The sequence below is a fragment of the Anabaena sp. CCY 9910 genome (genome assembly GCF_963920875.1).
In the GTDB taxonomy this organism is placed as follows: Bacteria; Cyanobacteriota; Cyanobacteriia; order Cyanobacteriales; family Nostocaceae; genus Trichormus; species Trichormus variabilis.
Map to the genome: position 1 here is coordinate 1 of NZ_CAWUDJ010000036.1, position 57,671 is coordinate 57,671.

Consider the following 57,671-nt stretch of genomic DNA (forward strand, 5'->3'; position numbering starts at 1 on the left):
TAATTCTTGTTGTAGCGTCTAATTTTATTATCACTACATATTTACCACTACCAAATAAACAAATGATTAAAGTATATTTAATAAACACACTTTATTTTAAGAGTCCATCTTTATAGTTTGTAAGTAATTTTTGAATTGCTATTTCAGAGTTAAATCATAGGGTCTTCATATATTGATATTTATCAAATAGCTGTATTTTAAACACCTAAGATCAGGACAAATATAATCCTTGCTGATGAGTAACATAAGATTACTTAATGTTGTTTTTTCTTCCTTTCGCCTTAAACGCTCATATGACGAATCGCGCAACAAGAGAGTGAAAATTTCTTTTCTCTCTACCTAAATAATCTCTAATTCCTACGTTGAGGTCAGAGTCTGGTGATGATAATCAACCAAAGCTTTACTTAAGGCTCTTTGGTTAAATGTAATACTTTTTACTATGTGTTTTAGCTGTCGTTATAAGCTAATCTAGTTTTGTCAGTTTAAGAAAAGATAAACGATTGGTAAAATATCACCTTTAATAAAAAAAATCCCGCTCCTGGGAGGGATGGGATTCGCTAAAAAATACTCCAGCTACAATTAGGCACGTTGACCAGTCACGATATATGCCACTCGTTGACCGATGTTAGTTGCATGATCAGCCATACGTTCTAAACAACGAATTGCCAGTGCTAGCAGTATGATTGGCTCAACAACGCCTTGCACATCTCGTTGCTGGGATAGAGTTTGATAGAGGTGATCATAGGCATTATCTACAGCATCATCTAAGTGCTTGATACTACGTCCACCGGCTTCATCTAAATCTGCCAAAGCCACTAAGCTAGTAGCTAGCATAGCTTGGGCGTGATGGGCCATGACAGCAATTTCCGGTAGAGATGGGTGAGTCGGATAAGGAAAGATTTTGACTGCTATTTGAGCTAAATCTTTGGCATAATCACCAATACGCTCTAAATCTCTGACTAATTGCATAAAAGCACTCAAACAGCGCAAATCTTGGGCTGTAGGTGCTTGTAATGTCATTATGGATGTACAATCTGATTCTATTTGTCTATAAAAACGGTCTATTTTTTTATCTAATCGGGGAAGTTCCTCAGCCGCTTTTAAGTCGCGGGAGAATAAGGCTTGGTGGCTGAGGCGGAATGATTGTTCTACCAAAGCTCCCATGCGTAATACATCCCGTTCTAAACGCCTAATGGCTCGTGCTAACTGGGGATTTTCAGGGTTGGGACTATAAACGACAGCTTTCACACTTGTAGTCTCAAACGTGAAGATATCTTTAACTATAGTCTTGGCGTTGTCAGTTTGCCACTACTTCAGGTATGTGAAGTTGTATCCATGCGCCACCGATTTCTGAATGGTTCATGGCTTTGATAGAGCCACCGTGAGCTAAGATAATTTGTCTGACGATCGCTAAACCTAAGCCATTACCGACAATATTAGTATCCTGCAAAGCTGAGTGTGTCCGGGCTTTATCTCCCCGATAAAACCGCTCAAAAACATGGGGTAAATCTTCTTCTGCAAAACCTTTACCAGCATCAATTAAATTTATTTCGAGGATGGGAGGAGCAGAATTAGCTTCATGATTCTTCTTAAAGGATAAGATTTCGGCTTGAATTTGAATACTGGTATTGGGTGAACTGTACTTAATACTGTTATCTAGCAAGTTGAGAAATACTTGATAAATCCGGGCTGAGTCGGCTTTAATCAAGAGTTTTTCTGGGCCGGAGTAGGAGAGAGACAGATTTTGACGCTGTGCTAGAGGTTCTAGGGTTTCCCACACTGAAGTGATGAGCGATCGCAATTCTACCGTTTCCATCTGCAACTGCATGGTAGGATTTGCTTCCATTTGGGTCAGTTCTAGCCAGCTTTGGACTAAGTTAACCAGTCTGTCCACTTCCTGCATCAAACGGTCAACCCAACGATTTAAGGGCGGTTCCAGGCGATTTTGCAGGGTTTCTGCAACCAAGCGAATGGAGGTTAGGGGTGTGCGTAATTCATGGGCTAAATCAGAAAAAGACCTTTCCCTTACCTGATTCATGTCTAGGAGGGGCTGGCGATTTTCCAGAAAAACTCCCACTTGTTCATCGGGTAGTGGTAAGCTAAACGCCCTTAACATCATAGATTTGATGGTGGGCATTTCTGCGGCGTTATCACAAGAGGGATGAAATACCCACTCTTTAGTTTGAGGTTTTTGGCGATCGCGTGTTTGCTCGATTAACTGATCAAGTTCATAAGAACGCACCAATTCTAGCAACAAACGCACCTGTCCCGGTTGCCATCTTTGTAAGTATAAGATTTCTCTGGCTTGCTGATTACACCACAGCAATTGATTTTCTTCATCAACCTGCAAATAGCCCACTGGCGCAAATTCCAGTAGGTCTTGGTAAGTTTGCAGCGACTGTTGCAAATCTAGTCGATGCTGTTTGAGAGTAGCGATTTCTCGTTGCAGACGAGGAAGCAACGGCAACGCCACTTTCAGCTTAGAAGTATGGGAGTGCAGAGGTTGGGTAACTCGCGTCAGGTAGCGGTTTAGTTGAATTTGTTGCCAAATCCATAACCCAATACCCACCGCCAAACCCAGAAAAAATCCCAATAAGAGCATTTGAGTTTAAGTTGTTAGTTGCGGGTGATTAATAAAAACTAACAACTATCTCAATAGCTTATCCGAATCGATATCCAAATCCTCTTACAGTCACAATATATTCTGGGTGACTGGGGTCTTGTTCCAATTTTTCTCGCAACCAACGAATGTGGACATCTACAGTTTTGCTATCGCCGACAAAATCCGGCCCCCAAACCTGGTCTAGCAATTGTTCCCGTGACCATACTCGACGGGCATAACTCATAAACAGTTCCAACAAACGGAACTCTTTGGGTGAAAGATTTACTTCTTGTCCTCGTACCAATACGCGACACTCTTGAGGATTTAAAGTCACATCTTTAAATTTCAGTACAGGTAGTTGGGGTAAAGTGATGAGGCGCTGACGACGGAGTAAAGCGCGGCAACGTGCCACCAACTCCCGCATACTAAAGGGCTTAGTTAAATAGTCATCTGCCCCTACTTCTAAACCTAACACGCGATCGGTTTCACTGCCTTTGGCACTGAGCATCAAAATTGGTACTGGGTTGCCTTGATGACGCAACAAACGGCAGATATCTAAGCCATTTATTTGGGGTAACATCAAATCGAGAATCACCAAATCAAAGGGAAAATCACCTCCGTTTGGTTCAAAACTTTTGAGATACTCCACAGCTGACCTACCATCAGCAGCAGTTACTACCCCATAACCTTCCTCTTCCAGTGCTACTGCTAGCATTTCTTGGATGAGTTCTTCGTCTTCCACTACCAGAATCCGACTGGTTTGTCCAATCTCTGTTCTAGCCGAATACTTAATCGATTCACTGGTGTACATTGATATCACAAAAGTTCAGGCCCTGTGGTTGTATCAATATGGTGGTTAGAGTTGATTATCTATTTTTCACTACATTCACACTTTGGCGATCGTGAATGATTCTGCAAGTAATATATGTAACACTGCCAAATATACCATAAATCGCTCTAGCTACACGCTTAGAGCAATTTCTGGAGTGCAATAGCTCTATACAAAATTTAAAATACACCACAGATAGCCCCAAGAGATCCAAAATTCCAAAATTCTACAGGATTTTAGATTGAGCCTGAATATAGATATTGATTGTCAACTAAAACCACAAACTGCTTGACAGGGGTCTATTGATTTAAGTATATTCTTTTTAGTACTTTTGTACTAAAAGCGTACCAAACAACAATAAAACTCACGGCATAAAATCAAATTTATGCCAAGTAATATTTATTGCTTTATTACAGTATTTGCACTGCACCTTAAATGTATATTTAGGGGCTACCATCATGTGTGCATGGAGTAGTTACTGGTATTGCTGACTACTCAATTAATCATCATCTAATCAAGGGAGTTGAAATATGACGACAGTTGCCCTCAAAGATAGTAAGCAGCAACTAATGCAAGCATTTCAACAAATTTTAGCAGAACAGAAAAAACTAGAATCCAAAATAGCCACTAAACAAGAAGAAGCAGACAAGGCAAAAAATCAAGAAATTTTGGCAATTGCTTCTCAATATACAGTTGATAGTATTGTCAAATCTTTAGCAGATTTACAATTAGAATTTGGTAGCACTGTTAATGCACTCTCTACAAAATTGGCTAAAGAAAACTCTAAATTAGATGAGTTGAACCAATCTATAGAAATTGAAACAAAGCATTTACAAGAGTTACAGAAAATTAGAGTTGTTGCAGATGCTTTAGATATCTTGACTCAAGAACACCAGGAAAAATTAAAGACTCTAGAGCAAGATACAGCTAGTAAAAGAGAAGCTTTAGAAAAAGAAATATCAACTAGACGTAAAGAATGGCAAAAAGAGCAAGCAGAATATGTAGAATCTCTACAAAGTTACAATGATATTTTAGCCAAAGAACGCCAGCGAGAAGCAGAAGAATATCAATATAAATTAGAAACAAATCGTAAACTCAACACAGATGTATACGAGTCTAAAAAACGGAATCTAGAAAGAGATATTCAAGAAAGAACTCAACAGAAAGAAAAAGATTGGTCAGAAAGAGAAAAAATTAACACCGAACGTCAAACCATCTTTGCAGAATATCAACAAAAAGTAGCTGCATTCCCAGCAGAATTAGAAGAAGCAGTGAAAAAAGCTAGAGAAGAAGCAATTAAAGATACAAGTCAAAAAGCTAAAATTGAAGCAGATTTATTTGAAAAAGAGTGGGAAGCCAGTAAGCAGAGTTACGAATTAAAAATTAAATCACTGGAAGAAACTATTCAAAAACAAACAGAACAAATAGAAAGTATTTCGGCTCAATTGCAAACAACACTAAAACAATCACAAGATTTAGCAATGAGAGCTTTTGATAGTTCCACAACTAAATAAATTTGGAAATTTACAATAAATAGTGGCAGTAAATAGAGGTTTTTATGGCAGTCAAAAAGTTAACTGATAAGAACACAAAAGCAGAAATTTTACAAGCTTATGAGGATTTAACTAAAGAAATCGCATCTCTTAAGTCTCAACTTAGCCAAGCACCTAAAGAAACACCAACTATCAAGAAAGAACAACCAAAATCAGAACAAACTCAGATAATGAATCAGCCTTATACCATCCAACAAAAAATGAATTATACAATTGAGAGTCTAGCAAAAATTCAGTTGGGATTTGGTAGTGCAGTAAATGAATTATCGGAAAAGCTGACTACACAAGCTTCAAGACTATCTGGAATTAGCGAAGCGGTGGCCACAGAAGTTGAGCAATTAAAAACCCTACATAGCTTAGAAGTTTCTGAAAATACATTAGATACACTTATTACTACTTATGAAGAAAATGCAAAAGCCTATCAAGATGAGTTTAATCAGCGCTATGACGTACTTTCACAAGAAATTCTTGAACAAAGAATAAATTGGCAAAAAGAACAAGAAGAATACCAAAGAAATATCAAAGAACGAAATGAAAATCAAAATAAAACTCGACAACGAGATAATGCAGAGTACAAATATGATTTAGAACTTGCTCGTCAATTGGCAACGGATGACTACGAACAACAGCAGAAAGCTTTGTATAACCAATTAGAAGCATTACAACAAGATGCAGAAAAACAGTGGAATGATCGGGAAAAAGTAATTGCCGAAAGAGAAAAGCAATTTGAAGATTTTAAAACGAAGGTAGAAGTATTTCCTAAAGAGAAAGAAGCTGCTATTAAGAAAGCTACAGAAGAAGGTAAAGGAATTGCTTACTACCAAGCTAAGGTTAAAGCTGATTTATATGCTAAAGAAGTAGAAGGACAGAAACGCTTCTATGAACAGAGACTTCAGTCTTTGGAACAGACAATTAACAATCAAGAGACACGACTGCAAAACTTATCTAAACAGCTTGATTCCGCACTCAAGCAAGTTCAAGATTTAGCAGTAAAAGCTATTGAAGGTACGGCTAATGTCAATTCTTATCAAGCGATCAAGGAAATAGCTTTAGAACAAGCAAAAAGCCAAGTGAAAAATAAATAAACTACAAATAATAAAAATAAATAAAAAGACGTAATAAAAATTACGTCTTTTTAAGATATAAACACATTTAATTAAAAATATTATTGGTCTGTTTTATCTGGTTTTCCATTATTTAGTGGTTTTTTTCTATTCTTGTTGATTGCCTTTAAATTTTTATTGGATGGTTGATTGGGATTAGGTTGTTGGCTAGCCATAGAACGCAATTTGGTAATGAGTAATAATTGTATCTTCATTTAGCATATTACTATTTCCAGAAATCAGTCAATAAATTTACATAGCAAAATAAAATAGAGACGTTATAATATTTACGTCTCTATGTCCAAGGAAACCCATTATTTGTAGTTGTTTTAAGAACTGAAAGATTTATCAGAATAAATTATTCAGTATTTTAAGCTACTTTCTATAGATAGTTGTTCGGCAGGTTAATTTGATTACAACCAAATGTTTTAAACGAGTCAAAGGGAAACGCTAACTGTCGATGAACTTATATACCTAACTACAATCTGGTATTGAGGATTCCGGAAATTAAAAACACTATGGCAATTTACAGACGATACTTGTGTTCACGTAGTATCTTGTGAAGATCCTACGCAAACACCATCAGCCTCAAGTTGAATTATCTTAAGCAAAGGAAGAGAAGTCTAGATTAGGCGGTATGTCTTGAATACGTCCTGGGCCGATCGCCTGCAATGCCTCTTTTAAGCTAATATCACCCGTATACAATGCACGTCCCACAATCACACCAGTCACGCCTTGGGGTTCCAACGCCAACAAACTCAACAAATCGGTGACAGAACTTACCCCACCAGATGCAATCACAGGGATGGAAATAGCGGCGGCTAGTTCTCGCAATGCGTCTAAATTCGGGCCTGCGAGAGTCCCGTCACGGTGGATATCTGTGTAAATAATGGCGGCTGCACCCATTTCCTGCATCTGTACAGCCAATTGAGTTGCTAAAACTTCAGATGTCTCTAACCAACCACGAGTAGCTACTAGTCCGTTACGGGCATCAATACCGATAATAATTTGTCCGGGGTATTGTTGACAGAGTTCTTGCACAAGCTGGGGTTGTTCTACGGCGACAGTACCGAGAATTGCCCACTGTACACCTAAATTAAATACTTGTTCCACACTAGAACGATCGCGCAATCCGCCACCAATTTCAATAGGTATAGAAATAGCTTGAGCGATCGCTTCAATTGCTCCTAGATTTACTACTTTACCTGCTTTTGCACCATCTAAATCTACTATGTGCAAACGTGTCGCACCCTCATCTACCCACTGTTTAGCAACATCAACAGGATTTTCGCTAAACACTTGTGAGCGATCGTAGTCTCCCTGATAGAGTCGCACACAACGACCTTCTAGTAAATCAATTGCTGGAATAACATCCATCTCCATCCCCCTGTATTTAATGCCATGAAGAATACTAATTTTGTGCAAATCCCGATTTAGTTTTTCGCTTTTACTTGTCTGATAGCTTGTGCGAAACCCACTACAATCAAGATGTTAGAAAGAGTCAAAAATACTTCCGCACCACCGTGTAACCAGTCTACGTTTGCTAAGGCTTCACCATAATGAACTTTGGCATAAATGCCGGCGGGAATAGTCACACCTACAAAAACAAGAGTACCGTAAAATCCATATAGGGCTAAACGAGGCATCAGCTGACTGCGATGGATAAACCACAAGAAACCCAAATAGGGAAATAGGGATAGGGCAAATAGGGTTTCTTTAGACATAATCACTGTTAATTTGGTAACTGGTAATTGGTAATTGGGGGGAGAGATTTGCACTCGTTTACCTTCTCTCCCTCATTCTCTAATCCCTAACCTCTATTTTCGCAGAACGCCAAATCAACCATGCTGCTGCCAACAGGGTAAAATTCCCTACTAAAGTCATGGTTGCTTGCAGTGTCACTATCCATTCTAGAGATTCGGAGTTATCGAAATAATGCCATGTACAAGCACACATAGCACTAATCAAGGCAGGTAACATTGCTAGGGACAATCCCCACCAACTGCGGTTAGCAGTGAGTTCGCCATAAGTCCAGATTAACCAAATAGCGGCAATCCACTCGATAACGCTAGAAACATGAATAATCCAGGTGGGAATTGAGAGAACGTTCATAAGATGGTCAATAGTCAGTAGTCAATTGTCAATAGTCAGTAGTCATTAGGCTTTGACTCAGCACTCGGCACTATGTTCATCTTCCCATAGGTAAATTCATATTTTTGGCGATATGACTGACATCTCGTCAACAATGAAGAAAATATTGATAATCTAAAATCCAACATCCACAATTTTAAATGGAATGCGGGCATTATTATCTGGGTATTACGGTAAGGGAAATGGTGGTGACGAAGCTTTATTGGCAACGCTGCTGCAAATGTTACCATCTCATGTTACGCCTGTGGTGCTGTCTGGAAATCCAGAAGAAACTAGCGATCGCTATGGTGTAGAATCTCACAATCGGATGTCTCTTACATCTGTGTTGCCAGCTTTACGTTCTTGTGATGCTTTGATTTGGGGTGGCGGGAGTCTCATTCAGGATGTCACCAGCAGTATCAGTCCTTTTTACTATGGGGGACTGATGGCGTTAGCGCAGAAAATGGGTTTAAAGACTGTAGCTTGGGCGCAAGGGATTGGCCCCTTGGCGCGTCCCCAGACTCGCTGGTTAGCACAACAGAATTTTTCTGGTTGCACTACAGTTAGTGTACGCGATCGCGTCAGTGCTGCATTATTAGCTGATTGGCAGATTCCTTATATACTTGCACCAGACCCAGTTTGGGCGTTACAGGCCAAACCATTCCCAGAACTTGCCAATTTACCTACCCCTAGAATTGCTGTCACCTTAAGAAACCATCCCCAGTTAACAACCCCACGGTTAGCTAACTTAACTCAAGCTCTAGTAGACTTACAAAAATCTACCCAAGCTTTTATTTTATTACTGCCATTTCAAAAAAGCGAAGATTTAGCGATCGCTCAAGCAATACAACCACAATTAAAAGATGTTAGCGAAATTGTGTGTATAGAAGACCCACAGATTTTAAAAGGTGTATTTCGTGGTGTTGAAATGGCGATCGGTATGAGGCTGCACAGTTTAATTATGGCAGCAAGCGAAGGTTGTCGCTGTTTTGCCTTGAGTTATGACCCCAAAATCAATCGTTTAATGGAAGATTTGGCAATACCCGGATGGGATTTAGCCAATCTACCAGATAACGCCAATGTCATTAGTAAAACATGGATAGATTTCTACACTAACGTTCAACCTTTAGCATCTGAGAAAATCACAACCCTAGTAGAAGGTGCTTTTATGCACAGAGAATTATTGAGGAAAGCACTAGGGCGCATCAATTAGGTAAGCTGAGATTAAAACTGCGAGATCTAAGATAAACAACAGGAAAAAGATGATGGGTAGATACGCACTAAGAGATAAGCAGTGGGCGAGAGGGGTATGTGCAGGAGATTCGGTGTATCTAAATATTTGATATCAGATTCTCTTGCCAGCAACGTACACCAAAGGAACGACGGATATCACGCCAAATCTGTGTAGCAGCTAAAGCACCATCGCCAGCAGCAATCACGACTTGATTTAAACCAACTTTCAGATCGCCAATGGCAAAAATACGTGGGTGGGAGGTGCGACACATCTTATCTGTGACGAGATTACCCCCTTTTAACTCTAGGTCGATTCTTTGCAAATAGGTATTGTGATAGCGAGAACCCATTGAGATTAAACCAGTTTCTAACTCAACTACCGTACCATCTACCAATTCCACACCTGACATATGATGATTCTGACCTAAAAACTGCTTAATTGGTGTTTCCACTAAGCGATAACCATACTGCTGTAATTTAGAACGCAATTCTGTACTTACAGTAAACAATCCATGAGTAAAGATAGTAATGTAAGGTGTAAACCAACTCAGATTAAACACCATTTCCTCAATACTGGCTTCACTACCTGCAAAAAAGCCGCACTGTTTATCTATCATTTCATAACCATCACAAACCATACAAACGTGCAAATTATAGCCAGCGTATTCAAAAACATTCTGCATATTTTCTAAAGATGGTAGATGGTCAATAATGCCACTAGCCGCAATCAAATACTTAGAATGCAACACAAAGTAAGTACTATTTTGACGACCAACTTTCACTCGCACAGCAAAAGTATCGCCTTCGTCCACAACCTCTTCAACGTAAGCAGTTAAAAAATCTCCAGCCAATGATTCATAATGTTTTTTCCCTTGTTGTAACAACACGCGACCGGGAGTGTCTGGAGACAATCCTAGATAGTTATGTAATTCCTGCATCCAGAAAGAACGAGCCTTACCTTTATCAATAATTAGGCTAGAAAGACGGTATCTTTGTAAGTAAATTCCAGCAGATAAACCACCTGCGCCACCACCAACAATAATTGCATCATAAACATGGTCAAGACGTTCCGAAATATTAGTCTTTGATATTTGCATATTCTGGCTTTTTTCTATTTTTGTGGGGAATTAACGCAGTAAGCCATGTTTTCAAAAATTATCTTCTAGCAGCTTGCTTTTAAAAATTAAACCCACCAAGGTTTCTCACCAGTACGGGGATCTGTTTCTTGCCAAGATGAAATCCAAATGTAATCATCTTTAACCTGGACGTGAACCAACTTCAGAGGACGGTTAGCAGGTCCACGTTCTACGGAACCTTGGGCATCATAGCGTGAACCGTGACAAGGACATTGAAACTGTTGATCAACAGGATTCCAAGGGAAGGTACAACCCAAATGAGTACAGTTATTAACAATACCCATCGGATCAAGAGTGCCATCTTCCCTAACAGTTAAATAGGTAGGCTCACCAGCTAGTCCAGCAATTAAAGCCCGTGTTCCTGATGCTTGGACTAAAATTTGGCTGGCTGGGATGGGATGACCGATTTTGTCTTTAGCGAGAATACCACCTTCTGCGTCCGTACTTTCGGCTGGAGGCATAAAAAACTTAGTCGCTGGATATATGGCCGCACTAGCCGTAGCTGCCACAATAGCCCCAGTGAAGAAATTCAGGAGTTGCCGCCTGGACATGGAAGGATTGGGCTGATTTAAGGTATCGTCCATAAACTTTCTCACCTTTTCATTAAATTATACTCATACTATACTACTATATAGTTATATGGTGAGAAACTCCAAAAGGATCTTATTTTCCTTACTTCGTGTTTTACAGTCTGTAGCTTCATTAAAAGTCATACAAGAGTTCTGATAGCTGACAAATAATAATTATCAGAATCAATCTATGCTATTGAATTTGAAAATTGAGTATAAAAAACACACACAACATCACAAACCCCAGTCTCTAAACCTTCATTTTTGCTAATCAACAATCAAATATTCGGAGATTTCCGGCAATGGCTCACATTGTTATCGTCGGTGCAGGGTTGGGTGGTTTACCCACCGCTTATGAATTACGGCATATCCTCCCCAAACAGCATCAAGTTACCGTCATTTCAGAAACCCCTGACTTTACATTTATTCCTTCATTGCCTTGGGTAGCAATGGGTTTAACTTCCCTAGAGTCCATTCAGGTGAGTCTGCAACCACGGCTAAAGCAAAAGGGTATTAATTGGATACTAGGGCGAGTAGATTACTTGAATCCTCAAGACCAAAAAATATCGTTTGGAGAGCAAAGTATTACTTATGATTACTTAATTATCGCCACAGGTGCGGAACTGGCATTAGATGCAGTAGGTGGTTTAGGCCCCGATGGATATACTCAATCAGTATGCAATCCGCATCATGCAGTCAAGGCGTTTCAGGCTTGGCAAAACTTTCTCTTAGCACCAGGGCCATTAGTAGTAGGGGCATTACCAAAAACGAGTTGTTTAGGCCCTGCCTACGAGTTTACGCTATTAGCCGACTACGTACTGAGGAAAAAGGGATTAAGAGAGCAAGTATCGATTACTTTTGTAACTCCAGAACCTTATGCGGGACATTTGGGTATCGGTGGGATGGCTAATTCTGCCGAGTTAGTGACAAAATTCATGGCAGAACGAGGGGTAGAAGTTATTGAAAACGCAGCAGTTACAGCAATTGAGCCACATCAGATTCATCTGGGGAATGGCAGAGTATTGCCATTTGCTTACTCAATGTTACTACCACCCTTCCGAGGGCCCCGCTTTGTCCGGCAAGTACCGGGATTAAGTAATCAGGATGGTTTTATTCCAGTATTGCCTACATACAGACATCCTGAATATGCCTCAATTTATGCGGTGGGAGTTGTAGTAGAAATTAAACCACCAGAGGTAACACCTATCCCCTTGGGAGTACCCAAAACTGGACAAATGACAGAAGCAATGGGCATGGCAGTAGCCCATAATATCGCCATTGAATTGGGAGTATTTTCTGCCCCGCCTGTGACTCCAACACTTGATGCGATTTGCTTTGCTGATTTTGGTAATTCGGGAATTTTATTTCTCGCTAACCCTGTATTACCTGATGTAGCCACAGGAAAACGTCGGCGGGCTGTAGCATTGAGCGGTATTTGGGTAACTTGGGCTAAAGCCTTATTTGAAAGGTATTTTCTAGCTAAAATCCGCTTTGGGACTGCTGTACCTTGGTTTGAAAAACTGGCGTTGAAATTATTGGGACTGTCTTTAGTTGCGCCTCTGGCAGTAAAGAGTAGTAGAAATATCAGCCAAGAGAATTGTTGAAGAAGATAGAGATTAAGAATGAGGAATCAATTATGAATTGTCAAGGAAACCGCCGCCGACATCATCAAATATCTAGGTTAAATCATAGGGGTAAAAGTGGTATGTGTGGTGTAGCGATCGCCAATACTACCACTAGCCCAACTTCTGCTTCTAATCTTCATCTTCCTGCTTTCCAACGTTGCGTAGGTCGTTATTAGAGAGGCGATCGCCTACAATAAGCTACGCGATTCTCTTATTAGGTGAGCCAGAAAAAAAAGAGCAGCATCTATTTTCTCAGCAGTAAAAATTTTAGATTTTCTTAATATCTAATCTAGTATTCATCATTAGCTGATTACATATCTATATAGTTACAATTGCTAGATAGCAAAACGGCAAACTAAATAAACCTAACAGCACACTGTCAGAAGGAAGCCGCAAAGCATACGGGCAAGTTATAATTCTCTTGCGGATGAGCGTAACAAAAATTTATGAGTAACCCCCTTGTACAGGCCTTTTTTGTCGGTAGAGCTGTAGCCGAAGTCATTAATGAACGTCTAGAAGTCGCTTTTACTGATGCTTTGAGTGAAATCGGTAAATTTGATGCGGAAGCTAGAGAACAGCTACGCCAATTCACTGACGAAGTGATAGAACGAGCAAACCGAGCCTCGGCGGCGGCTGATGCAGGTCAAACAACTACAGGTAGTGGACGACAAACTGGGGCTGCTGACTCAGTTGACTTACAAGCCACCATTGATGAGTTGCGAGCAGAAATTGCCCTGTTGCGTAACGAATTACAACGTTATCGCAGTAGTTCTGTATAGATTTAGTTAGTGGTCAGTTGTCAGTTGTGAAGCAGTGCGTTGGGGAGACAGCGCTGTGGGCGGCTTTGCCGACTTGAAGCGACTGTCGTCGAGTTCCCCGACTTGTAGCAACTGCTGTTAGCGTAGCGGTAGCGACGTTAGAATCGTCACCCCTAAGGGTCAGTCGTTCATTAGCAAATGGCAATTTAGGAAAACAATTTAGGGATCAGAGTGTCTTTTCTTCCAGGTGATTCAGTAATAACCCAACGGTACGCGCAAGATATGGAAACCAATTATTCAGATAAGGCTTACCGTTGGAATCGGGAAAACTACTCTAGCAAGCGGCGCTTTGTGGACATTTGGTCTTTTGTCTTGACCTTAATGTTCAAGCTTTGGCGCTACAACAAATCTTGGAGTTATCCTGGCGGTGTCACGGAAGCAAAACAGGCTGCAAGACGTAAAGCTCAAGCAGTCTGGATTCGTAATACTCTGCTGGATTTGGGGCCAACCTTCATTAAAGTCGGGCAGCTATTTTCTACCCGTGCAGATATATTCCCTGGCGAATATGTAGAAGAGTTGGCAAAGCTACAAGACAAAGTGCCAGCATTTGGCTATGAGCAAGTTGAAAAAATAGTTGAGCAAGAATTAGGTAAAAAAATTCCCGAACTCTTTCACAGTTTCGAGCCAATCCCTCTAGCCGCAGCTAGTTTGGGACAAGTACACAAGGCTGTATTGCATAGTGGGGAATCTGTCGTTGTTAAAGTACAGCGACCAGGATTAAAAAAGTTATTTGAGATAGATTTACGAATTCTTAAAGGCATTGCCCGTTACTTTCAAAGCCATCCCAAATGGGGACGAGGACGGGATTGGATGGGGATTTACGAAGAATGTTGCCGCATTCTTTGGGAAGAGATTGACTATCTCAACGAAGGTCGCAACGCCGACACTTTTCGGCGGAACTTTCGCGGCTATGAATGGGTAAAAGTCCCCAAAGTTTATTGGCGTTATGCTTCGCCACGAGTATTAACTTTGGAGTACCTACCAGGGATCAAAATCAGCCAATACGAAGCCATAGAAGCCGCAGGATTAGACCGCAAGGTCTTGGCTCGTCAAGGCGCTCAAGCCTACTTATTGCAACTGCTCAATAACGGATTTTTCCACGCAGATCCCCATCCAGGTAATATTGCGGTTAGTGCCGATGGAGCCTTAATTTTCTACGACTTCGGTATGATGGGGCAGATTAAATCAAATATCCGCGAAGGGCTAATGCAAACGTTGTTTGGTATCGCTCAAAAAGATGGCGATCGCGTAGTCCAGTCTCTCATAGATTTGGGAGCGATCGCACCCGTAGATGATATGGGGCCAGTGCGGCGTTCGGTGCAGTATATGCTCGACAATTTCATGGATAAACCCTTTGAAAATCAATCTGTAGCCGCAATTAGTGATGATTTATACGAAATAGCTTATAATCAACCATTTAGATTTCCTGCAACTTTCACTTTTGTGATGCGTGCTTTTTCCACCCTTGAAGGGGTAGGCAAAGGGTTAGATCCAGAGTTTAACTTTATGGAAGTTGCCCAACCATACGCAATGCAGCTTATGACCGATATGAATGGTTCAGATAGCAACAGCTTCCTCAACGAATTGAGCCGACAAGCAGTCCAAGTCAGTACCACGGCTTTTGGATTACCACGGAGATTGGAAGATACACTAGAAAAATTAGAGCGGGGAGATATGCGCTTGCGGGTACGTTCTATAGAATCAGAACGACTCCTCCGGCGACAAGGCAATATTCAGATAGGCATAGGTTATGCACTGATAATCAGTGGATTTACCCTTTCAGCAACTATTTTGTTAGTTAATCATTATGTATGGTTAGCACTGCTGGCTGGTTTAATTGCCGCAGCAGTGTCAGTAATGCTGATTCGACTGCTTCTCCGCCTAGATCGTTATGACCGTATGTATTAATTGTTGTGATAAAAAGTTATGAAACTCAACTTCACGGGTCACACTGATCCGGGGCTTATTCGTTCTAATAATCAGGATGATTACTATATCGACCCTGAGGGGCGGTTTTTCATCGTCGCTGATGGTATGGGTGGTCATGCAGGAGGTGAAGAAGCAAGTCGCATCGCCACAAGGGAAATCAAGGCGTATTTGACCTCTAATTGGGATGTTTCTAAACCCTCGCCCGAATTACTAGAACAAGCTTTATGGCAGGCAAACGAAGCCATTCTACAGGATCAGCAGAATCATCCTGAACGCGCTGATATGGGTACAACAGCCGTAGTCGTGATTTTCCGTAATCAAGAGCAGTGGTGCGCTCATGTTGGTGACTCTCGTCTGTATCGTTTGCGAGAAACACAACTAGAACAGGTTACGGAAGATCATACCTGGGTAGCCAGAGCAATTAAAATTGGCGACATTACCGCCGAAGAAGCACGAGTTCATCCATTTCGCCACGTTTTATCCAGGTGTTTAGGTAGAGAAGACCTACACCAAGTAGATGTGCAACCACTGGATACGAAGATAGGCGATCGCCTATTGTTATGTAGTGATGGTCTAACAGAAGAACTTCCCGATCAGAAAATCGCTCATAACTTACAAATTAACTCTTTGTTGGATCAATCTGCTCTTTCCTTAGTGGAAGACGCAAAAGACCAAGGCGGACATGATAACATCACCGTCGTTATCATCGCTCTAGAATAATGTCCCCAAGATAGCTAATTTCCAACTAGCAACTCACAACCAAAAACCGCATTTTTAGTAAATATACTCAGCAATTTGTTCAACCTGAGCATTTTTCCTATTTGCAACTTGATACAAATATTTTTAGCAGCAAATTTCCCCACTGCCAGCTTAGTTTACATAAATTTTGTCTGTTGACATCTTGCACATAATAAGGTATGACGCATATAATGCGATATTACTACCATTAATTTACTACCCAGTCATGAACATCTCCCGCCAGAGAAAAGTTTCGACTAGGTAGTCAATTTTAGGTATTGAACCTGCTGTAAATTTATTAAACCGATAAATTTGCCCGAAATCTGCTCTAGCAGACTTGGGTTATATACCAGTAGGCTCAGGTGCAAAACAACAAAGCACAAATTTTACCCATTAAGGATATGGGCAACCTGTCCAATAGTTGTTATCTTTCTTAATACAGAGGAATAATCAACAATATGGGGCAGGTACTAACTAAAGTCCTATGCCTGTGGGGCTTCTGTAACCGACATAACCTTTACGCATTGTCCTTTAGGAGTCTGTTATGAACCAACCAATCGAATTGTCATTGGAACAACAATTCAGCATTCGTTCATTTGCCACCCAAGTACAGAACATGAGTCATGATCAAGCCAAAGATTTTTTAGTCAAACTTTACGAGCAAATGGTTGTTCGTGAAGCCACATATCAAGAGCTACTCAAGCATCAGTGGGGCTTAGATTCTGGTTCCACTCCGGCATAGAGTCGCTATGTGTCGCAGTGGGCGACCTCCTTCTCTTGCTCAGTTCCAGGGAGGAAAAGAGCTGGGGATGCTGGGGCGTCAACTTTCGACCAGAACAAGTTTACATTGACTAAAAGTAAATAACTCAAAACTAAACATGGCATCTACTTCTGCTGTTAAGTACTGTCTTCCTTTAACTTGTTTAGCTTCTTGTTTACCAAGCTGATAGTATTAGTAAACTTTAACCTTCAAATGACTACTGGTTACATTACTATGTACCTTTGGCCTTTAAATCCCGTAAGTACTCTTAGACACCCTATTTTTGTAATTAACCAGGAGCGTATTTTTCACTAACACTGATGATCATTATATTTATTGCCAATAATAGTTACAACTACGTTATATATTTTATTTATAAAAATTTACATATTTAGACAAGGTGTTTCACTAATACAGATGTTACAGATAATCCAAACAGTCCTAACCAGATAGATCAATGGGAGAATCCGTATCAATAGCTGCCAATTTAGCGAGAATTTGGGGCTTAAGTTTTTCATATTCTCCTTTGAGGAGGTTTTTACTCATTTGGGGATCAACACAAGAGACAAAGGTTTTCGCGGTCATAATCCACTGTTGTAGGCGTTGACGTTGAGCTGAGGCAACACTAGCACTTAAGACATGAGAACAGCGATTTGGTGATTCGCGTGCGAAGAATAGTAAACGATAGCCACCTGTTTTTACTAACAAGCTGGCTATCTCTTGACCGATACCAGTTTTGAGATCGAGATAGTAAGGTAACCATTTAGCTCCATACTTACGGTTATGGATAACCGTGATCCATAGCAGCATGGGATGAGGCGCTGCGATGAACAGAAATTGATTGTAGCGACTGCAAATGATACGTTTGAAAATTTCTTTTTCCGGTAGCATTACCCATAGTGCGGGTAAGACTTCTCCACTGACATTGATAGGCTGAGGAAAAACAATATCAGCAATAGGTTTATTTTGTGGCCAGGCAGTATTGTAAATAGTGTTATCCTGAGGTGCTGATAACAGCACATCGGATTTTATCTTTTGTTCGGAGACAACATTAATTGTTAAGGTAGCGGTAGATTGACGGCTGTCATAATTTTCCTGCTTCAATAAACGTTTAGTACGTTGTTGTTCGACAGACTCTAAAACTTGCAGTATTGCACTGATGCTGGATGGACGATCTTTTGCTGCCTTAGCTAAACAGTTCATTACTAAACTTTCTATCTCCTTAGGAATCGCTAAATCAGGCGCAACCTCAGAAAAAGTTCTTGGCGGTTGGTGGTGATGAGTTTTGTACCATGAGCCAAAAGAATGGGTAGGTGCAACTAATGGCATCTTACCGGTGAGCATTTCAAACATCATCACACCCAAACTATAAATATCGGAGCGATTATTTAATTCTTTACCCTCCATTTGTTCAGGAGATGAATAAGCCAGTGTCCCCAAATAAAATTTCGTCTGGTCACTATTTGACTGTAGTAATTTAGCAATACCAAAATCTAAGACCTTAACTAATTCTCCAAAACTGGGATCTTGAATCACTAGGATATTGCTAGGTTTAATGTCACGGTGAATAATGGGGTAGACTGTCCCATCAACTGGAATACCGTTGTGAGCGCACTGTAAACCCAAGCAAATTTGACGTGCCATACTCACAAAGCGAGGCAAAGATATATTTTGCTGGCGAATTATTTGGTTGAGGCTGTGTCCTTGCAGATATTCCATGACATAGAAGGGGATTTTATTTTCATCTACGCCGTAATCCATCACGCGCACAATATGAATACTTTTTTGCCCCAATAAAGCACAGGTTTTTGCTTCTCGCTCAAAGCGTTCTTGCAAACGCATCTTTTCATTTTGCATTGATAAAGCCAGAAACTTTACCGCAACAGGTACACCTCCCAACAAAACATCCTTGGCACGGTAAACTCTACCCATTGCCCCAGTGCCAATTAATTCCTGAAGCTGGTAGCGTTTGCCAAGTAAACGACCTATGTTGGGGTCTGACATAGAAAATTGGACTCCAATATTCAACAATGGTGAAGGACACCTGTACTGAAAAAGTGCAGAGTAGTATTAGCAGAACGATAAGCTGCTTGCTATTAGCGGGGTGTTTCGCCCGTAAAATTCGCCAGCCTCTCACCTTTAAACCTCTAGTCCCCTTTTCATTGATCGTGATGTACACAGTTCATTATGGATACTCAGGATATGAGTACTAAGTCTGTGGTTGAGGAGCGCAAACAAAAAACAATAGGTAGATATATCCTAATGTTCTGCACTGGGATTTTGATGTATTTTTAGTTTGCCCAATTTTTCTGTAGTAGATAACTTAGGGGATATCAAAAATTATCGGGATTGGGGATTTGGAAGAAGTAGGAAATAGGGAGTAGGGGAAAAGATCACTACTGACCACTGATAGCTAACACCTGACTATTGACTAATTACTTGATCAAGACTGACGCTCTAAGCTTGCTTCCATTGTGCTTGTTAAAAAATGACCTGACATAACACCGCTACTTAAATAATAGGCATCGTCAGAAATGCGGTGCATGGTTTCAAATCCACTACGACGTTGCCGATCGCTCATTGCCCAGTAACGTTGCACAATTGTATCTAGACCAATCCAACCCTCGCCTTCAACCTGTCCTAAAAGACTATGTTGGAGTAAAAAAGTATATTGGCGTTCTTCTTGATGTAAGCGCCCCTTATACTGTAGTGAAATTTCTGGGCGATCGCTACCTGGAAATATCAGCTTTGCTGCCATAGTAAACCAGTTATCTCGATTCCAAGCTACCAAGGTCATACCCTTGACGCTGATTGGCATACCATTGCGTTCTAGCCAACTGCCTTGTATTTTCCAGCGTCCTGGTTCCAACAAAAAAGTGTGAGCCACTTTGTATCTTCCTTGCCTTGATCGAGTAGTCCTCAGACTATAAACATATATTCTGCAAAGTCAAAATGTCATTAGTCGGTGGTCAGTGGTCAATAGAGACAATACGGACGTTGCAGTGCAACGTCTGTATATCGTCCCCAAATCCCAATTTCTATCTTCACCCTTGATGAATTTCTCCCAACAAAACTTCTTGTGGTGCGCCTGTGGCTGTTGGTAAGTTGCCTGGGATGCCTAATTGTCGCCAGTGAGCTAAAACAGCAAAAGCGATCGCCTCTTTAAAGTCGGCACTCACACCTGCTTCATCAGTGGTCAAGACGGGGATTGTTTCTAACGCTAACTGTAATCTTTGTTTTAAATACAAATTACGGCTACCACCGCCACATAAAAATACACGTTGTGGCATTTGTGGTAAAAAAGTACGGTAACTGTGAACAATGGAAGCTACAGTTAGTTCTGTGAGTGTTGCTAGCATATCAGCTGGACTAAGTTGGTATGGTTCCGCATCTTGGAAACATTGATTTAAGTAAGCTACGCCAAACAATTCTCGACCAGTCGATTTAGGGGGTGAGAGATGGAAATATTCATGGGTGAGCCATTTTTCTACTAAAGAATAGCAAGGAGTTCCACTGGCTGCCCATTTACCATCTTCATCATAGGTTTTAGCACCAGATGTCAGACGTTCTACTGCTAAATCTAATAGGCTATTACTTGGGCCTGTATCCCAACCACGAATTTGTGAAAGCCAGTCATCAGTACGTGCTGGGATATAAGCGAGGTTACCAATACCACCTAAATTTTGAATACAACGACTCTCATGGGGATGACTCAGTAAAAAGGCATCGACTCTGGGAACTAGGGGTGCGCCATGACCACCAACGGCGATATCAGCAACACGAAAATTACTGACAGTTGTAATTCCCGTTAAATAGGCAATCATCTCACCACGACCAAGCTGGAGAGTATAGCCAAGGGTTTTCTTCCCTACTCCTGCTTCTTTTGGTGGTCGATGATATACAGTTTGACCATGAGAACCTATTAAATTTGCTGGCTGATAACCTATTTGAATATTTTGAGCAGCTTGGGCAAAAGCTAGGGCGATCACATCATCCATATCTGCAAGTTCCAACATGGAAATAGCTTCGCCTGCACAAACTGCCAATATGCGTTCTCTTAACTCCGCAGGATAAGGATATGTTTTTCCTGCTAATAATTCAACTTTCAGATCCAATTCTGTGCCAGTAATCTCTACTAAGGCGGCATCTATACCATCTACAGATGTGCCACTGATCAAACCGATAACACGGCTAGGAAAGGCAGATGCTTGAGAAGAATACATGATTAAGTGTTGCTAATTGCCAGGGGTAGTTTAATTGATACTTGTCTTTTTGTCAAAAACTTAAATTTTCATATTGTCTTTATGAAAACAATATCGGTTCCGACCTATTTATTAACTGTCAAATTCATATTACCTTCAAGATTCCTTATCTTTAGACAGAATTTTATCTAATTACAATTTTATTTCATATTTCTTTTAAATTGCTGGATAAAATCCTTCAAAATAGTCAATATTTTTACTTATTGATGTTATGCAGTAAAGTACTAATTTGTGCATATATGCTTTTCACCAAAGTCTAGTATTTATATCCTGTTTTTCAACCTTAATTACTCACAGAATTAAGTGGTGTTTACTAATTAGACAAAAGCAGAGTTCAAAATTATGATTCTTAAAAAACTTGTTTGTGCCACATTACTCTCGACATCAGCAATCACTTCATTCATCTATGCTGGCTCTGCTCATGCTATTGGCTTCAAGGTAGAAACAGGTGTTGCTGGTCCTAATGGTGTTACCAATCAAGGTGCTTATTCTCAGTTTTGGCAAGATTCAGGTGTAACAACTGTTGATTTCAACAATGGTGTGGCACCAACCACAGGTTTTGCTAAATATTCATTTGAAAATGGCGGAAGTAGTAGTGTCAGAAAAGACCAATGGGCGCCAGCAGGGGCAAACGGAGAAGTAAATGATACAAGCTACTTGGCTGTTTTCAATGGTGATAAAGTGACCATTAACTTAGATAGCTATCTAAATTATTTTGGTATTGACTGGGGTGCGATCAGTAACAATAATACCTTCTCTTTTTATAATGGCGACACTCTGATAAAGTCTTTTACTACTCAAGATGTTAATACCGTAGCTCCTATTAGTGCTGCACAGCACGGTGGAGAACGTAATGGCTACCTTCATTTCTACTCTGAAAGCCGTAATGATCTTTTCAACAAGATTGTCATCTCTCAAGCTAGTACTGATGGTGGTGGGTTTGAAAGTGACAACCACTCTTTTAAGATTGGAAATGGCAGATTTAAAGGTTTTGATCCCCAATCTGTTCCTGAACCTGGTATGACTTTAGGGATGCTAGCTGTTGGTGGTTTGTTCTTACGTCAACACAAAAAGCAAAAATTGCAAAGTGCTAGCAAATCTTAATCTGATTTGAGTCCGAGAATTGGTAATTTTGAAGTAACTAAATAGAGATGATTTTTTCTCCATGATGCTTTTACAGTGTCTGGAGATAATTTTTATTGATAGTTAGTAGGGTGCATCAGTATGAGTAATTTCCTGGTACAACTAGGTTTTCTCGCAAGTAGCGCGCCCTACGTTTTGGATATTTTTTATCTGGAAGTCCCTTACACCCTAAAACCAGTGTTTGAGAAAGCATAACTGTCTACACCTTTCAAGCATGCTCTCCCATCTTTCGGCGTGCTGCTTCTAATAATAAGCTGTGTTCGGCACGAGCGATCGCCTGATATGTCCGTTCTACTGCTTCTGGTTCTACGGAAATCGATGTGATACCCCATTGCACCAATTGATCGATAATTTCTGGATATATTGCTGGCGCTTGTCCGCAGATAGAACAAGGGATGCCGGCTGTATGAGACATTTGGATTAGTTGGGCAATAGCAGCCATCACGGCCGGGTGGCGTTCATTTAAAGCTTTGGTGATGCCGCTTTGTTCCCTGTCTGCGCCTAATAGCAGTTGTGTCAAGTCGTTTGTGCCAATGGATATACCTGCTACGCCAGCTTTGACATATTCTGGTAGCAAAAATAAGACACTGGGAACTTCTGCCATTATCCAGAGTTGAAACTGGGGAACTTGGGTAAGTCCGAATTGTTCTGCTTTTTGGCGACAGAAGGTAAATTCTGCTACGCTGCGAACGAAGGGTAATAAAAGGTGAATGTTATCATAACCAGCTTTTTGAGCATTAGCGATCGCTGTGAGTTCTAATTCAAAAACACCAGAATTACGAACATAACTCAAGGTACCGCGATCGCCCAAAATTGACTGAGGTGCAGATTGAGAATTATTTGATGATAACTCATGCGATCGCCAATCCAAAGAGCGATAAAAAACGGGGCGTGGGGCAAAGGCACGGGCAAACTGGATAATCTGCTTAGATAATTGCTCTAATAATTCTGATTTTCGCCCATCCAAAAGCCAAAAATTTGGATGCTGACCTTTAAGTAAAGGTAGTAACATCAATTCTGAGCGCAATAATCCCACCCCATCTACAGGCAAGTTCTGCACCTGTTCAATTAGACTAGGTTGACTAAGGTTAACCAGCAGTTGGGTAGCAATCATTGGCATTTGCCTGCTAACAACAGGGTGAAATGGTGGAGTCGGAGGTTGCTGGTGTAGATTTTCTACCGTAGTGGCTTCGTCTGCTTTTAGTAAATATACCTCTCCGCGATCGCCATCTATTAGCAATCGTTCACCATTGGGAATTACTAAGGTGGCATCTGCTACATTCACAACGGCTGGAATGCCCAATTCCCTGGACAAAATCGCTGCATGACTGGTTACTCCTCCTTGGGCTGTGACGATACCAACGGCTTGTTCTAGTAACGACAACCAATCAGGTGTAATTGCTGGTACTACTAAAATTACGCCTTTAGGCAGTTGTTCTGGTTTCCGTTGGGAGTCGGTAACAACATAAGCATTGGCGGTGACACGTCCTCTAGCCGCCCCAGTACCCTTGATAAAACGTATACTGGGTATTGCAGATTGGGGAGTACTCACTTGCGTCATGTAGAGACAGGGGGTGGAGTTTTCCTCGGTAATTGTCCATTCGATAGTAAAACTGTTACCTAGTTCGCTTTTTAGTTGATGCCCCAAGGTAATGACTTGTTGTAGGTATTCTTCAGTTAAAGCATATTGTTGCTGGTGTGACTCTTCCACTGAATACGCGCCTACACAAAGGTTATCTAATTTGAATACCTCTTTTTTGGATAGTTCAGCACCATTCAATTCTGAACTGCCTAGACGATAAGCGAACATTTTATTTCCCAGATGTCTTTCCAAAACAATACCGGTTTCCTGCTGAACGTGGTATGTATCTGGTATAACTTCGCCCTGAGACAAGGCTAATCCTAATCCCCATGTAGCTTGGATTGTATAGCCTGAAGAGTTAGCGATTAATAAACCACTGGCGATCGCATTTTCTACTGGCTGTACCAAGATGGCTAGATTAACTTCTTGGAGGTTAACTCCCATACGTTGCCAATATAGCAAGCTTCTAGCGCGAAAAAGTTGACTCCAGGTATGCTTGAGAGTGTGAGCGATCGCATCTTCATTACAGTAACAGAAAGCAGCATCCAATAATCCAGATGTGTTTCCTAACCTGTGGGTTTTCGTTGCTAGTGTTAAACTGGGACGAAAAATTAAAAAGTTAGTTTGCCATTCCCTCGCGGTAGTAAGAATTGTATTCACCCACTGTGATGGTACAGTTGCATGAATAATTTCCTGGCGTAAACGCCCAGCCACCTGCTGGAGTTGTCGCCAGTTGGCTACATCTAAATGCAAGGAAGAATTGGGTAAGTTAGCGACCAATGATTCTGAACTGTTGAGAGTTTCTAGAAATAATCGCAAAACTTCTTCAGACACTACAAACCCAGGAACAACGGGGTAGCCGCGCTGCTTGATTCTACTTAAATAGAACGCTTTGTCACCTACTTTAGCGCGGTCTTGTAATTTAATTTGGTCAAGCCAGTAGAGTTTATCCACTCAATTTTTTTGGTTGTCAGTTTGCCAGGAGAAGTTTTTATATTTATGGTTAGTAGTTGCACTATCCCCTTTGTTAATTCCCTCCTTCATAAGTATTTTTTGATGATTAAGGGACTTGGAGATAAGAAAATATCCAAAGTGTGAGGTGCGTCAGTGGGATAGAACCTAACTATACTCAGAAATGATTCATACTGAAGCGCCCTACCAAACCATCAATTTCAGATAATTTATTTTCTGGTGTTCCCTAACTTCAAATTATCTATAAAAAATCACTCAATAATCAAGTGTCGCCATAGGTTAGCTGAGATCATCAATATTGCCATAAATTATTACTAAAATTCTATCTATCCCTCTAATAATTAGATTATCTAGAGATTAATAATAGCAAAATCGCTATTTTTCACTATTGAAAAATTAATCTGGAGTGCCGTTATTATTGGATTAATGTAGAAATATAAACTTTTAAATAAAAAATATACAATATAAATAGAATGTTTTTCAAAATTTGCGGATATAAGTTACACATGACATAGAGTATGTTTTCTTATATCAGATATAAAATTGCTAGATAACTACTACCTGGAACCAGACGATTTTTTCAAGCTGATCTTTCGGCTTTTCTTAGCTTTACTTATTGGAGCTATTATCGGCATAGAAAGAGAACGACGGCGTAAACCAGCAGGCTTAAGAACTCATATGTTGGTTAGCTTTGGGTCTGCCATATTTGTTGTTATACCTTTACAAATTATCTCCATACAATCACACCCAGAAGTGGTTAGCCGAGTCATTCAAGGTATTGCGGCTGGTGTGGGATTTCTCGGTGCTGGTGAAATTGTCCGCGAATCTTCACAAGTATCACAACGTCTGGAAGTTCATGGACTTACCTCAGCAGCAGCTATCTGGGTTTCCTCTGGGTTGGGAATTGCTGCTGGTTGTGGTTTATGGCAATTAAGTTTAGTTGGAGCTATCATAACTTTTGCGATTTTAAATATTTTTAAGAGATTAGAAAATAGTTAATCATTTAAGTTTTTATCAAATAAATTTAATGCCTTGGCAAATGCAGGTTCTTCTGCTTGAATTTGCATAATCGATTTAACTAAATAAATAAAATTCCAATCGAGTTGATTATCGTTTTCAATTGTCTTGCTAGCTGCATAAAAGCTCGCATCATCAATGCTTAATTCATTTGTAGTGCCAGTTTGAAACCCTGAGAATTTTTTATCCCAAGATAGTGACTGACCACGCAAAGTCAATTGAAACCAGGAAATTTCGTCATCTTCAAACTCAAAAAAAACATCAAAATATGGTTCTTCACCTTGAAACCAAATTCTAGTTTTCCCCTCATTTTGACTTTTCCTGAGTAGTTTATTTTCAATTTTTCTTAATGATTTACCCAGTGATATAATTTCATTTTCACTTAATATATTATCTGTATTTTTCATACTTAAATATGAGAATTATTTTAATAATTGAAGATAATAAACGCCATATTTATGGGAATCATGATGAGGCTGAAAGAAGCTGATTATTGAATTTTATCTAATAGCATTTGATGTAGATATTTTACCTTGATCGACAAAAAGAATTTGCGATGAATTTAACCACTGGGCATCAAAAGAACTGAGGTGAGTGGTAGTAATTAAGGTTTGAAATCTGTCTTGAATTGTATCCAGTAATTGATTTTGGCGGGATGGATCTAATTCAGCTAAAACATCATCAAGTAATAGTAAAGGTGGCTCTTTAACAACTTCCTCAATTAATTGCAGCTCTGCGAGTTTGAGAGCTAATACCAGCGTGCGTTGCTGACCCTGAGAACCGTATTGACGGGCTGGAGTTTGATTGATGGTTAATTCTACTTCGTCCCGATGGGGGCCGACAAGGGTGGTACCTCGGTACATTTCGGGAACGGCTCTTTGCTGTAACTGGCTTAAAAAAGCTTGCTGCACCTGTTCTGGTTGATTTTGTATCAACTGCACATTAGGCGTATAGCTGATTTGCAGAACCTCTGTACTGCCGCTAATACTGGTGTGCCAAGCGGTAGCTAGGGGTGCAAGTCGAGCTAATGCGCGATCGCGTCTTCTAATGACCTTTGTTCCGGTAGTCACTAATTGCGCGTCCCAAATAGCTAGGGCTGAGTCCTGAGTAGTGAGTGGTGAGTCTTGCAACTTCTTTAGATAGGCATTGCGTTGCCGTAACACCTGATTATATTGCTGCAAAATATGAGCATAAACTGGCTCAAGTTGAATCAGGAGAGTATCCAGCCAGTTACGCCGGACTTCAGGGCTACCGCGCACCAGTTCCAAATCCAAACTGGAGAACTGCACCGCATTTAACACACCCAAAAAATCCATTTGTCGCCGCAGAGATTCACCATTGAGGGCGACGGTGCGGCGACCATTACGCCGCAGAATGAGACTGAGGTCACTAACCCCTGTGTCTCGCTCTAGCGTGGCGTTTATTTGGGCTATTGGTTCTTCCTCTTGGACTAAATCGCGATCGCGAGCCATGCGGTGCGATCGCAATGTTGCCAATAACTCCACCGCCTCCAACAAATTCGACTTTCCCTGAGCGTTATTACCCACCAAAATAGTTTTGGCAGCCGTAAACTCAACCTTTTGGTCATAGTAGTTGCGAAAATGTCGGAGGTGTAGGCTTTTGAGGTACATAACGGGGATTGGGGATATCAGACAGAATTAAAAACACAAAATTCAAAACTCAAAGAGGGAGATTCCTAATTTTGAATTTTGAATTTTGAATTTTGAATTGCTAGACACTCCTTTTACCCATAAAGCGGAAGAATAGCTTCTCCATCTCCACCCAAACAAACATCAAGGCACTGAAGCCGACGCAAATCGCTAATTCGTCAAGTGGTAGCCATTGAGTACCAAAGAAATCCCGTAGGGGTGGAACGTAGACAAGCATGAGTTGCAAAATTGTTGTGACAACTACAGCCCCTAATACGTAAGGATTGGAGACAGGATTCATCTCTATTGTGAGTTGGTTGTTGGAGCGAATGGCGATCGCATGACCCATTTGAGCAATACATAGGGAAGTGAACACCATTGTTTTCCAACGATCAGGATCGAGTCCTGGCCCTGTCACGGCGTGGGAATGATCATAAGCCCATTTCATCAGGATAATGCTGACGATGGCAAAGACAATACCGATGCGAACCATGTAGGAACCCAAGCCCCTGGCAAAAATGCTTTCACGGGGGCTGAAGGGTGGGCGCTTCATCACATCAGGTTCTGGAGGTTCCACCGCTAAAGCTAAGGCTGGTAAACCGTCTGTCACCAAGTTCATCCAGAGAATTTGTAGGGGTGTTAAGGGTACTCCACCCAAACCCATGAGTGGTGCTGCGGCAATGGTGAGGACTTCACCGATGTTGCTGCCCAGGATGTATTTGATAAAGCGGCGGATGTTGGTGTAAACTACCCTACCTTCTTTAGTTGCGGTGACAATAGTAGCAAAGTTGTCATCGAGTAGCACCATATCACTGGCTTCTTTACTCACGTCTGTGCCAGTAATACCCATAGCGATGCCAATATCAGCTTGTTTGAGGGCTGGGGCATCGTTCACACCGTCCCCTGTCATGGCGACGAATCTACCGCGACGTTGCAGGGCTTGGACAATCCGCAATTTGTGTTCTGGAGATACCCGTGCATAAATGCTTACTAGGTCTACTTGCTGTTCTAATTCCTGGTCATTCATCCGTTGTAATTCTTGACCAGTGAGAACTCTGTCACCTTCTTGGGCAATACCCAGGTCTGTGGCGATCGCTCGTGCTGTAAGTTGATGGTCGCCTGTAATCATAATGGGGCGAATACCAGCTTCTCGACACTCTTGGACTGCTGCCCGGACTTCGGGACGAGGGGCATCTAGCATCCCCACCAAGCCCAGCCAAACCATTCCTTGTTCTGATGTCTCATCCGACCCTTCCGGCGGCACTTCTGCCAGGGGTTTGTAGGCAAAACCTAATACCCGCAGACCTTTACTCGCCATTTGGTCATTTGCTGCCAAAATTTGTTGGCGCTGTTCGTCATTCAGGTGGTCTGAGTTGGCACCCAAGTGAATGGCTGTACAGCGTGCCAAAATCAACTCTGGGGAACCCTTGGTAAACATGATGTAAGGTTCGCTGTTGACCAAACCTGCCAAGGTGGGGTCAACGGCTGTCATTGTCGGTTCACCTGTGGCTACTTTCTCCACCTGGGAAATGACGCTCATGCGTTTCCGTTCCGAGGAAAAAGGAAACTCGCTCACACGGGGTAACTTATAGTTCCACTGGTCTTTTTCAATGCCTGCTTTGCCTGCCAGTGTGACTAATGCCCCTTCTGTGGGGTCACCTAAAATCATCCATTCCCCTGCTTCTTTTTGTAGTACTGAGTCGTTACAGACAGCACAAGCAACTAACAAAGCGGGAATTTCGGGATAATCTTCCGCCGACACGTTTTGACCATCTAGCTGAAACTCGCCCACCGGTGCATAACCTTCACCTGTGACACGAAAAGTTTGATGGTTTGTGTAAAGTGACTGCACTACCATTTTGTTTTGGGTAAGTGTCCCGGTTTTATCAGAACAAATGGTGGTGACAGAACCCAAGGTTTCTACGGCTGGTAGTTTACGAATTAAGGCATTGCGCCGCACCATGCGCTGGGTTCCCAATGCCAAGGTGACTGTAATTACGGCGGGTAAACCTTCGGGAACTACGGCTACCGCCATACTCAAAGAAACTTCTAATAAGTCTCTCAGGGGGCTAAAGTTACCTGCTTGCAGCACACCACCCACGACGACAATCGCCACCAACACCAAGGAACCGCTTACTAGGACGTTCCCCAATTGGGTCATGCGCTGTTGTAGAGGGGTAGGTTCACTTTCCACCGACTGCAACATGGTGGCGATTTTGCCTAGTTCCGTGGTCATGCCAGTATTAGTTACTAGCACTTTGCCACGCCCTTGGACTACTTCCGTACCTTGGTAAACTACATTAATGCGATCGCCTAAAGATGTATCTTCTGGTAGTTGTAAAGATGCTTGTTTATTTACGGCTTCCGCTTCACCTGTTAAAGCCGATTCCCGCACCTGTAAATTAGCTTGTTCAATCAAGCGACCATCGGCGGAGATTTGCACCCCAGCCTCTAACAGCATCACATCTCCTGGGACTATATCTTTGGCTGCTACATCCACCAACTTGCTACCACGAATGACCCGCACAGAAGGAGAGGCAAGTTTTTTCAGTGCCGCTAGAGCTTGTTCAGCACGGCTTTCTTGAACATAACCGAGAATACCATTGAGAATGACAATTGCTAAGATGGCGATCGTATCTTTGAACGGTATTTCCCCAGGCTTGAGTTCACCTGCTTGCCAAGAGATAAAATCTAAAGACCCAGAAATAAAAGCAACTGCAATCAGCATCAACAACATAATGTTCTTGAACTGATCAAACAGAATCTCCCAAGCGCTACGGCCTCCATGTTCTTCTAGTTCGTTGGGGCCATATTTTTGCAACCGTTGTTCAACTTCTTCGGTTGTCAAGCCACTGTCTGCATTACTATTGAGCAGTCCTAGTGCTTTATCAACTTCCAAGCTGTGCCAAGTAGTGGAACTTTCAGGCAGAGAATTAGCAGACATTGTGTAAGTCACAGAAAATGGTTACAAAATTCGATCATAATTTAGTGATGGACGGAAAACCATCCACCAAAGTTACATTACATCTATTGTCTAGATGTAGGAGTAATAACGTAAGTCACTACTGATCTAGGGAAGAGATGGTATTTGGTTATGGATAATAGGTCATAGTTTTTTCCTAAGTTACCAATTACCCTCCGGGTTCGCCAGTCCCCTACGGCGGGAAACCCGCCTACAGGGCTGGACTCACCAATTACCAATTACCAGTTACCCTCTAGACAAAAGTTAATTTATTTCCTTGTGGTGCATATGTATTATTTCTTCAGCCAGAGTTTTCTGGAAGACATTTTACTGATAATTGAGAATAACACCCAGTCTGATTTTGGATTACAAATGCCATGCCACAATTAATTTTAGGCGTGCTAACCGTTAAATAAATATGCTTAATATGAGTTTTGCACCCACCAGTTTGACAGTTAGCCAAATGTCAGGGACAAGGACAATTAGACCATTGACTGCTGCTACTTTATGTGGCATTGCTTTTATCCAAGATAGACTGATCGCCATTGACAGTATCAAGGGACATTTACTAGAAATTGACCCGAAAACCGATAACAGCAAGATTCTCAATCCGCACCAGGCCAAAGAGTTTACAGATGTAACCGGTTTAGCTGTGTGGGAGGATAATCTTTGGGTGACTCGCGGTAACAGTGTGTATGTATCTAAGCTTTCGTCTTTAGGCTTGGAACATTTTGTCACGTTACCTTATAGCGCCGACGGTGTTGCTGTTTGGGAATCAACAGTTTACGTTAGTTGCCATAGGTTAGGCTACATCCTGATTTTTGACCGCGATACCCGTAAAGAGATTACCAGATTTTATGCTCCTGGGGTTGGAATCGAAAATTTAGCGGTAAATGGCAATACCCTATGGGTATGCGATCGCACCGAACAAACAGTCTACTCTATGGATAGGGCAACTGGGGAGGTAAAATTCAGTGTTTTAACTCCCTTTGAATCACCTACAGGCATAGCATTAAACGTAGATGCCGAAACGGGTAAAGAAAATCTTTATGTTGCCTATGCCTCGGAGGAACCCTATATCCGGGATAATCCTAATGCTGATCCTAATCATGAATTAACGTACCGCGATCGCACTTTTATTCACCCCCTCTACTATCATCACGAGCCAGATAAACACTACGCCCTTTCTAACGGTTATCTCATCGAAATGTCCTACGCTGAGGAAATTTCGCCTTTAGAAGAGGTGTATATACCAGAAGTAGAATGGCGAATTGCTCTCCCCTCAGAAACTGAACGCCAAAAAATTCGACACATCGAACCCATCGGTATACCTTTCACAGAAGAAGTCATTGACGGACAACGTGTCGCCGTATTTAAATTTGATGCCCTAGTTCCTGGTGAACGCCATATCTTTGGCTGGAAAGCATTATTAGAAGTGCGAGGCATTAAGTATCGCATTACACCCAAAGAAGTAGAGAATATTCCTGAACTATCACCGGAATTTCAAGAGCGCTACTTAGTGGATGATGATGATTTAGCAATGGACACCAGTATAGTCCGCCGTGCGGCTGAAGAAGCTGTTGGCTCAGAAACAAATTTGTTGCGGAAAATGTACAGCATCCGTAATTATGTTTATGATGAGTTATCATATGGTATCAAACCTTACATAGATACGCCAGATATCGTTTTAGAGCGAGGCATTGGTTCCTGTGGTGAATATGTGGGTGTGTTACTGGCTCTTTGCCGTTTGAATGGTATTCCTTGCCGCACAGTGGGTAGGTACAAATGTCCCCCACACGCCGAACAGCAAGGAGTTCCCCTACAACCAGATTTTAATCATGTGTGGTTAGAATTTTATATTCCTGGCTTTGGCTGGTTGCCAATGGAATCAAACCCTGATGACTTGGGCCGTGGTAGTCAATATCCTACCCGCTTTTTTATGGGCTTATGCTGGTATCACATTGAAATCGGTAAAGGTGTTTCCTTTGAAACTATCAGTAGTCAAGGTAAAAGATTAACCAAGGATGATATCCCCATAGGTGATTTGGCGATCAACCACATTCGGTTTACGATTGTCAAGGAATTACCAGATTTTTGAAGCAGATTCTAAAACCATGAAAAATGAACAGAGGGAATGACGATATTTCCCTCTGTCATGAAATCTGTTAAGTAAATCGGGCATACACTGTCAGATAATTAAGGGTAATCGATTGTCGAAGTCTGCATCGATAACCTGATTCCCCTTAAAACAAAGTCAAATTTATGAAAAGCTTATTGTTAGGGTTAATAGCTGCATTGGCATTTGCTCCCAACGCATACGCAGCAAACATTGTATATAGCGAAAGCTCCCAGGGTGACTTCTCTGGCAATAACTTGAACCCGACAAAACTCAACCTCTCCCAGGGTTCCAATATCATCATTGGCTCTACAACAGGTAACCCTAATCTTGACCAAGATTTCTTTTCCATCACAATTCCCTCTGGTTATGCAATCAAAAAAATTATTTTGGCTGGCTATAAGGGACTAGATGACGACTTGATCAATCAAGGATTTTTAGCGGTACAATCAGGTTCCCTGATTGAAAATGGCACCGTTACTGCTAACAATCCTCAATTACTTGGTGCAGCCACGATTGGTGCAGAACCAGGAAAACAAGTTGGTGATAATATCCTAGACGATTTGGCTAAAGCGGATTCCATCCGGGGCTTTTCATTTGTCGGTTTCCCTAGTGGTGTACTCACACAGGGAAATTACACCTTTTGGATTCAGGAAACTAGGAACGGTATAGAAGAATATCAATTAGATTTTGTACTTTCCCAAACTCCCGAACCTTCCACTATGTTAGGTCTAGGTATGGTAATGGGTATTGGTATGCTGTTGAACCGGAAGCGACTACTCCACTACAAGTAAGCCAGACAACGCCATTATGAATACCTGATGGACAGGCTAACGCCAACAAAATTCCTAATGAAGAAATCTAGATTGTGTTCTGGTTTCTAGTTTTGCATCTGCTGTCCTTTTTTGGCGCATTGGTATTATAAACTACTCACAGCTTGAGCCATTAGTTGGGATACAAAAGGCAAAATCTCCCGGCTGTTGGCTTGGGCTTTACCTTCTGTGAAGACTACTAATAAATAGGGGCGATGTTCCGGTAACTCAATATAGGCCGCATCATGACGGACTTGACTTGTCCAACCGGCTTTTGACCAAATTTGTGCGTTTTGGGGTAAACCGCCACCTAAAAAACCTGTGATTTGGTCTTCTTCCACATCTTGAGGTAAATCATTGGGGTTGAGACTGCGTTTGAGTAAAGCCATCATAGCTTGCGATCGCCCACTAGAAACGGCCACACCACCCACGATACTATGTAGCAAACGCGCGATCGCATTTGTGGTCAGCATATTGCGATTTTCAAACATTTCTCCATAAAATGCCCTCTCCCGTCCATAGGGGCCATCACCCCAGGTTTTTTGACAGACGTTAATTGTCTGCATATCTTCCCAGCCCAAAGACTGGTAATAGCGATTAATAATATGACGCTGATATTTCCAAGTATCATAGGGGCCTGGTGGTAGTTCTGGCCCGGAAGTCGTGCCGGTCAAAATATCTACCACTAAGCTGGTAGCATCATTGCTAGAATCAACAATCATATCGCGCAAAGCCCTCTCCAACTCCTTAGCGGGTTGGGTCATGCCTTTCTCTAGCCATTCGTTGGCTGCTACCAAGTAGAACAATTTAACTACACTCGCTGGATAAATCCGTTCCACGCCACGATAGCTAAAACCCCGGACTGGATGATTCCAAAAAGCATCGGGAGTTAACGCGCCACCAGTATTTACTGGTACTGGCGGATCATAGACAATCCAAGTTACAGCAATTTGGTTACGGGCTAAAGTCGGAAATGCCGTCCAAGTAGCTTCTAAAATACCGTTACCCAGATTTTCTAGTTGTTCGTCTTTTTGAAAAAAAACCATTGCAGAATGCTCTCTAATTTAGAATCGTCCATCCAAAGCCCCAAATCGGGAGAATACCAATGTCTTGCTGCGTTGAATTTATATGATTCTCCTGAATGTACCAGCTTGGCAACTCAGGCCGCAGTTGGGCGACATTTGCAGGTAACATCAAATCAGCAAGGTGCGGCAGTTGAGGTGTGTTTATGTGAGGATGACTACCCAGGGTGGCTATCCCTTGGAGACTTGGGTTTATTAAAACCTGCTACTGTACTTTATCAGGCTAAATCATTTTCGGAATCGGAAATTAAAAAACTGCTACCAGGGGCGATCGCTTTTACCCAAAAAGCCATGCAGCGATCGAATTACTATCTTTGGGGCGGTACGGTCGGGCCGAATTATGATTGTTCTGGTTTAATGCAGGCGGCGTTTGTATCCGTGGGAATTTGGCTACCCAGAGACGCTTATCAACAAGAGGCTTTTACCCAAGCAATTACTATTGATGAATTAGCACCGGGTGACCTAGTATTTTTTGGCACTCCTGTAAAAGCTACTCATGTAGGGCTGTATTTAGGAGATGGTTGTTATATCCATAGTTCTGGTAAAGCCCAAGGACGCGATGGTATTGGCATTGACATCCTCTCGGAACAGGGAGATGTGGTAAGTCGGTCATATTACCAGCAACTACGGGGTGCCGGCAGAGTTGTTAAGAGTTACAAACCACAAAGACACTAAGGAAACTGAGGAATATGAGGAATGGAGTAATTTTGGCCAGGGTGAACGAAGGAAATGAAAGTATTTCCGCCATTATTCCTAATGTTTCCGTGGTGGTTCCAGTGCATGACGAAGTGGAAAGTCTGCCTTTGTTATTGGAGGCGATCGCCTCTACTTTATCTACTAGTGGGTTAAGTTATGAAATTATTTGTGTAGATGACGGCTCAACCGATGGTTCAGACAAATTTCTCAAAGAACAAGCGTGCATCCGTCCCGACTTAAAAGCAGTGATTTTGCGGCGAAATTACGGACAAACTGCGGCGATGGCAGCTGGATTTAACTATGCTTTAGGTGAGGTGATCGTCACCTTAGATGCTGATTTGCAAAACGATCCAGAAGATATCCCGATTTTGTTGGCAAAGTTAGGTGAAGGTTATGACTTGGTTAGTGGTTGGCGACATCAACGCCAGGATGCAGCTATCTCCCGGTTACTTCCTTCTAAAATTGCTAACTGGTTGATTGGCAAAATCACCGGCGTAAAACTGCACGATTATGGCTGTTCTCTGAAAGCTTACCGCTCCGAAGTAGTGGCAGATATGAATCTGTATGGGGAACTGCACCGCTTCTTACCAGCTTTGGCTTACATCGAAGGGGCAAGAATTACAGAAATTCCTGTACGACATCATGCCCGACGCTTTGGCCGGAGTAAATACGGCATTTGGCGGACGTTTCGCGTCCTCATGGATTTGTTAACTATCTCTTTCATGAAGAAGTTCCTGACGCGTCCAATGCACGTTTTTGGCCTGTTAGGATTAATCTCAATGATTTTAGGTACAGGTATAGGCATCTACTTAACTTTCGTCAAGTTGGCTTTAGGTGAAATGATTGGCAATCGCCCTTTGTTGATTTTGGCAGTACTATTACTGGTAACGGGGGTACAGTTATTCTGCTTTGGTCTTTTGGCGGAGTTACTGATGCGTACATACCACGAATCCCAAGGCCGGCCAATTTATCGTGTGAGAGAAGTTGTAGCAAAAAATGGCAACTAAGGTAAAAATATTAATCAAGAAGAAATCAGAATTCTGATTTTTTGTTAACAAAACATTTAGCATTAAATTGCATCTGCCTTGAAAGCTTTTAATACATTTGACGCAAGCTTGCGGCTTAACCTGCTGATTCTATTTACGGCAGGTTTATTGTTCTGGTCGAGTACTGCTACTTTCTTGCCTACTCTGCCCTTATATATTGAGGATGTGGGAGGAAGCAAGCAAGAAATTGGCATTGTGATGGGTGGTTTTGCTATTGGGTTGTTAGTATTTCGCCCAATGCTGGGACGAATGGCGGATCAAAACGGTCGGAAGTTACTGTTATTAATTGGGACAATAGTGGCAACAATTGCCCCCTTTGGCTATTTGGCATTTAAATCAATTCCTTTATTGATGCTGGTGCGCGTCTTTCATGGCATTAGCATTGCTGCTTTTACCACTGGTTACAGTGCTTTAATAGCAGATTTAGCCCCTACAGCCATTCGTGGTGAAATCATCAGTTACATGAGTCTCACCGCTCCCATTGGCTTGGCAATTGGCCCGGCTTTAGGGGGTTATCTACAAGCTGCAACTGGTTATCCAATTTTATTTTTGATAGCATCCGAATTGGCTTTCGTCGGGTTATTGGGAACGATTCAAGTCTCTAATCCACCTGTGCCACAACATCACCAAGCAACAGAAAAGGATAGTAATTTCTGGCAACTTTTAAGTAGCCCACGGGTGAGAGTGCCGACTTTGGTGATGTTGCTCATCGGTATTGCTATTGGTGCTGTGCATATTTTTTTACCACTGTTTATTAAATCAACAGGGGTGCAATTTAACGCCGGACTATTTTTTACGATCGCGGCCATTGGTAGTTTCAGTTTACGGGTATTTGCAGGGAAAGCTAGCGATCGCTTCGGTCGGGGTTTGTTTATTACTTTCGGTATCATGGCTTATATGTTGTCATCCTTCTTGTTATGGCAAGCCAACAGTGCCATTAGTTTCGCTATTGCGGCGATCGCTGAAGGTTGTGGCGGCGGCACAATGATTTCGATGATTACGACGATGATGGCAGACCGCTCGCTACCACAAGAGCGAGGACGAATTTTCTCTATTTGTATCGCTGGATTGGATTTAGGAATTGCGATCGCTGCCCCTATTTTAGGTTTTATTGCTGAAGCGACTGGCTATCGCAGTATGTTTGCCTATACAACTGCTTTAACTTTCCTAGCCTTACTAATTTTCCTGACCAGATCGAGTAAAAATCTGAGTAATTCCCTGCGGTTTGCTCTGGGTCGCGGTCAAGATGTCTATTCTCTACATAATAGTAACTAGTCAGGCAAAAATAAAAGCAGAGAAAATGTTTCTCTGCTTTTATCTCTAAGACGGGCGAGGAGGGATTCGAACCCCCGACACCGTGGTCCGTAGCCACGTGCTCTAGTCCACTGAGCTACACGCCCTTACAAGAAATATATACTAGCACCCTTTTTCATAATTATGCAAGACCCTTTTCCCAAAAATTCTGCAAATCTGACTCATCTCGATGGCCAGGGACAAGCACAGATGGTAGATGTGTCTGATAAAGTACAAACGATTCGGCAAGCAGTGGCTGAGGCTCAAGTGCGGATGCTACCAGCGACTTTAGCCGCCATCCAAGCTGGTAACACACCTAAAGGTGATGTTTTAGCCACCGCTAGACTAGCCGGGATTATGGCTGCTAAACAAACAGCAAATTTGATTCCCCTGTGTCATCCTTTACCATTACAAAAAGTTGCGGTCGAGATTACGCCAGACCCCCAACTTCCTGGTTATCAAATACGAGCCACAGTCAAAACTAAAGCCGAAACTGGTGTGGAAATGGAAGCTTTAACTGCCGTTTCTATTGCTGCTTTAACTTTGTATGATATGGCAAAAGCTCTAGAAAAATCGATGCAAATTGAATCAATTAGATTAGTTAGTAAAACTGGCGGAAAATCAGGAGATTATTTTCCACCAGCACCATAATTTAATCTATTTCACCTATAGCTTTGTTTACATCTGTGGGATTTTCATATTCCTCATCTTCTGGTAATTGATCTAACAGGGAAATTATTTTTTGATCGGCTCCCTGCTGTTGAGCGTGCTGAATTAGCTCTTGCTTACTAGCAGGATAGTCAACACCTTTTAAGTGTTTTTGAATTTGCACTGGGTTAGCTTTAGCCATCTTTATCCACCTCTAAAGATTATTACCATCTTCACCAGTGGTTTTGTTAGCTCCCTCTATCAAAAAGCTGAATCATTTTTCATCTACAATATTTTAAATGTCACTCAATTGGTTGATGTATAGTTAATTATATTTAGATATTTGCATTGATTTAGTTAACGAAAGATAACTTCTGCTTTCTCAAGAGAAATCATATTTGTTACTTTATTTAATAAACTTTTTAGATCAGTAATATTTTATTTGTCAACTATAAAATAAAACGAGCTTAACATAGGAATGCTCTAAAAATTTCAAAATCATGTTCATTTTAGAGAATGATCCACTAGAAGCAGGGCGTGTATATAAAAGCACAGGAGCGCTACCCAAGAATATATTACGCTCAACAGTTTATCGAGCGTGGGAAAGATCCCATCTGCAAGGAGCTAATCCTCACTCGTTACAAGCGGAAAAACTTTCAAGTTTGGAGACAGAACGTTTAGTAGAGCAGCAGAGTTATTTGCTTGATGTTGTGCGTCCTTATTTCCAAATTTTATCCCAGGCAGCTGGTAAAGAACCTCATGCAGTTATGTTAGGCGATCGCCAAGCTATTTTGCTGGGTTTAACAGGTGATGAACAAACTATCAACTCAGAATCTTTTCCTGCTGCTGGTTCTTTATTATCTGAAAGTGTAGCTGGCGCTAACGGCATCGGTACACCCCTAGCAGAAGAAGATTATGTAGAAATTATCGCCAGCGAGCATTTTATAGAAGGCTTCCATCCTTTTACCTGTCAGGGTATCCCTTTGCGTAATGAAAAACAGGAAATTGTCGGAGTATTGAGTATCTCCTCACAACGTCAGGATGCAGGACAACGACTCAAAGAAATTTTATTGTGTGCGTCTCGTGCTGTCGAGGCAGAATTCTTAATAGCAAACCTAAAAAAAGATATTCACCATGTACTAACTTCTAATCCTGAGGAATATCAACCATTAGAAGAATTGCGTCAAGATATTATCCAAGCACATCATGCTGCACGCTTAAAATTGGAAGTTAGCTCTCGGATGGTGGCGGTGAATCGCCTAGATTATGCCAAACAGCTACTGCAACAAGCAGACAAATCAATTCGGATATTTCAACGCCATGCGGCAATTTGGCGTAATTTAGCTTCTAGTGATGTTGGTTCAGTGGAAACTATCTCCTTAACTGACACTATCCAAGATTTTGTGGAGTTACTATCCACAGAAGCTAACATCCGCAAGATAGAGGTTGTGACGAACTGGCAAGAGCCAATTATAGTCATTACCGAACCAGCAACTCTGTTACGCCGTTTGTTACGTTATTTTTTGCAATCTTTCGAGAAAGCAGGTAAAGGGGGAACACTAGAGGTGGCTGCTCAGAGGGTGGTAAATTCCCAAGTTGTCCTAGTGAGTTTTCTGCCTATTGCAAGCTTAAATACATATCCATTAGAACCAACTCCATTAATTTTTTCCATACCAATAAAAAATTAAAAATTTATGAACCATCAAAGTTTAGCCAGAGGCAAAGTTTTAATAGCTGATGACGATGAAGATAGCCGAATGATGCTCTCTTTTGTATTACAGGAAGAAGGCTGGGAAGTTTACGAGGCTTGTAACGGCAAAGAAGCTCTAGAAAAAGTAATTGAAGAGAAACCGGATTTGTTGATCTTAGATAATAGAATGCCAGAGTTAAGTGGTGTTGAAGTTTATCAATATCTACAAGCAGAAGGTATTCATATAGCAGTTGTCTTAGCTACAGCATACGGTTATTTGGACGAACTAGCTTCATCCTTGGGTGTGGAGCATTTTATTCATAAACCCTATGAGATTCCCGCGTTACTGAAAATGGTGGAGTCTGCTTACGCTCACTCTCGTAACTAATACCAATTCAATTAATGATTGCAACACATTCTTGGGTGAAGACGCGATGAATCTACAGATGGTTTATTTGTCGGAGGGTGAAGACGCGATTTATCGCGTCTCTACAGATGGTTTATTTGTCGCATTCTTTTTTAAATTGGTATAACTCAGTTACTTTCAGCTTTGTGGGAGGTTGTCGGGGTCAACGCCGAGACTATGCAAATAAGCTGCTAACTGTTCTGCACGTTGGCGTTCTTGTTCTCACAGTAATTCGGCTTGTTCTGTCCGTTGATTTAGTATAATCAGGTTGTGTTGAAATTTGTAACAAATATTTATGCCTCCTCGTTGGCCTCGCAAACCCGATCGCAAAGACCCAGAATTCCGCAAGCTAGATGACAGAATGAATTTTGCTGTCCATGTAGCTATTGCGGCGACGATTAACTCTGGTTTATGGTTTTTTCAAAACATCACCTTAGCTAAATGGGAATGGCTACCGTTGTTAACGGCTGGTTGGGTGATTGTATTGTTAGCTCATCTAATTTATATTGCGGCGATCGCTAACTATTCACCTACACCGCCTAAATCCACCTGAAGACGGACTGCTAAAGCTAGGGCAATTGTAACCTGTGGCTGTACATTCACCCGTTAAATTGCGCGATAATGATTATTAGCCTGAGAGTTCGCGCTCTTTTTTTATATGGGGTGATTTTTATGGCTAAGACTAATACGACAGAATTGCTAGAAGCCCTAGCGGCGGAAATTGGCGAAAGTGTTTATATAGATATTGCCAAATGGCATCTATATTTAGGTGATGCCAAACTGCATACTGTTGTCGCTGAACAGTTATATCCCTTAATTACTTCTAACTCAGTCAATGAAGACAGAGTTATCAAAGTACTAGAATCTATTCCTGTAAAAATTGGTGGTGGTAGGCGAGAACTACCTTTATTTGATTTATTACCACTGCAATGTCAGGTAAGTCTGGTGGATATTTTAGAAAAATATCAACGCGAAATATAATTCTTTAATTCAGATTATCGCAGCATTTCATTTTTTACACCCCTTTATTGAGGAGGTGAAGATTATGGCTGCTGATGAATTTCACCATGAATATACTCTGACAAAAACAGCAGAGAAATTGGGTAAAAAAGCTTCATAGCTAAATTTAATACCCAGCTTTGTTGCACGTTATTTTGTCGATATTAGACAATATTATATTCCTGATGAAATAAAATCTGAATCCCTAACACCAGAAGAAATGTATATGTTTTTTAGGAAATTATTAGAAGATTCTGGTAATTAAGCTTTTCCCCCATTAAATAGTTAATAGTGAGGATACTTGTATGCTTTTACAAACGAAAGACACTAGCGATTTAGTGAAAGTTGTTGATATTCAAGAGTTAATCGATCCAAACATCGACATTGTTCATGGGCGGGATCAGGAAGGTCAAGAAGAACAAGATACGGATTCTTTCAAAAAAGAAAATCTCGTGTTTCCTTCCGGCGAAAGTCTTCCCCGTTGTTGGTTAGATGCCAATTACCGGACAGCTAAAGCTTCTTAGTTCTTTTGATAAAAAATATCCCCGATTTTTCTAAAAAATGGGGGATATTTGGCTATTAACAGGGTAATTAACTCTCTATTTAAGAAGCAGCTTGTTCTGGTGATTTAGCTATATCACTACTTGATAATTTGGGAGAAATTGCTTTAGTAATCCAGTAAGTAAAAATATGGGATAAAACTCCCAAAGGCCCAGCAAATAAACAAAGTGTGAGGGAATGAATTGTCCAAATTCCAGTTTTTTGCCCTTCCCAATATATCCAGCGACCGACAAATAAATCCATCACCAGAAAATGAATCCAACCAGTTGCGGCTGCTGTTTCGTCGGCAAAGAAACGAGCGATGTCTGCTAATTGGGGATTAGATAAAGCTTGGGCATTTTCTGGAGTAATGCTGGTGATAAATAAATACAGGTACGCTCCAGCTAAGGGTAAAAAGATTAGATATGATTCCATTACTCGCCGTGTGACTTTCCAGTTGGGAAGAAGAATCATTAACGCCCAAAATGGCAAGACGAAAATATTAGCGATGTTAAATAGTTGTGTGATGTTCATCAGAGGAATGGGTAATGGGTAATGGGTAATGGGTAATGACCAATGACCAGTTACCCATTACCAATTTGTTACTAAATTACAAAGCTACCAGTTGCGATTCTATTTCTGTTGAATTTAAATCACGACCGATAAAAACTAAACGAGTTTGTCTGGCTTCTTGTGGTTGCCAAGGGCGGTCGTAAAATTTGTCAAATCGGTTGCCTACGCCTTGCATGACTAGGCGCATGGGTTTGTTGGGAACGGCGACAAAGCCTTTGATGCGGTAAATTTCTTGTTGGTTTGTCAGTGTTTGCAGTTGTTGTTGCAATTTTTCTGGGTCAAAGTCCCGGTCTAAAATGAGGTGAGTTGAGGTGATATCGTCGTCGTGGTCGTGGTCTTCTTCGGTGTCGTGATGACTGGGGCGACTATCTAGGTTGTCTTCCACGGCAGCTTGGAATCCTAATAGTATAGATGGGTCGAGTTGACCGCGATCGCTCTCCACCATTTTCACTACTCTGGGTAGTTCTTGCTTGACTAATTCTTCAACTTGTGATTTTGTTGCGGCATCAACTAAATCAGTTTTGCTTAGAACTACCAAATCTGCACAAGCTAGCTGGTCTTCAAACAATTCTTGCAGTGGTGTTTCGTGTTCCAGACTATCATCAGCTTGGCGTTGGATGGCGATCGCTTCTAAATCACTGGCAAAGGTTCCTGATGCAACGGCCGCACAATCTACCACTGTTACCACTGCATCCACAGTTGCAGCGTTACGGATTTCTTGCCAGCGAAAAGCTTTTACCAATGGTTTGGGTAAGGCTAAACCAGAGGTTTCAATGACAATACAGTCTATGCTATCTCTTCGTTTGAGTAATTCCTGCATCGTCGGCAAAAACTCTTCTTGGACGGTGCAGCATAGACAGCCATTAGTTAATTCAAAAATATTACTCCCGCCATCCTCATCTTCGGGACAAACTTGGCAGGATTTCAATAAGTCGCCATCTATCCCCAGTTCGCCAAACTCGTTGACTAAAACTGCTATGCGGCGGCCTGCGTTATTTTGCAGTAGGTGGCGAATGAGGCTGGTTTTACCACTACCTAAAAAGCCTGTAATTACGGTGACTGGAATTTTTTGAGCCATTATTTCAGTAAATCAACAAAATTAAGAGAGTAAGGAATGATAGTAATTCTTAATTAAGAAGTCCAGGTTGTATTTGTATTATCTGCCATTCGGGCAAGGCTTCTAAGCTAAATTTGTCAAATTCCTCCTGAAGATAAACTCATAAGTACCCAGGGAAAGATGTCATTACTAGGAAAATCAGTATCAAATATATCAGGAGATGAATCGGCATCTTCCTAGAAGGGAGAATGAGGAAATGAACTTAAAAGCGATTTGGCAACTTTTTCAAGAGGCGTTTCAAGAGTGGAATGATGATAAAGCCTCACGTTTGGCGGCTGCATTAGCTTACTATACGGTGTTTTCTATCGCACCTTTGCTGATTATTGTGATTGCGATCGCCGGTGCAGTATTTGGAGAAGAAGCTGCTAGGGGCGAAATTGTGCAGCAAATTCAAGGTTTAGTCGGTAGAGATGGGGCAGAGTTTATTGAAACTGCTATTCAAAATGTAGATAGGCCAAAGACGGGTACGATAGCTTCTCTTATTAGTATTGCTCTTTTATTATTGGGTGCAACTGGTGTTTTTATCGAGTTACAAGACTCCCTCAACACCATTTGGGAAGTACAACCAAAACCAGGACGCGGTGTCAAGGGTATTTTTCGCCAGCGTTTTTTATCTTTTGGCATGGTTTTAGGTATTGGCTTTTTGCTGTTAGTTTCTCTGGTAATTAGTACTGTATTATCAACACTAGTTAATTATTTTGGTGGTTTACTACCAGGTGTAGATTTTCTTTGGCAATTGGTTAACTTTATTATTTCTTTTGCCATCACTACGTTGCTGTTTGCATTAATTTTCAAGGTTTTACCAGATGTCAGAATTACTTGGAATGATGTTTTAGTTGGTGCAATTCTTACCTCAATTTTATTTTCTATCGGTAGATTTTTGTTAGGACAATATTTAGGTAATGCTGGTTTTGGTTCAGCCTATGGCGCAGCTGGTTCAGTCGTGTTGATATTAGCTTGGGTTTACTATACTGCCCAAATTCTCTTTTTCGGTGCTGAGTTTACCCAGGTTTATGCCAGAAAATACGGCAGACGTATTGTTCCAACTCGTCACGCTATGCCTTTAAATGATACAAATTCGGGAAATCGGCATTAGAGACGGTAAGGCATAGAGAAGATAGGGGAATCAACAATTAAAAATTACGAATTATGATGAATTGGTTTTCTATAAATTGGCACGCTATTTTTGTGCCTAGTATCAGTATTTTAGAGCTTGTAATCCGGGGATCATTGGTTTATTTGGCTCTTTTTTCTGTGCTGCGCTTGCTGCCTAGTAGACAGATGGGAACTTTAGGAATTACGGATTTGCTCGTAGTTGTGCTATTTGCTGAAGCTGCTCAAAATGCGATGGCAAGTAACTATACATCGATTACTGAAGGAGCAATTCTTGTTGGAACTGTCATTTTTTGGAGCTATTTTCTTAACTGGTTAGGTTATAAACTTCGGATAGTTCAACGTTTCTTAAATCCACCACCATTACTGTTAGTAAAAAATGGTAAGACGATTGAACGGCATTTGCAACGAGAATTAATTACAGAAGATGAGTTGAAAAGCAAGTTACGTCAGCAAGGTGTAGAATTTTTAGCCGATGTCAAGTTGGCGTATATGGAAGCTGACGGTAGCATCAGTATTATTACATCGGAGTCGAAACTGGTGGCTAGGGAATAGGGAGTAACAATTGTTAACTGATGACTGTTAACTGTTAACTGTCAACTGACAACTATCAACTGACAACTATCAACCAAAGCGGGGTAAAATATGACAGTTGTATTCTGCCGCGAACGTTGATAGAGCGTTATACTCTGCCCGAAATGGGCAACCTGTGGACTGACTTTTATAAACTAAAAACCTGGCTTCAGGTGGAAATTGCAGTCTGTGAAGCCCAAGCGGAATTGGGTTATATTCCATCTGCTGCTGTTGAGGAAATCAAAGCTAAGGCGAATTTTGATCCGCAACGGGTACTGGAAATAGAGGCGGAAGTCCGTCACGATGTCATCGCCTTTTTGACTAATGTCAATGAGTATGTGGGTGATGCTGGACGTTACATTCACTTGGGCTTAACTAGCTCTGATGTATTAGATACAGCTTTAGCTTTACAACTGGTTGCTAGTTTGGATGTGTTGGCGCAACGCCTGGAAGGCTTGATTGGGGTGATTCGCCAAAAGGCACGGGAACACCGTTACACAGTAATGGCTGGCCGATCGCATGGTATTCACGCTGAACCAATTACTTTTGGGTTTAAATTGGCTGGTTGGTTGGCGGAAGTGTTACGCCACCAACAACGGCTGACAATTTTGCGGGAAACGATCGCCGTGGGTAAGATTTCTGGCGCGGTGGGAACCTACGCTAATATTGAACCACGGGTGGAGGCGATCGCTTGTCAAAAACTCGGACTCAAACCCGATACAGCTTCTACACAAGTCATTTCCCGCGATATTCATGCTGATTTTGTGCAGCAGTTAGCCTTGATTGCTGCCTCTATTGAACGCTTTGCTGTAGAAATTCGCAATCTACAAAAAACAGACGTTCTGGAAGTAGAGGAATTTTTCTCGAAGGGACAAAAAGGCTCTAGTGCAATGCCACACAAGCGCAACCCCATCCGTTCGGAACGGCTGACGGGGATGGCGCGGCTAGTGAGGAGTCATGCCGGCGCAGTTTTGGAGGATGTTGCCCTGTGGCACGAACGGGACATTTCCCATAGTTCAGTGGAACGAGTAGTTCTGCCAGATGCCTGCATTTTGACCCACTTCATGCTGATAGAAATCACCAATTTGGTGGAAAATCTGTTAGTCTACCCAGAAAATATGGCGCGGAATCTCAACTGCTACGGTGGCGTTGTGTTCAGCCAAAAAGTTTTGCTGGCATTGGTAGATAAGGGACTCAGCCGAGAAGAAGCTTATGCGATCGTGCAGCAAAATGCTCATACTGCTTGGAATAAGCCAGAAGGCAATTTCCACGATTTGATCATTAAAGATCCTCGTGTCACTCAACATTTGTCTCCAGCAGAAATTGCCGTGTGTTTTGACCCACAGCAACATCTCAAGCATTTGGATGAGGTTTATCGCCGGTTGGATATTTAGAATTGGGGATTGGGGATCAGGCGAAAATCTTGGAGTAAGTTCTCCCCCTGCCTCCCCGAACCTTATTGCCTTAAGCCCCTTCCCTTGTAGAAAAGGGGTTGGGGTTAGGTTCAACTAAACTTTAACTACGCGGCAACAGCCTCTTTTTCCTTCCTTGCTGGCGCATTTTGAGTTAATAAATGAGTGTATAGCTGACTCAATTGAGATGCTACACCGTCCCAGCTGAAAGTAGTTTCCACTCGCTGACGGGCGGCTGCGCCTAGCTGATCTCGCCAAGTTGGGTTGGCTAAGATGCGGTCTATGGCTGTAGCAAAAGCTGATTCGTCTCGCGGTGGTGCAAGTAAACCTGTGACTTCTGGTACTACTGTAAATTGCAATCCGCCTACATCACTGGCTACTACAGGAGTTTTGCTAGCCATCGCTTCAATCGCAACTAAACCGAAAGGTTCGTAGTGGCTGGGGACAACGCAAACATCAGCCGCAGCGTAATAGAAGGGGAGGATTTCGTGGTCTAGGCGACCAGCAAAGGTTGTGCAATCGTTTAATCCTAGTTCAGCCACGATATTGGCAATGCGATCGCGTTCTCTGCCATCGCTTTGACCAGGACGGCTACCACCACCAATCACTAACTGGAGATTAGCTTCACCTCTCAAGCTAGACTGCGCAACGGCTCTGACTAGGGTTTCTATGCCTTTACGGGGATCAAAACGTCCTACATAAAATACCATCTTGGCATCAGGCGCAATTCCCAGTTTTTCCCGTGCTGCTGACTTGTCAATGTTTCCAAAATTATTAATGTCAGTCCCGCAAGGAATCATCTCTATGCGTCCCTTCTTAGAAACTAGGGCGCGCATATGTTGCCGTTCTTGGGGGCTGGTGGCAACTACTGTGTCTACAGTCTCTAAACAAGCTTTTTCTATAGCTAATCGCTGATTAGCTACTGCGGGTATATCTGCGATTGTTTGATATTTGATTGCCCCTAATGAGTGATATGTATGCACCAGCAGCAACGGTTGTTGCTTTTTCAGTTGCATTCCTACCCAAGACGACAACCAGTAGTTTGTGTGAATGAGTTGATAATTATAACCTTGGCGTTTTTGGAAGCGTTGGAATTCAGCCACGAATTCCGGTAAATAATCAAATACGTGATCACGTCCGATAAACTCAACTGGCCCCGCTTGTAAGCGGATAGTACGGCAGTTAGGACTATGTTGGACAATCTCAGCCTGGTCGGGACTGATACGGCGAGTGAACATATCTACTTGCCAACCTTGTTCGGCTAGTGCATGGCCTACTTCTCGAACATATACATTCTGACCACCAGCTTCTTCTTGACCTATTTCAACGGCTGGGTCTCCAGAAACAGAAATAAGTGCAATCCGATGTTTTTTAGTTTGGAACATAGTGAGCTTCACCTCAAGGCAACTACTTCTTCCTCAGACACCAGAATTTAGGACATAAGTATCCATACCTCTGGTCGAGGGCGGGTAAAACGAAGCGTAAAGCTACCAGCCAAGGACACTGACGACAGACATTATAGAAAAATCTGTACGTTCAATCTCCTCTCAATGCCGACGAAGTTAGCTGACGGGCTAGGACTGAGAGATATCCTTTTTGGATAATCCAAAATACGCCCCAATTGTGGTTCCTCCGCTCTTTAATTGCCTCAATGTTTGGGGCAATTAAGATTAGGCTGACTGATTTACATTTGCTTAACACTTTACTGGCGATCGCCATTATAGTCAATAGTTTTTACGAAAAAAATGTCTTGAATTGCTTCCAGTTTGTTTACTCACGCCTCTAAAAAAGCGTTGTAACCTAGCTGGGAAAGGGCAATATTTTGTAAGAACAAGTATTTTCTATACTGAGAATATTAACTGCGATATATTTGGTTATTCAACTTTCTAAAGAGATATTTCTTAGACTATATTTTTGAAAATTTTGGCTTATGTCTGCTGAAAACGACCTCAATCTTAGGATGGTTAATGCCCAGTAAGTCTTGGCAATGCTCTGTTATGTCTACAATACTCATGAGCGCAAGCATTAACGGGATGAGCCTATGTTCTGACTGGCGTTTATCTGAAATCAGTAGATATCTCATAACAATAATTCGGGCAATATTCAGACAATTTTTCTAGTTAGTGTTATAAAAAGTATATTATTAAATAATTCACCAGTATAAATACTCCTTGCGGGTATTGACAAAAATCAAGAAGTATTTACTCAATGATCTAAGCTGTGCAGAAAGTATATATAAAAAGACATAATTGCAGGATTTATGTCTAAAGTATTGTAGTGCAATGCTTGATTTTCTAGACTAAATTGCTAACAATAAAGAAGGGATTTAAAAATCTCATAGTCAATTTCGATCATTTGACCCTTCTACGCTAGTCCGCTCAGGCGGACTTTTTTGTTGTCAATAGGATTCTTAGTTGATTTTTGAAATATATATATGATGGGCAAGACAATTAAAATATGCAGTTTCTTCTAAAATAAAGCTGGAAATATCGCAACTTATTCTATGGATCACGAATTATTAACTTTTTTTGCCGGTGTGGGCTTTCTTATCATCTATCTTATTTTTTCTGCATGGACGGAAATGGGTACTAAATTACCTTGGAAGAAATGAACAGTGATGAGTATTTCTTGAGGTTGTTTTAACCAATTTTAGGGGTTCAGTTCTCCAGTGTTTATCAAGCGACTCGTTTTGTGACGGGGTCTCAATCCCAGTCACAAAACTTAATGACCAATTGTTTTAATTGATCACTAACGAACAGATTCAAAAATTACCATGATCGTGATTAAACATAAGAGGATTACTCCCAGAGGAAAGAACACGGTTTGCAATACTGCAATCAGTATATCGATGATGTGTAAGGCACCTAAAGCTGTGGAAAGCACATAAGCGATCGCCACTCCAAACAGCATCAGTAAAAAGTATTTCAAAAACTTAGCAACTAAACGAACTAGTATGGTGTCTTCATTCTTCAACATAATGGAACTCCTGTAGGGTGGAGAGGAACATAAATATTTACACGCTCTACAGAATCTAGTTAGTTAATGCTTACCGCTTATCTATAGGAATCTACTGAGATAAATCTTCTCTGGGAATGAAGACTTATTTAGTTATCTGTGTTAGTGAGTATGCCAAAAATATCAGCTTGATCATTAACATCTCTCCTCAACCGTGTATCTCCTGAGAATTAACTTAACTTTGCCTGTATTGATTACAAGAGTAATACAGTCTCCAAGAATTTGCAGTTGGATAAAGTAAGACATCTTATTTCCTACTGGGTAGGAAAAAGTAGTTTGTAGTATTGCGAGCAAAAGTGAAATCGTAAAAATATGGTTATAATTAAGCACAAATGATACATTCAGGCGATCGATGGGTGCAGAAGAAGCTCTAGAGCTTTTGGATAGCTTGGTTTATAGGAAAACAGGGGAACGTTTAGGCACTACTCAAAGAATAATTCTACGTAATTTATGGGAGGATAGAAAACAAACTTATCAAAATATTGCGGATATTTGTGGTTATACGGAAGCCCATTTAAAAGCAGTTGGTGCGGAATTGTGGCAAATACTGACGAACGTCTTAGGGGAAAAAGTCTCAAAGTCAAACTTTTCTTCAGTGGTGCAGAGACTTTGGCAATCTCAACGGCTACAAAAGATGTCGCTTATTGTAAATCCAGTCCACAATAATGGCAAGTCACAAGAACCGGATTATAACTTTGTGGGGCGCGATCGCGAAATAGGCGAACTTGATAGCTATGTTGTCCGAGGTGCAAAAATTATCCTCATTCAAGGTGAAGGTGGTGTCGGCAAAACTACCTTAGCGCGGCGATATTTTAAGGCGCAAGGTTTTGATTTCCTAGAGTTGTGGATGGCTAAGGAAAGCCAACATATCGTTTCTGTGGAGAGTGTGGTTGAGGAATGGCTGAGGGTTGATTTTAATGAGGAACCAGGTAAAGAGTTTGGTATTAATCTAGATAGGCTACGGCGCAAGCTGCGAGATGAAACGCGCAAGATAGGGGTTTTAATTGATAATCTTGAGTCTGCGTTGGATAGAAATGGTCAAATTATTGCTTCTCGTCGTTCCTATGTGGAACTGTTACGGGTATTAGCAGACCCTAGCATTCAATCTATCACTTTGATTACTAGTCGTGAGCGTCTGTATGAATCAGGTGTAGATGTGACTTTCTATCCCCTGGGGGGTTTGGATGAGTGTACTTGGCAAAAGTTTTTTACTAGTTGTCAAATCAAATCTAATTCATCCGCACTGAGTGAAATGTATAAAGCTTTCGGTGGAAATGCCAAAGCCATGCAAATTATTAGTGGCGCAATTACTACAGATTTTGAAGGAAATGCAGACATTTATTGGCGAGAAAATAAGCACGATTTATTAATTGAACCAGAGTTAAAAAATTTAGTTGCTAGTCAATTTGACCGTTTAGAACAAATGGATAGCGAAGCATATCGGCTGCTTTGTCGTTTGGGATGTTATCGCTATCAAGATGTTACTCATGTGAGTGTTCAGGGATTACAATGCTTACTCTGGGATGTGCCGGAACAACAAGCTAGGCGAGTCGTTAGATATCTAACAGATCGTTTATTAATAGAGTTTCGTAAAGGAAAATATTGGTTACATCCGGTGATTTGTACAGAGGCGATCGCCAGATTAAAACAAAGCGGTGAATGGCAAATTGCTAACCAAAAAGCGGCGGAATTTTGGAATCAAAGCGTTACTCAAGTAGAAAACCCTCAAGATGCTTTGATGGCGTTAGAAGCTTATCATCACTATATGGAAATTGGGGATTATGAACAAGCTGCTGATGTGATTATTCGCAGTAGACCCAAAAAGTGTGATCACAGTATATCTTTAGGGGTTTTATTTAATCGACTGGGTTTATTAGAAACCTTAATTTCTGTGATTAATCCCCTCATTTATAATTTACATTCCGACTATCATTTGAATATACTGTATAACCTATTGGGACGAGCTTATCACCAAATAGGTAATATCAACTTAGCTCTGGAATGCCACTACAAGTCTAATAAAATTGCTGAAAAAAATAACTTTCTGCAAGAGAGAATTTCCAGTAGTTTCAATTTGGGTCTTTGTTACACAGATTTATGGGAAATTGACAAAGCAAGTGAAATTTTTTACTACGTCAAGAATCTAGCAGCAACAGACAGAAATTATTATCAATATGTTGTTTATTCTCTGTGTTGTTTAGCTTATTTAGATTCTTCTGTCGGCAATAATGAAAACATAACTTTGATGTTACGAGAAGCAGAAGCCGGATTATCTCACGACAGATTAACTTCCTGGGGTATAGGCACTAGTTTACTATTTCTCAGCTTGACTTATAAAAATTTAGGTTTAATAGACAAAGCTTTGTTAATGTGCCATCAAGCTATTAACCATTGTCGTCAAAATCAATTTAGTTTTTTGGAAGCAAGGGCTACATCTTGTTTAGCATCATTATATCGAGAACAGGGACAGTTTACAGTGGCGATAGATAAACATTTAGAAGCGATCGCCAACATGAACAAGGTGTCTGATAAATGCAATCTCGCCAAAGCCTACTACCAATTAGGGTTAACATATCAGAGAATGGGCGAAGTTAACCAAAGTAGAGATACATTTCATCAGGCGATCGTTATTTTCAATGATCTACCTGCACCAAAGCAAGTAGAAAAAGTGCAAATAACAATGATGCGTTTAGAAAATAGTTAGTAGCAAAACAATGTAGGTTGGGTGGAGACTTTGCGTTAGTTAAGAGAATAGTAGGTTGGGTGTAGCGATAGCGTAACCCAACAAAGTCTTGAAAATGTTGGGTTCCGTTCCTCCACCCAACCTACATTAGTCTTTTTCGTGATAAATAATATCGAAATATAGCAGTTTGCAATTAAGTTAAATACAGACCTAACCCCCGACCCCTTCCCTACAAGGGAAGGGGAGTAGGAATCAAAGCCCCTCTCCGCGTCGGAGCGAAAAGTCTGTAGCTTGCTTCCCGCAGGGTGCGGAGGTTTCCTCCGAACAGAACTTTTCAAGAGAGAGGGGTTGGGGAGAGGTCATGAAACTTATGTTAAATCACTCGATTATCTAAATAACTTTTGCACCAAGCGCAGTGAAGAAACAATTAACTTTATCTTGCGTTGAGTTTTAGAAGCAGTTTTAACTTCATCTAATATCCTCCGCATCTCAGTTAAATTTTCTTGATTAATCCCAATTATCGTAGATTTAATAATTGCAGCCCTGACGCGATCGAGTGCATTATTACACTCTTCGTATGCTTCCCTTAACTCATTAGCTTCCGCCCAATTACCATCCATTCTCGCGGCTGTCAGTTCAAACTGAAGTTGCGGTAAAATACTGTCTAAATCCGTTTCTATTTGTTTTAGCTGGGGTACATCTATTTGATTGCTAGGGACAACCTGTAGTTGCGAAACTATGGTTTGTAGCTTATCGAGAATTTCGTCATTGTCAGACATAGAAATCATTAGATTATTATTTATATCGTTATATATAGTATATTTCCTCACACAAATTAGATAAAAATTTTAATACCAATTAAAAAAAAATAATCCAACAAATAAACCATTTGTAGAGACGCGATTCATCGCGTCTTCTTCTTCACCCAAGGATGCGTTGCAATTATTAATTGAATTGATATAATCAAAACCGTTGACATAAGGACGATGTTGAAATTTGTGACTGTGGTCTTTTGAAAGATACCTCTGTCATAAATTCTCTTAAGGTTTTGTCTTCTGTGATTAATCTTTCTATATTTTTTAGCTTAGTTCGTGTAGAGCTATAATTGCGCCTAGTAATACCGCTTGTTAAACCCATAATTTGGGTAACCCTTGCAGCAATTACTTCAAAATTTACACGAGAATAATCATCAATTAATTTTGATAATTGTCGTCCAGTATCCGCAGCGATTAAAAGTTTAGTTGTCGTATCTTCAATAGCTGCTTGTTCAACTGCATTCACTTTTAGCCATTCGTCTATTTGTTCCGCAACTTGGCGCTTAATTTCTTCTGCGGATAAAAATGAATTAGGATTATTATATAACTTACGAAGTTGTTGTAGTCGAACGCTAATTAGTACCCGTTGGGGATTGTTGGGTTTTGGCGGTCGTTCTTGAATTTGCTTGGCTAAGAGTAACATTTTTACTGTTAAACATCTTGCAGGTTGAGCCGATTGAGAAACTATTCTCGAACTACCATAATCTATGTTTTCCAGATTTTGAAATATCTCTAAAGCTGTGTCATATTCAACAGTCAAATTATCTAACTCTCTGTCAAAATTTGATGGTTGTCTGTTTGTCTCTTCATCTTGAGTGATAATTTTATCTATTTCCGGGATATCTCTAAAGTTAATACTAGGGTCTGTAAGCAGTTGTTGAGTGATTAACTCACGAGATAGTTTCGGGTCTAATGGCACATTTTTGAGTGTATAGATTTTCTTAACTGAGGTAATAGCTTCAACTACTTGGTCGTGAAATCTCTCGGTAGTTATCCGCAACATTGTTCTTCTCTCAGGTGTGCAACTACTGAGAGTCAAGCTCATGGTTAAGGTGAATAGGCAGAGTTTTAACCTAGTCAATTTCGGGTTAATGGAGTATGAGTATTTAATTGTTTTAGTTATACATTTATACCCAAGTTTATCTATTCAAATTACTTAATTCTTAACTTTTTTACGGGTAATTTTTAAGTTTAGGTCGGTTTTAATTTTTTTTAAGTCTTCAAGGCGCACAGTTATCTGTGTTTACTACTTTTGTTTTTTGTTTTAGCACAAATATTTTGCTTTTAGATGGCGGAATCGTCAGGTTGCTTCTATCCCCGTGAGGGGTAAAGGAATTAAAACATCTGGATGCAAGCTGCGCTACCTTCGATGGAAGCAAGTTTCCATCCCCGTGAGGGGTAAAGGAATCAAAACTGCAAAACAACCCCACCGAGGTGGGGAATGGGCAGAGCACGTTTCCATCCCCGTGAGGGGTAAAGGAATCAAAACCCTACCCTCCTAGAAGCCTTATCTAGAGAGTGTTACAGATAGCGATTTTAGCGGAGGGTACATTTTACCTGTCAACAAGCGCAAATTATTGACAATAGAGGACTATTAGACCCTATTGAAACCCTTGTACAGTAAGCGATTAGCGGGGGTAAACGAGAGAATAAGGGTTTCAGGGATCGGTCTACCCCCGCTAAAAACTTACGTGTCGATAGTTAAAACAAACACTTTTACGTTCAATTGGAAACAGGATATTAAGTTTTCAAGGTTCTGTGATTATAGGCAGTAGTATAACAAACTACTTTAGGTTGTAAAAGTCAGAAGTATTAATTTTTCTATCATGCAGTTAAGAGAATAGTAGGTTGGGTGTAGCGATAGCGTAACCCAACAAAGTCTTGAGAATGTTGGGTTCCGTTCCTCCACCCAACCTACACTAAATTTAAAAGCGTAATAGCTTAATTTATTTACTGTGATCTTTCAAATGAGAAAGCATTTGGCTTAAATGCTTTCTCATTTCAGTATTTTCCGTAAGCAATTACAGATATTGTTTTCTCATTTGCTATAAACGCTTTCTCATTTCAGTAGATTGCGTATTCATTTTGGTGTTTTCCGCAAGCAATTACAGATATTGCTTTCTCATTTGTTGTAAATGCTTTCTGTTTTCGGCAATTACGCATTTATAACAAACATTATCTTTGTAGCAAAAGCAATTACATATTTGCTGAAATTCTCTCAGGCTGATCTATACAGAAGTTTTTTAAGGTAAATAATATTACTACGCTACCTAACAAGGTGTATTTTATGGCTCGTAGAAAAAGAAGCTCTCAGGCGTTACAAAAAGCAGTGCGGCGTGCGGCTAGTGTTAACTCTATTGATCCAAATTTAGATTTAGGTAATGGACTCAGCTTATCAGCTTTCTTAAATCTTATTGAGACTATGCGAAATAGAGAAAATACATACAACAGCGCTCTTTCCAATCTTGATAAGCTATACAGAGAAATGCTGGAAACAGAACGCCAGTTAGCAGATATGACAGAGCATATATTGTTAGGTGTGGCTACTCGATACGGCAAAAGCAGCGTAGAGTATGGTATGGCGGGAGGTGTGCCGAAAAACCAGCGCCGCAAAGGATTACGAGGTGAATCATCAAATTCTACTAGCGATCGCTCATCATTTGTTGTTAGTGTAAATAACAATGGAAATGGAACAAAAGCCGTAGGGAAAATTTAGCTAGAAATTGGGGGGTAGGAAGTGTTAGCACTTATTGATCCCCCCTAACTTCCTTAAAAAAGCTCACCCTTTCACACAAACAACTTGCTTGAGAGTAGCGACAACTTCAACCAAGTCTGCTTGATTTTCCATCACTTGATCAATGGGTTTATAAGCACCAGGAATTTCATCTAAAACACCAGTATCTTTACGACACTCTACACCCTTGGTTTGCTCAATCAAATCATCAAGAGTATAGACATTTTTTGCCTTACTTCTCGACAATAAACGACCAGCACCGTGAGAGCAAGAACAAAAACTATGGGCGTTACCTTTACCTTTAACAATGAAAGATTTTGCTCCCATTGAACCAGGAATAATGCCATAATCTTCTGTTTGAGCGCGGACTGCACCTTTACGAGTTACATATACATCTTCATCAAAATGTACTTCTTTTTCAGCATAGTTATGATGACAATTTACCTGTAACAAAGGTTTAGTTAATTTGCCACCAGCAAGATGTTTTTCAACGATGCGTTTAAAACGCGCCATCATCACATCACGGTTAACACGGGCATAATCTTGCGCCCATTGTAAATCGTTCCAATATGCTTTAAATTCTGGTGTACCAGCGATGAAATAAGCCAAATCAGGATCAGGTAATCTATTACCTGCTAGTTTTGCTAATTCCTTCGCGGTACTAATATGACATTGAGCAAGTTGATTGCCGATATTCCGTGAACCAGAGTGCAACATTAACCAAACTTGGTTTTCTGTATCCAGACAAACTTCTAAAAAGTGATTACCACCGCCTAGAGAACCCATTTGTCTCATGGCTTTAGTTTGTAAGTCTTGGACACCAGAATGTAAGTCTGAAAAATCGCGCCAACGTTGCCAGTTAGCCACAGATTTTTCTACTTCTTTATTTTCATTGAAACCAGTGGGAATTGCGGCTTCAATATCTAGGCGAATTTTCTTGAGTTTCCCTTCTAAATGTTCACCTGTAAATGGTGTTTTAATTGCACTCATACCGCAACCAATATCCACGCCCACAGCAGCAGGAATGATTGCTTCTTTAGTGGCAATTACAGAACCAACTAAAGCACCTTTTCCTAAATGAACATCGGGCATTAATGCTACGTGTTTAAATACAAATGGTAGGGATGCTACATTTTTTGCCATCTTGGTTTCTTCAGAACCTAGTTCATGATTTGCCCAAGATAATACAGGTGCTTGTGTTTTAATTTCTAACTTTTCGTAGGGCATAGTTTTTAATGGGTAATTGGTAATTAGTAATGGGCAATTGGTAATAGAAAGTAAAGTTTTACATATTGTTTTGTGAGAAATTAAAAGTTAGGACTTACTGAATTTTTTTATTTGTAGAATACATATATTACATTTGTAATACAAATAAATTTGAGTGTCAAGGGATGGCTGACAAAAAACCAGGATTCTTTTGCTATCAAAAGTTTGCTTCCCTAAAGGGGTACATCCAATAGGGAAAAACAGCTACAGTAGATTTCAGAAAAACAATGACCGAACTTAAATTAACTTTATGGCAACACGTCCAAAGACAATTTGGGAAAGCTTCTTATCACCTGTAGTCCGGTTTTTAATTGATGAAGATAAATGGCGGCGTTATGCTCAAAGTATCGATTGGGAAAAAGAAAGCGATCGCTTCCGCAGAACAGATGTAATAATTCCCTCATACTACAGTAGCCATAATTTTCATGGC

53 protein-coding genes, 1 tRNA gene and 1 riboswitch (1 of these 55 running past the window's edge) are annotated in these 57,671 nt (G+C 41.0%); of the genes, 28 read left to right on the plus strand and 26 right to left on the minus strand.

Annotated features, from left to right (window positions below; all coding sequences use genetic code 11):
• Nucleotides 1–579 precede the first annotated feature (579 nt).
• The 3 genes from phoU to ACM5QX_RS21930 are packed head-to-tail and all read right to left on the minus strand — an operon-like array spanning nucleotide 580 to nucleotide 3,413.
• A complete protein-coding gene (gene phoU, locus ACM5QX_RS21920) occupies nucleotides 580–1,248 on the minus strand; it encodes a phosphate signaling complex protein PhoU (RefSeq protein WP_011320091.1) in 669 nt (222 codons plus the stop codon).
• 49 nt (nucleotides 1,249–1,297) lie between these two features.
• Entirely contained in the window at nucleotides 1,298–2,602 is a 1,305-nt protein-coding gene (locus ACM5QX_RS21925; protein ID WP_414755483.1) for a sensor histidine kinase, read from the minus strand.
• Nucleotides 2,603–2,660: 58 nt separating this feature from the next.
• Nucleotides 2,661–3,413 carry a winged helix-turn-helix domain-containing protein gene (locus ACM5QX_RS21930; RefSeq protein ID WP_011320093.1) on the minus strand — a complete coding sequence of 251 codons (753 nt, stop codon included), beginning with the start codon at nucleotides 3,411–3,413 and terminating at the stop codon, nucleotides 2,661–2,663.
• Nucleotides 3,414–3,961: 548 nt separating this feature from the next.
• Between ACM5QX_RS21930 and ACM5QX_RS21935 the strand changes: the two genes are divergently transcribed.
• On the plus strand, nucleotides 3,962–4,945 hold the full coding sequence (locus tag ACM5QX_RS21935) for a hypothetical protein (protein WP_414755484.1): 984 nt from the start codon (nucleotides 3,962–3,964) through the stop codon (nucleotides 4,943–4,945).
• A gap of 44 nt (nucleotides 4,946–4,989) precedes the next feature.
• A complete protein-coding gene (locus tag ACM5QX_RS21940) occupies nucleotides 4,990–6,069 on the plus strand; it encodes a hypothetical protein (RefSeq protein ID WP_414755485.1) in 1,080 nt (359 codons plus the stop codon).
• 80 nt (nucleotides 6,070–6,149) lie between these two features.
• Here the strand turns inward: ACM5QX_RS21940 and ACM5QX_RS21945 are convergent, their stop codons facing one another.
• The 4 genes from ACM5QX_RS21945 to ACM5QX_RS21960 all read right to left on the minus strand — a co-directional run bounded on the left by ACM5QX_RS21945 (nucleotide 6,150) and on the right by ACM5QX_RS21960 (nucleotide 8,199).
• A complete protein-coding gene (locus ACM5QX_RS21945; protein ID WP_414755486.1) occupies nucleotides 6,150–6,302 on the minus strand; it encodes a hypothetical protein in 153 nt (50 codons plus the stop codon).
• Between the two features lie 388 nt (nucleotides 6,303–6,690).
• Nucleotides 6,691–7,464, minus strand: a complete 774-nt coding sequence (gene hisA, locus ACM5QX_RS21950; protein ID WP_414755487.1) for a 1-(5-phosphoribosyl)-5-[(5-phosphoribosylamino)methylideneamino]imidazole-4-carboxamide isomerase — start codon at nucleotides 7,462–7,464, stop codon at nucleotides 6,691–6,693.
• 56 nt (nucleotides 7,465–7,520) lie between these two features.
• Nucleotides 7,521–7,811, minus strand: a complete 291-nt coding sequence (locus tag ACM5QX_RS21955; protein WP_414755526.1) for a DUF3593 domain-containing protein — start codon at nucleotides 7,809–7,811, stop codon at nucleotides 7,521–7,523.
• Nucleotides 7,812–7,890: 79 nt separating this feature from the next.
• Entirely contained in the window at nucleotides 7,891–8,199 is a 309-nt protein-coding gene (locus ACM5QX_RS21960) for a DUF2499 domain-containing protein (RefSeq protein ID WP_010998641.1), read from the minus strand.
• Between the two features lie 184 nt (nucleotides 8,200–8,383).
• Here ACM5QX_RS21960 and csaB point away from each other — a divergent pair, with 184 nt between their 5' ends.
• Nucleotides 8,384–9,430 carry a polysaccharide pyruvyl transferase CsaB gene (gene csaB / locus ACM5QX_RS21965; protein ID WP_414755488.1) on the plus strand — a complete coding sequence of 349 codons (1,047 nt, stop codon included), beginning with the start codon at nucleotides 8,384–8,386 and terminating at the stop codon, nucleotides 9,428–9,430.
• A 118-nt stretch (nucleotides 9,431–9,548) separates the two neighbouring features.
• On the opposite strand, the gene ACM5QX_RS21970 is transcribed toward csaB, so the two are convergent.
• Together ACM5QX_RS21970 and petC are read right to left on the minus strand one after the other, a co-directional pair.
• The gene (locus tag ACM5QX_RS21970; protein ID WP_414755489.1) at nucleotides 9,549–10,547 is read right to left on the minus strand and encodes an NAD(P)/FAD-dependent oxidoreductase; all 999 of its coding nucleotides are present in this window, start codon (nucleotides 10,545–10,547) and stop codon (nucleotides 9,549–9,551) included.
• Nucleotides 10,548–10,633: 86 nt separating this feature from the next.
• Nucleotides 10,634–11,170, minus strand: a complete 537-nt coding sequence (gene petC / locus ACM5QX_RS21975) for a cytochrome b6-f complex iron-sulfur subunit (RefSeq protein ID WP_414755490.1) — start codon at nucleotides 11,168–11,170, stop codon at nucleotides 10,634–10,636.
• Between the two features lie 287 nt (nucleotides 11,171–11,457).
• Between petC and ACM5QX_RS21980 the strand changes: the two genes are divergently transcribed.
• The 6 genes from ACM5QX_RS21980 (at nucleotide 11,458) to ACM5QX_RS22005 (ending at nucleotide 17,007) form a co-directional block, all read left to right on the plus strand.
• Complete coding sequence (locus tag ACM5QX_RS21980; RefSeq protein ID WP_414755491.1) at nucleotides 11,458–12,759, plus strand: NAD(P)/FAD-dependent oxidoreductase; 1,302 nt, start codon at nucleotides 11,458–11,460, stop codon at nucleotides 12,757–12,759.
• Nucleotides 12,760–12,791: 32 nt separating this feature from the next.
• A complete protein-coding gene (locus tag ACM5QX_RS21985; RefSeq protein ID WP_414755492.1) occupies nucleotides 12,792–12,956 on the plus strand; it encodes a hypothetical protein in 165 nt (54 codons plus the stop codon).
• 270 nt (nucleotides 12,957–13,226) lie between these two features.
• Entirely contained in the window at nucleotides 13,227–13,559 is a 333-nt protein-coding gene (locus ACM5QX_RS21990) for a DUF6825 family protein (protein WP_011320104.1), read from the plus strand.
• Between the two features lie 261 nt (nucleotides 13,560–13,820).
• The gene (locus ACM5QX_RS21995; protein ID WP_041456885.1) at nucleotides 13,821–15,506 is read left to right on the plus strand and encodes an ABC1 kinase family protein; all 1,686 of its coding nucleotides are present in this window, start codon (nucleotides 13,821–13,823) and stop codon (nucleotides 15,504–15,506) included.
• Between the two features lie 18 nt (nucleotides 15,507–15,524).
• Complete coding sequence (locus ACM5QX_RS22000) at nucleotides 15,525–16,247, plus strand: Stp1/IreP family PP2C-type Ser/Thr phosphatase (protein ID WP_414755493.1); 723 nt, start codon at nucleotides 15,525–15,527, stop codon at nucleotides 16,245–16,247.
• A 562-nt stretch (nucleotides 16,248–16,809) separates the two neighbouring features.
• Complete coding sequence (locus ACM5QX_RS22005) at nucleotides 16,810–17,007, plus strand: NblA/ycf18 family protein (protein WP_010998650.1); 198 nt, start codon at nucleotides 16,810–16,812, stop codon at nucleotides 17,005–17,007.
• A gap of 459 nt (nucleotides 17,008–17,466) precedes the next feature.
• Here ACM5QX_RS22005 and ACM5QX_RS22010 read toward each other — a convergent pair whose 3' ends face one another.
• The 3 genes from ACM5QX_RS22010 to ACM5QX_RS22020 all read right to left on the minus strand — a co-directional run bounded on the left by ACM5QX_RS22010 (nucleotide 17,467) and on the right by ACM5QX_RS22020 (nucleotide 21,248).
• Nucleotides 17,467–19,029 carry a serine/threonine-protein kinase gene (locus ACM5QX_RS22010; RefSeq protein ID WP_414755494.1) on the minus strand — a complete coding sequence of 521 codons (1,563 nt, stop codon included), beginning with the start codon at nucleotides 19,027–19,029 and terminating at the stop codon, nucleotides 17,467–17,469.
• Between the two features lie 439 nt (nucleotides 19,030–19,468).
• The gene (locus ACM5QX_RS22015) at nucleotides 19,469–19,912 is read right to left on the minus strand and encodes a hypothetical protein (protein WP_011320108.1); all 444 of its coding nucleotides are present in this window, start codon (nucleotides 19,910–19,912) and stop codon (nucleotides 19,469–19,471) included.
• A 157-nt stretch (nucleotides 19,913–20,069) separates the two neighbouring features.
• The gene (locus ACM5QX_RS22020; RefSeq protein WP_414755495.1) at nucleotides 20,070–21,248 is read right to left on the minus strand and encodes an anhydro-N-acetylmuramic acid kinase; all 1,179 of its coding nucleotides are present in this window, start codon (nucleotides 21,246–21,248) and stop codon (nucleotides 20,070–20,072) included.
• A 381-nt stretch (nucleotides 21,249–21,629) separates the two neighbouring features.
• Here ACM5QX_RS22020 and ACM5QX_RS22025 point away from each other — a divergent pair, with 381 nt between their 5' ends.
• Nucleotides 21,630–22,391 (plus strand): PEP-CTERM sorting domain-containing protein, encoded by a 762-nt coding sequence (locus ACM5QX_RS22025; RefSeq protein ID WP_414755496.1) that lies wholly within the window; start codon nucleotides 21,630–21,632, stop codon nucleotides 22,389–22,391.
• Nucleotides 22,392–22,638: 247 nt separating this feature from the next.
• Here ACM5QX_RS22025 and ACM5QX_RS22030 read toward each other — a convergent pair whose 3' ends face one another.
• The gene (locus ACM5QX_RS22030; RefSeq protein WP_414755497.1) at nucleotides 22,639–24,966 is read right to left on the minus strand and encodes a putative PEP-binding protein; all 2,328 of its coding nucleotides are present in this window, start codon (nucleotides 24,964–24,966) and stop codon (nucleotides 22,639–22,641) included.
• A gap of 561 nt (nucleotides 24,967–25,527) precedes the next feature.
• On the opposite strand from ACM5QX_RS22030, the gene ACM5QX_RS22035 reads away from it, so the two are divergent.
• A complete protein-coding gene (locus tag ACM5QX_RS22035; protein ID WP_011320112.1) occupies nucleotides 25,528–25,983 on the plus strand; it encodes an MgtC/SapB family protein in 456 nt (151 codons plus the stop codon).
• On the opposite strand, the gene ACM5QX_RS22040 is transcribed toward ACM5QX_RS22035, so the two are convergent.
• The 3 genes from ACM5QX_RS22040 to ACM5QX_RS22050 form a co-directional block, all read right to left on the minus strand.
• Nucleotides 25,980–26,408 (minus strand): hypothetical protein, encoded by a 429-nt coding sequence (locus ACM5QX_RS22040; protein ID WP_414755498.1) that lies wholly within the window; start codon nucleotides 26,406–26,408, stop codon nucleotides 25,980–25,982. The genes ACM5QX_RS22035 and ACM5QX_RS22040 overlap by 4 nt on opposite strands.
• Nucleotides 26,409–26,501: 93 nt before the next feature.
• Nucleotides 26,502–27,632: a DNA replication/repair protein RecF gene (gene recF, locus ACM5QX_RS22045; RefSeq protein WP_414755499.1), complete on the minus strand. Its 1,131-nt coding sequence runs from the start codon at nucleotides 27,630–27,632 to the stop codon at nucleotides 26,502–26,504.
• A gap of 100 nt (nucleotides 27,633–27,732) precedes the next feature.
• Complete coding sequence (locus ACM5QX_RS22050; RefSeq protein WP_414755527.1) at nucleotides 27,733–30,594, minus strand: cation-translocating P-type ATPase; 2,862 nt, start codon at nucleotides 30,592–30,594, stop codon at nucleotides 27,733–27,735.
• A 436-nt stretch (nucleotides 30,595–31,030) separates the two neighbouring features.
• On the opposite strand from ACM5QX_RS22050, the gene ACM5QX_RS22055 reads away from it, so the two are divergent.
• Together ACM5QX_RS22055 and ACM5QX_RS22060 are read left to right on the plus strand one after the other, a co-directional pair.
• Nucleotides 31,031–32,710 (plus strand): transglutaminase domain-containing protein, encoded by a 1,680-nt coding sequence (locus ACM5QX_RS22055; protein ID WP_414755500.1) that lies wholly within the window; start codon nucleotides 31,031–31,033, stop codon nucleotides 32,708–32,710.
• A gap of 164 nt (nucleotides 32,711–32,874) precedes the next feature.
• Nucleotides 32,875–33,522: a PEP-CTERM sorting domain-containing protein gene (locus tag ACM5QX_RS22060; protein WP_414755501.1), complete on the plus strand. Its 648-nt coding sequence runs from the start codon at nucleotides 32,875–32,877 to the stop codon at nucleotides 33,520–33,522.
• 125 nt (nucleotides 33,523–33,647) lie between these two features.
• Here the strand turns inward: ACM5QX_RS22060 and ACM5QX_RS22065 are convergent, their stop codons facing one another.
• Nucleotides 33,648–34,586 (minus strand): serine hydrolase, encoded by a 939-nt coding sequence (locus ACM5QX_RS22065; protein ID WP_011320118.1) that lies wholly within the window; start codon nucleotides 34,584–34,586, stop codon nucleotides 33,648–33,650.
• 6 nt (nucleotides 34,587–34,592) lie between these two features.
• Between ACM5QX_RS22065 and ACM5QX_RS22070 the strand changes: the two genes are divergently transcribed.
• The 3 genes from ACM5QX_RS22070 (at nucleotide 34,593) to ACM5QX_RS22080 (ending at nucleotide 37,639) form a co-directional block, all read left to right on the plus strand.
• On the plus strand, nucleotides 34,593–35,297 hold the full coding sequence (locus ACM5QX_RS22070; protein ID WP_414755502.1) for an NlpC/P60 family protein: 705 nt from the start codon (nucleotides 34,593–34,595) through the stop codon (nucleotides 35,295–35,297).
• A gap of 14 nt (nucleotides 35,298–35,311) precedes the next feature.
• Nucleotides 35,312–36,325 (plus strand): glycosyltransferase family 2 protein, encoded by a 1,014-nt coding sequence (locus ACM5QX_RS22075; RefSeq protein WP_414755503.1) that lies wholly within the window; start codon nucleotides 35,312–35,314, stop codon nucleotides 36,323–36,325.
• Nucleotides 36,326–36,403: 78 nt separating this feature from the next.
• A complete protein-coding gene (locus tag ACM5QX_RS22080; protein WP_414755504.1) occupies nucleotides 36,404–37,639 on the plus strand; it encodes an MFS transporter in 1,236 nt (411 codons plus the stop codon).
• A 51-nt stretch (nucleotides 37,640–37,690) separates the two neighbouring features.
• Here ACM5QX_RS22080 and ACM5QX_RS22085 read toward each other — a convergent pair.
• A tRNA-Arg gene (locus ACM5QX_RS22085) sits at nucleotides 37,691–37,764 on the minus strand.
• 37 nt (nucleotides 37,765–37,801) lie between these two features.
• Between ACM5QX_RS22085 and moaC the strand changes: the two genes are divergently transcribed.
• Nucleotides 37,802–38,308 (plus strand): cyclic pyranopterin monophosphate synthase MoaC, encoded by a 507-nt coding sequence (gene moaC, locus ACM5QX_RS22090; protein ID WP_011320122.1) that lies wholly within the window; start codon nucleotides 37,802–37,804, stop codon nucleotides 38,306–38,308.
• 1 nt (nucleotide 38,309) lies between these two features.
• On the opposite strand, the gene ACM5QX_RS22095 is transcribed toward moaC, so the two are convergent.
• Nucleotides 38,310–38,507 carry a DUF2795 domain-containing protein gene (locus ACM5QX_RS22095; RefSeq protein ID WP_414755505.1) on the minus strand — a complete coding sequence of 66 codons (198 nt, stop codon included), beginning with the start codon at nucleotides 38,505–38,507 and terminating at the stop codon, nucleotides 38,310–38,312.
• Nucleotides 38,508–38,805: 298 nt separating this feature from the next.
• Between ACM5QX_RS22095 and ACM5QX_RS22100 the strand changes: the two genes are divergently transcribed.
• The 5 genes from ACM5QX_RS22100 to ACM5QX_RS22120 all read left to right on the plus strand — a co-directional run bounded on the left by ACM5QX_RS22100 (nucleotide 38,806) and on the right by ACM5QX_RS22120 (nucleotide 41,924).
• Complete coding sequence (locus ACM5QX_RS22100; protein ID WP_414755506.1) at nucleotides 38,806–39,993, plus strand: GAF domain-containing protein; 1,188 nt, start codon at nucleotides 38,806–38,808, stop codon at nucleotides 39,991–39,993.
• Between the two features lie 6 nt (nucleotides 39,994–39,999).
• Nucleotides 40,000–40,383, plus strand: a complete 384-nt coding sequence (locus tag ACM5QX_RS22105) for a response regulator (protein WP_414755507.1) — start codon at nucleotides 40,000–40,002, stop codon at nucleotides 40,381–40,383.
• Nucleotides 40,384–40,696: 313 nt separating this feature from the next.
• Nucleotides 40,697–40,954, plus strand: coding sequence for a hypothetical protein (locus tag ACM5QX_RS22110; RefSeq protein WP_414755508.1), 258 nt, complete (start codon nucleotides 40,697–40,699; stop codon nucleotides 40,952–40,954).
• A gap of 119 nt (nucleotides 40,955–41,073) precedes the next feature.
• Nucleotides 41,074–41,382: a DUF3181 family protein gene (locus ACM5QX_RS22115; protein WP_011320127.1), complete on the plus strand. Its 309-nt coding sequence runs from the start codon at nucleotides 41,074–41,076 to the stop codon at nucleotides 41,380–41,382.
• 323 nt (nucleotides 41,383–41,705) lie between these two features.
• The gene (locus ACM5QX_RS22120) at nucleotides 41,706–41,924 is read left to right on the plus strand and encodes a hypothetical protein (protein WP_011320128.1); all 219 of its coding nucleotides are present in this window, start codon (nucleotides 41,706–41,708) and stop codon (nucleotides 41,922–41,924) included.
• Between the two features lie 79 nt (nucleotides 41,925–42,003).
• Here ACM5QX_RS22120 and ACM5QX_RS22125 read toward each other — a convergent pair whose 3' ends face one another.
• Entirely contained in the window at nucleotides 42,004–42,474 is a 471-nt protein-coding gene (locus ACM5QX_RS22125; RefSeq protein ID WP_414755509.1) for an ABA4-like family protein, read from the minus strand.
• Nucleotides 42,475–42,550: 76 nt separating this feature from the next.
• Entirely contained in the window at nucleotides 42,551–43,591 is a 1,041-nt protein-coding gene (cobW, locus tag ACM5QX_RS22130; protein WP_010997542.1) for a cobalamin biosynthesis protein CobW, read from the minus strand.
• 235 nt (nucleotides 43,592–43,826) lie between these two features.
• Between cobW and ACM5QX_RS22135 the strand changes: the two genes are divergently transcribed.
• From ACM5QX_RS22135 to purB, 3 genes are all read left to right on the plus strand, one after another.
• Nucleotides 43,827–44,726, plus strand: coding sequence for a YihY/virulence factor BrkB family protein (locus tag ACM5QX_RS22135; RefSeq protein ID WP_414755510.1), 900 nt, complete (start codon nucleotides 43,827–43,829; stop codon nucleotides 44,724–44,726).
• 53 nt (nucleotides 44,727–44,779) lie between these two features.
• Nucleotides 44,780–45,298 (plus strand): DUF421 domain-containing protein, encoded by a 519-nt coding sequence (locus ACM5QX_RS22140; RefSeq protein WP_414755511.1) that lies wholly within the window; start codon nucleotides 44,780–44,782, stop codon nucleotides 45,296–45,298.
• A 116-nt stretch (nucleotides 45,299–45,414) separates the two neighbouring features.
• Nucleotides 45,415–46,710, plus strand: a complete 1,296-nt coding sequence (gene purB / locus ACM5QX_RS22145) for an adenylosuccinate lyase (RefSeq protein ID WP_414755512.1) — start codon at nucleotides 45,415–45,417, stop codon at nucleotides 46,708–46,710.
• A 125-nt stretch (nucleotides 46,711–46,835) separates the two neighbouring features.
• Here the strand turns inward: purB and ACM5QX_RS22150 are convergent, their stop codons facing one another.
• Complete coding sequence (locus ACM5QX_RS22150) at nucleotides 46,836–48,113, minus strand: glycosyltransferase family 4 protein (RefSeq protein ID WP_414755513.1); 1,278 nt, start codon at nucleotides 48,111–48,113, stop codon at nucleotides 46,836–46,838.
• A 151-nt stretch (nucleotides 48,114–48,264) separates the two neighbouring features.
• A riboswitch (cyclic di-AMP (ydaO/yuaA leader) is annotated at nucleotides 48,265–48,415 on the minus strand.
• Between the two features lie 1,061 nt (nucleotides 48,416–49,476).
• A complete protein-coding gene (locus ACM5QX_RS22155) occupies nucleotides 49,477–49,704 on the minus strand; it encodes a hypothetical protein (protein WP_414755514.1) in 228 nt (75 codons plus the stop codon).
• A gap of 391 nt (nucleotides 49,705–50,095) precedes the next feature.
• Between ACM5QX_RS22155 and ACM5QX_RS22160 the strand changes: the two genes are divergently transcribed.
• Nucleotides 50,096–52,447, plus strand: coding sequence for a tetratricopeptide repeat protein (locus ACM5QX_RS22160; RefSeq protein WP_414755515.1), 2,352 nt, complete (start codon nucleotides 50,096–50,098; stop codon nucleotides 52,445–52,447).
• 365 nt (nucleotides 52,448–52,812) lie between these two features.
• Here ACM5QX_RS22160 and ACM5QX_RS22165 read toward each other — a convergent pair whose 3' ends face one another.
• A complete protein-coding gene (locus tag ACM5QX_RS22165; RefSeq protein ID WP_414755516.1) occupies nucleotides 52,813–53,205 on the minus strand; it encodes a hypothetical protein in 393 nt (130 codons plus the stop codon).
• A gap of 184 nt (nucleotides 53,206–53,389) precedes the next feature.
• Nucleotides 53,390–54,244 carry a hypothetical protein gene (locus ACM5QX_RS22170; protein ID WP_414755517.1) on the minus strand — a complete coding sequence of 285 codons (855 nt, stop codon included), beginning with the start codon at nucleotides 54,242–54,244 and terminating at the stop codon, nucleotides 53,390–53,392.
• A 1,284-nt stretch (nucleotides 54,245–55,528) separates the two neighbouring features.
• Between ACM5QX_RS22170 and ACM5QX_RS22175 the strand changes: the two genes are divergently transcribed.
• Nucleotides 55,529–55,957 (plus strand): hypothetical protein, encoded by a 429-nt coding sequence (locus ACM5QX_RS22175; RefSeq protein WP_414755518.1) that lies wholly within the window; start codon nucleotides 55,529–55,531, stop codon nucleotides 55,955–55,957.
• A 63-nt stretch (nucleotides 55,958–56,020) separates the two neighbouring features.
• Here ACM5QX_RS22175 and ACM5QX_RS22180 read toward each other — a convergent pair whose 3' ends face one another.
• Nucleotides 56,021–57,202, minus strand: coding sequence for an RtcB family protein (locus ACM5QX_RS22180; RefSeq protein WP_414755519.1), 1,182 nt, complete (start codon nucleotides 57,200–57,202; stop codon nucleotides 56,021–56,023).
• Nucleotides 57,203–57,491: 289 nt separating this feature from the next.
• Here ACM5QX_RS22180 and ACM5QX_RS22185 point away from each other — a divergent pair, with 289 nt between their 5' ends.
• Nucleotides 57,492–57,671: the 5' portion of a class I SAM-dependent methyltransferase gene (locus ACM5QX_RS22185; protein ID WP_414755520.1), read on the plus strand. Its footprint extends 720 nt past the window's final position; only the first 180 of its 900 coding nucleotides appear in the window; its start codon is at nucleotides 57,492–57,494; its stop codon lies beyond the right edge, outside the window.

What these genes read in the sequence shown, in the direction of transcription:
- ACM5QX_RS22120 (WP_011320128.1), top strand. Translation starts at nt 41,706, where the DNA reads ATGCTTTTACAAACGAAAGACACTAGCGATTTAGTGAAAGTTGTTGAT.
- ACM5QX_RS22100 (WP_414755506.1), top strand. Translation starts at nt 38,806, where the DNA reads ATGTTCATTTTAGAGAATGATCCACTAGAAGCAGGGCGTGTATATAAA.
- ACM5QX_RS22055 (WP_414755500.1), top strand. Translation starts at nt 31,031, where the DNA reads ATGCTTAATATGAGTTTTGCACCCACCAGTTTGACAGTTAGCCAAATG.
- ACM5QX_RS22005 (WP_010998650.1), top strand. Translation starts at nt 16,810, where the DNA reads ATGAACCAACCAATCGAATTGTCATTGGAACAACAATTCAGCATTCGT.
- ACM5QX_RS22025 (WP_414755496.1), top strand. Translation starts at nt 21,630, where the DNA reads ATGATTCTTAAAAAACTTGTTTGTGCCACATTACTCTCGACATCAGCA.
- ACM5QX_RS22020 (WP_414755495.1), bottom strand. Translation starts at nt 21,248, where the DNA reads ATGTATTCTTCTCAAGCATCTGCCTTTCCTAGCCGTGTTATCGGTTTG.
- ACM5QX_RS22105 (WP_414755507.1), top strand. Translation starts at nt 40,000, where the DNA reads ATGAACCATCAAAGTTTAGCCAGAGGCAAAGTTTTAATAGCTGATGAC.
- ACM5QX_RS22075 (WP_414755503.1), top strand. Translation starts at nt 35,312, where the DNA reads ATGAGGAATGGAGTAATTTTGGCCAGGGTGAACGAAGGAAATGAAAGT.
- ACM5QX_RS22110 (WP_414755508.1), top strand. Translation starts at nt 40,697, where the DNA reads ATGCCTCCTCGTTGGCCTCGCAAACCCGATCGCAAAGACCCAGAATTC.
- hisA (WP_414755487.1), bottom strand. Translation starts at nt 7,464, where the DNA reads ATGGATGTTATTCCAGCAATTGATTTACTAGAAGGTCGTTGTGTGCGA.
- ACM5QX_RS22115 (WP_011320127.1), top strand. Translation starts at nt 41,074, where the DNA reads ATGGCTAAGACTAATACGACAGAATTGCTAGAAGCCCTAGCGGCGGAA.
- ACM5QX_RS21985 (WP_414755492.1), top strand. Translation starts at nt 12,792, where the DNA reads ATGAATTGTCAAGGAAACCGCCGCCGACATCATCAAATATCTAGGTTA.
- ACM5QX_RS21960 (WP_010998641.1), bottom strand. Translation starts at nt 8,199, where the DNA reads ATGAACGTTCTCTCAATTCCCACCTGGATTATTCATGTTTCTAGCGTT.
- recF (WP_414755499.1), bottom strand. Translation starts at nt 27,632, where the DNA reads ATGTACCTCAAAAGCCTACACCTCCGACATTTTCGCAACTACTATGAC.
- ACM5QX_RS22140 (WP_414755511.1), top strand. Translation starts at nt 44,780, where the DNA reads ATGATGAATTGGTTTTCTATAAATTGGCACGCTATTTTTGTGCCTAGT.
- ACM5QX_RS22060 (WP_414755501.1), top strand. Translation starts at nt 32,875, where the DNA reads ATGAAAAGCTTATTGTTAGGGTTAATAGCTGCATTGGCATTTGCTCCC.
- ACM5QX_RS22065 (WP_011320118.1), bottom strand. Translation starts at nt 34,586, where the DNA reads ATGGTTTTTTTTCAAAAAGACGAACAACTAGAAAATCTGGGTAACGGT.
- ACM5QX_RS22040 (WP_414755498.1), bottom strand. Translation starts at nt 26,408, where the DNA reads ATGAAAAATACAGATAATATATTAAGTGAAAATGAAATTATATCACTG.
- ACM5QX_RS21935 (WP_414755484.1), top strand. Translation starts at nt 3,962, where the DNA reads ATGACGACAGTTGCCCTCAAAGATAGTAAGCAGCAACTAATGCAAGCA.
- ACM5QX_RS22000 (WP_414755493.1), top strand. Translation starts at nt 15,525, where the DNA reads ATGAAACTCAACTTCACGGGTCACACTGATCCGGGGCTTATTCGTTCT.
- ACM5QX_RS21995 (WP_041456885.1), top strand. Translation starts at nt 13,821, where the DNA reads ATGGAAACCAATTATTCAGATAAGGCTTACCGTTGGAATCGGGAAAAC.
- petC (WP_414755490.1), bottom strand. Translation starts at nt 11,170, where the DNA reads ATGGACGATACCTTAAATCAGCCCAATCCTTCCATGTCCAGGCGGCAA.
- ACM5QX_RS22160 (WP_414755515.1), top strand. Translation starts at nt 50,096, where the DNA reads ATGGGTGCAGAAGAAGCTCTAGAGCTTTTGGATAGCTTGGTTTATAGG.
- csaB (WP_414755488.1), top strand. Translation starts at nt 8,384, where the DNA reads ATGCGGGCATTATTATCTGGGTATTACGGTAAGGGAAATGGTGGTGAC.
- ACM5QX_RS22125 (WP_414755509.1), bottom strand. Translation starts at nt 42,474, where the DNA reads ATGAACATCACACAACTATTTAACATCGCTAATATTTTCGTCTTGCCA.
- ACM5QX_RS21980 (WP_414755491.1), top strand. Translation starts at nt 11,458, where the DNA reads ATGGCTCACATTGTTATCGTCGGTGCAGGGTTGGGTGGTTTACCCACC.
- moaC (WP_011320122.1), top strand. Translation starts at nt 37,802, where the DNA reads ATGCAAGACCCTTTTCCCAAAAATTCTGCAAATCTGACTCATCTCGAT.
- cobW (WP_010997542.1), bottom strand. Translation starts at nt 43,591, where the DNA reads ATGGCTCAAAAAATTCCAGTCACCGTAATTACAGGCTTTTTAGGTAGT.
- ACM5QX_RS22150 (WP_414755513.1), bottom strand. Translation starts at nt 48,113, where the DNA reads ATGTTCCAAACTAAAAAACATCGGATTGCACTTATTTCTGTTTCTGGA.
- ACM5QX_RS21930 (WP_011320093.1), bottom strand. Translation starts at nt 3,413, where the DNA reads ATGTACACCAGTGAATCGATTAAGTATTCGGCTAGAACAGAGATTGGA.
- ACM5QX_RS22170 (WP_414755517.1), bottom strand. Translation starts at nt 54,244, where the DNA reads ATGTTGCGGATAACTACCGAGAGATTTCACGACCAAGTAGTTGAAGCT.
- ACM5QX_RS22135 (WP_414755510.1), top strand. Translation starts at nt 43,827, where the DNA reads ATGAACTTAAAAGCGATTTGGCAACTTTTTCAAGAGGCGTTTCAAGAG.
- ACM5QX_RS22165 (WP_414755516.1), bottom strand. Translation starts at nt 53,205, where the DNA reads ATGTCTGACAATGACGAAATTCTCGATAAGCTACAAACCATAGTTTCG.
- ACM5QX_RS22010 (WP_414755494.1), bottom strand. Translation starts at nt 19,029, where the DNA reads ATGTCAGACCCCAACATAGGTCGTTTACTTGGCAAACGCTACCAGCTT.
- ACM5QX_RS22070 (WP_414755502.1), top strand. Translation starts at nt 34,593, where the DNA reads ATGCTCTCTAATTTAGAATCGTCCATCCAAAGCCCCAAATCGGGAGAA.
- ACM5QX_RS22155 (WP_414755514.1), bottom strand. Translation starts at nt 49,704, where the DNA reads ATGTTGAAGAATGAAGACACCATACTAGTTCGTTTAGTTGCTAAGTTT.
- ACM5QX_RS22095 (WP_414755505.1), bottom strand. Translation starts at nt 38,507, where the DNA reads ATGGCTAAAGCTAACCCAGTGCAAATTCAAAAACACTTAAAAGGTGTT.
- ACM5QX_RS21970 (WP_414755489.1), bottom strand. Translation starts at nt 10,547, where the DNA reads ATGCAAATATCAAAGACTAATATTTCGGAACGTCTTGACCATGTTTAT.
- ACM5QX_RS21925 (WP_414755483.1), bottom strand. Translation starts at nt 2,602, where the DNA reads ATGCTCTTATTGGGATTTTTTCTGGGTTTGGCGGTGGGTATTGGGTTA.
- ACM5QX_RS22180 (WP_414755519.1), bottom strand. Translation starts at nt 57,202, where the DNA reads ATGCCCTACGAAAAGTTAGAAATTAAAACACAAGCACCTGTATTATCT.
- ACM5QX_RS21945 (WP_414755486.1), bottom strand. Translation starts at nt 6,302, where the DNA reads ATGAAGATACAATTATTACTCATTACCAAATTGCGTTCTATGGCTAGC.
- ACM5QX_RS21940 (WP_414755485.1), top strand. Translation starts at nt 4,990, where the DNA reads ATGGCAGTCAAAAAGTTAACTGATAAGAACACAAAAGCAGAAATTTTA.
- ACM5QX_RS22175 (WP_414755518.1), top strand. Translation starts at nt 55,529, where the DNA reads ATGGCTCGTAGAAAAAGAAGCTCTCAGGCGTTACAAAAAGCAGTGCGG.
- ACM5QX_RS22050 (WP_414755527.1), bottom strand. Translation starts at nt 30,594, where the DNA reads ATGTCTGCTAATTCTCTGCCTGAAAGTTCCACTACTTGGCACAGCTTG.
- ACM5QX_RS21955 (WP_414755526.1), bottom strand. Translation starts at nt 7,811, where the DNA reads ATGTCTAAAGAAACCCTATTTGCCCTATCCCTATTTCCCTATTTGGGT.
- ACM5QX_RS21990 (WP_011320104.1), top strand. Translation starts at nt 13,227, where the DNA reads ATGAGTAACCCCCTTGTACAGGCCTTTTTTGTCGGTAGAGCTGTAGCC.